This window comes from Uliginosibacterium sp. TH139 (assembly GCF_002855595.1).
In the GTDB taxonomy this organism is placed as follows: domain Bacteria; phylum Pseudomonadota; class Gammaproteobacteria; order Burkholderiales; family Rhodocyclaceae; genus Uliginosibacterium; species Uliginosibacterium aquaticum.
The window spans coordinates 562,351-607,203 of sequence record NZ_PKRR01000003.1 but is presented as its reverse complement, the minus strand read 5'-3'; the positions used below and the strand labels follow the sequence as shown (position 1 = coordinate 607,203).

50 protein-coding genes (1 of these 50 only partly in view) are annotated in these 44,853 nt (G+C 63.0%); 15 read left to right on the top strand and 35 right to left on the bottom strand.

Annotated features, from left to right (window positions below):
• Positions 1-92 precede the first annotated feature (92 nt).
• The 9 genes from C0V76_RS09875 to C0V76_RS19605 all read right to left on the bottom strand — a co-directional run bounded on the left by C0V76_RS09875 (position 93) and on the right by C0V76_RS19605 (position 5,058).
• Positions 93-560 carry a hypothetical protein gene (locus C0V76_RS09875; RefSeq protein ID WP_101942216.1) on the bottom strand — a complete coding sequence of 156 codons (468 nt, stop codon included), beginning with the start codon at positions 558-560 and terminating at the stop codon, positions 93-95.
• Between the two features lie 102 nt (positions 561-662).
• The gene (locus tag C0V76_RS09870; protein ID WP_101942215.1) at positions 663-1,067 is read right to left on the bottom strand and encodes a DUF4259 domain-containing protein; all 405 of its coding nucleotides are present in this window, start codon (positions 1,065-1,067) and stop codon (positions 663-665) included.
• Between the two features lie 124 nt (positions 1,068-1,191).
• Positions 1,192-1,473 (bottom strand): hypothetical protein, encoded by a 282-nt coding sequence (locus tag C0V76_RS09865; protein WP_101942214.1) that lies wholly within the window; start codon positions 1,471-1,473, stop codon positions 1,192-1,194.
• A 114-nt stretch (positions 1,474-1,587) separates the two neighbouring features.
• The gene (locus C0V76_RS09860; protein WP_143707394.1) at positions 1,588-2,085 is read right to left on the bottom strand and encodes a hypothetical protein; all 498 of its coding nucleotides are present in this window, start codon (positions 2,083-2,085) and stop codon (positions 1,588-1,590) included.
• A gap of 98 nt (positions 2,086-2,183) precedes the next feature.
• Entirely contained in the window at positions 2,184-2,591 is a 408-nt protein-coding gene (locus tag C0V76_RS19610; protein WP_143707393.1) for a hypothetical protein, read from the bottom strand.
• A 142-nt stretch (positions 2,592-2,733) separates the two neighbouring features.
• Positions 2,734-3,105, bottom strand: a complete 372-nt coding sequence (locus C0V76_RS19895; protein WP_158239201.1) for a hypothetical protein — start codon at positions 3,103-3,105, stop codon at positions 2,734-2,736.
• 99 nt (positions 3,106-3,204) lie between these two features.
• Positions 3,205-3,741, bottom strand: coding sequence for a hypothetical protein (locus C0V76_RS09855; RefSeq protein ID WP_101942212.1), 537 nt, complete (start codon positions 3,739-3,741; stop codon positions 3,205-3,207).
• A 97-nt stretch (positions 3,742-3,838) separates the two neighbouring features.
• On the bottom strand, positions 3,839-4,285 hold the full coding sequence (locus C0V76_RS09850) for a DUF4085 family protein (protein ID WP_101942211.1): 447 nt from the start codon (positions 4,283-4,285) through the stop codon (positions 3,839-3,841).
• A 101-nt stretch (positions 4,286-4,386) separates the two neighbouring features.
• A complete protein-coding gene (locus tag C0V76_RS19605; RefSeq protein WP_143707392.1) occupies positions 4,387-5,058 on the bottom strand; it encodes a hypothetical protein in 672 nt (223 codons plus the stop codon).
• Positions 5,059-5,588: 530 nt separating this feature from the next.
• Here C0V76_RS19605 and C0V76_RS09845 point away from each other — a divergent pair.
• Positions 5,589-6,359 carry a hypothetical protein gene (locus C0V76_RS09845; RefSeq protein ID WP_101942210.1) on the top strand — a complete coding sequence of 257 codons (771 nt, stop codon included), beginning with the start codon at positions 5,589-5,591 and terminating at the stop codon, positions 6,357-6,359.
• Between the two features lie 91 nt (positions 6,360-6,450).
• Here C0V76_RS09845 and C0V76_RS09840 read toward each other — a convergent pair whose 3' ends face one another.
• The 9 genes from C0V76_RS09840 to C0V76_RS09800 all read right to left on the bottom strand — a co-directional run bounded on the left by C0V76_RS09840 (position 6,451) and on the right by C0V76_RS09800 (position 14,298).
• On the bottom strand, positions 6,451-6,819 hold the full coding sequence (locus C0V76_RS09840; RefSeq protein ID WP_101942209.1) for a YajD family HNH nuclease: 369 nt from the start codon (positions 6,817-6,819) through the stop codon (positions 6,451-6,453).
• 33 nt (positions 6,820-6,852) lie between these two features.
• The gene (locus C0V76_RS09835; RefSeq protein WP_101942208.1) at positions 6,853-7,317 is read right to left on the bottom strand and encodes a hypothetical protein; all 465 of its coding nucleotides are present in this window, start codon (positions 7,315-7,317) and stop codon (positions 6,853-6,855) included.
• 12 nt (positions 7,318-7,329) lie between these two features.
• On the bottom strand, positions 7,330-8,190 hold the full coding sequence (locus C0V76_RS09830; RefSeq protein WP_101942207.1) for an SPFH domain-containing protein: 861 nt from the start codon (positions 8,188-8,190) through the stop codon (positions 7,330-7,332).
• Between the two features lie 55 nt (positions 8,191-8,245).
• Entirely contained in the window at positions 8,246-8,848 is a 603-nt protein-coding gene (locus C0V76_RS09825; protein WP_101942206.1) for a DUF4125 family protein, read from the bottom strand.
• A 136-nt stretch (positions 8,849-8,984) separates the two neighbouring features.
• On the bottom strand, positions 8,985-10,718 hold the full coding sequence (locus C0V76_RS09820; protein WP_101942205.1) for a DUF4037 domain-containing protein: 1,734 nt from the start codon (positions 10,716-10,718) through the stop codon (positions 8,985-8,987).
• 92 nt (positions 10,719-10,810) lie between these two features.
• A complete protein-coding gene (locus C0V76_RS09815; protein WP_101942251.1) occupies positions 10,811-12,310 on the bottom strand; it encodes an AMP nucleosidase in 1,500 nt (499 codons plus the stop codon).
• 61 nt (positions 12,311-12,371) lie between these two features.
• Positions 12,372-12,731, bottom strand: coding sequence for a YbaN family protein (locus tag C0V76_RS09810; RefSeq protein ID WP_173893984.1), 360 nt, complete (start codon positions 12,729-12,731; stop codon positions 12,372-12,374).
• A gap of 8 nt (positions 12,732-12,739) precedes the next feature.
• On the bottom strand, positions 12,740-14,086 hold the full coding sequence (gene chrA, locus C0V76_RS09805; RefSeq protein WP_101942204.1) for a chromate efflux transporter: 1,347 nt from the start codon (positions 14,084-14,086) through the stop codon (positions 12,740-12,742).
• A complete protein-coding gene (locus C0V76_RS09800; protein WP_101942203.1) occupies positions 14,083-14,298 on the bottom strand; it encodes a VF530 family DNA-binding protein in 216 nt (71 codons plus the stop codon). The genes chrA and C0V76_RS09800 overlap by 4 nt, the downstream gene beginning before the upstream one ends.
• A gap of 87 nt (positions 14,299-14,385) precedes the next feature.
• Here C0V76_RS09800 and C0V76_RS09795 point away from each other — a divergent pair, with 87 nt between their 5' ends.
• Positions 14,386-15,246, top strand: coding sequence for a M48 family metallopeptidase (locus C0V76_RS09795; RefSeq protein ID WP_158239200.1), 861 nt, complete (start codon positions 14,386-14,388; stop codon positions 15,244-15,246).
• A 10-nt stretch (positions 15,247-15,256) separates the two neighbouring features.
• Here C0V76_RS09795 and C0V76_RS09790 read toward each other — a convergent pair whose 3' ends face one another.
• The 3 genes from C0V76_RS09790 to C0V76_RS09780 form a co-directional block, all read right to left on the bottom strand.
• Positions 15,257-16,303, bottom strand: coding sequence for a YbjQ family protein (locus C0V76_RS09790; RefSeq protein ID WP_101942201.1), 1,047 nt, complete (start codon positions 16,301-16,303; stop codon positions 15,257-15,259).
• A 9-nt stretch (positions 16,304-16,312) separates the two neighbouring features.
• Positions 16,313-16,627 (bottom strand): YbjQ family protein, encoded by a 315-nt coding sequence (locus C0V76_RS09785; RefSeq protein WP_101942200.1) that lies wholly within the window; start codon positions 16,625-16,627, stop codon positions 16,313-16,315.
• Positions 16,628-16,692: 65 nt separating this feature from the next.
• Positions 16,693-17,310, bottom strand: a complete 618-nt coding sequence (locus C0V76_RS09780; RefSeq protein ID WP_101942199.1) for a cation transporter — start codon at positions 17,308-17,310, stop codon at positions 16,693-16,695.
• 100 nt (positions 17,311-17,410) lie between these two features.
• Here C0V76_RS09780 and cadR point away from each other — a divergent pair, with 100 nt between their 5' ends.
• Positions 17,411-17,881, top strand: a complete 471-nt coding sequence (gene cadR, locus C0V76_RS09775) for a Cd(II)/Pb(II)-responsive transcriptional regulator (protein ID WP_101942198.1) — start codon at positions 17,411-17,413, stop codon at positions 17,879-17,881.
• On the opposite strand, the gene C0V76_RS09770 is transcribed toward cadR, so the two are convergent.
• Positions 17,866-18,369 carry a DUF1993 family protein gene (locus tag C0V76_RS09770; RefSeq protein ID WP_101942197.1) on the bottom strand — a complete coding sequence of 168 codons (504 nt, stop codon included), beginning with the start codon at positions 18,367-18,369 and terminating at the stop codon, positions 17,866-17,868. The two genes, cadR and C0V76_RS09770, sit on opposite strands and share 16 nt — an antisense overlap.
• A gap of 142 nt (positions 18,370-18,511) precedes the next feature.
• On the opposite strand from C0V76_RS09770, the gene C0V76_RS09765 reads away from it, so the two are divergent.
• Complete coding sequence (locus C0V76_RS09765) at positions 18,512-20,098, top strand: YdiU family protein (RefSeq protein WP_101942196.1); 1,587 nt, start codon at positions 18,512-18,514, stop codon at positions 20,096-20,098.
• Positions 20,099-20,101: 3 nt separating this feature from the next.
• Here C0V76_RS09765 and C0V76_RS09760 read toward each other — a convergent pair whose 3' ends face one another.
• Positions 20,102-20,995 carry a glycosyltransferase family 9 protein gene (locus tag C0V76_RS09760; RefSeq protein ID WP_158239199.1) on the bottom strand — a complete coding sequence of 298 codons (894 nt, stop codon included), beginning with the start codon at positions 20,993-20,995 and terminating at the stop codon, positions 20,102-20,104.
• Positions 20,996-21,093: 98 nt separating this feature from the next.
• A complete protein-coding gene (locus C0V76_RS09755) occupies positions 21,094-22,698 on the bottom strand; it encodes a methyl-accepting chemotaxis protein (protein WP_101942194.1) in 1,605 nt (534 codons plus the stop codon).
• Positions 22,699-22,898: 200 nt separating this feature from the next.
• Between C0V76_RS09755 and C0V76_RS09750 the strand changes: the two genes are divergently transcribed.
• A complete protein-coding gene (locus C0V76_RS09750) occupies positions 22,899-24,377 on the top strand; it encodes a diguanylate cyclase (RefSeq protein ID WP_143707391.1) in 1,479 nt (492 codons plus the stop codon).
• Between the two features lie 265 nt (positions 24,378-24,642).
• Here the strand turns inward: C0V76_RS09750 and C0V76_RS09745 are convergent, their stop codons facing one another.
• Positions 24,643-25,557: a diguanylate cyclase domain-containing protein gene (locus tag C0V76_RS09745; protein ID WP_101942192.1), complete on the bottom strand. Its 915-nt coding sequence runs from the start codon at positions 25,555-25,557 to the stop codon at positions 24,643-24,645.
• 106 nt (positions 25,558-25,663) lie between these two features.
• Complete coding sequence (yciA, locus tag C0V76_RS09740) at positions 25,664-26,107, bottom strand: acyl-CoA thioester hydrolase YciA (protein WP_101942191.1); 444 nt, start codon at positions 26,105-26,107, stop codon at positions 25,664-25,666.
• Positions 26,108-26,246: 139 nt separating this feature from the next.
• On the opposite strand from yciA, the gene C0V76_RS09735 reads away from it, so the two are divergent.
• Positions 26,247-27,236, top strand: a complete 990-nt coding sequence (locus C0V76_RS09735; RefSeq protein WP_101942190.1) for a succinylglutamate desuccinylase/aspartoacylase family protein — start codon at positions 26,247-26,249, stop codon at positions 27,234-27,236.
• 67 nt (positions 27,237-27,303) lie between these two features.
• Here the strand turns inward: C0V76_RS09735 and C0V76_RS09730 are convergent, their stop codons facing one another.
• From C0V76_RS09730 to C0V76_RS09690, 9 genes are all read right to left on the bottom strand, one after another.
• Positions 27,304-27,981 (bottom strand): NapC/NirT family cytochrome c, encoded by a 678-nt coding sequence (locus C0V76_RS09730; RefSeq protein WP_101942189.1) that lies wholly within the window; start codon positions 27,979-27,981, stop codon positions 27,304-27,306.
• Between the two features lie 150 nt (positions 27,982-28,131).
• Complete coding sequence (locus tag C0V76_RS09725; protein WP_101942188.1) at positions 28,132-28,593, bottom strand: nitrate reductase cytochrome c-type subunit; 462 nt, start codon at positions 28,591-28,593, stop codon at positions 28,132-28,134.
• Complete coding sequence (gene napH, locus C0V76_RS09720) at positions 28,590-29,450, bottom strand: quinol dehydrogenase ferredoxin subunit NapH (protein WP_101942187.1); 861 nt, start codon at positions 29,448-29,450, stop codon at positions 28,590-28,592. Before napH ends, C0V76_RS09725 begins: the two co-directional genes overlap by 4 nt.
• Entirely contained in the window at positions 29,447-30,244 is a 798-nt protein-coding gene (gene napG / locus C0V76_RS09715; protein ID WP_101942186.1) for a ferredoxin-type protein NapG, read from the bottom strand. Before napG ends, napH begins: the two co-directional genes overlap by 4 nt.
• 55 nt (positions 30,245-30,299) lie before the next feature.
• Positions 30,300-32,927, bottom strand: a complete 2,628-nt coding sequence (napA, locus tag C0V76_RS09710; protein ID WP_101942185.1) for a nitrate reductase catalytic subunit NapA — start codon at positions 32,925-32,927, stop codon at positions 30,300-30,302.
• Positions 32,924-33,229 carry a chaperone NapD gene (locus C0V76_RS09705; protein ID WP_101942184.1) on the bottom strand — a complete coding sequence of 102 codons (306 nt, stop codon included), beginning with the start codon at positions 33,227-33,229 and terminating at the stop codon, positions 32,924-32,926. Before C0V76_RS09705 ends, napA begins: the two co-directional genes overlap by 4 nt.
• A 191-nt stretch (positions 33,230-33,420) precedes the next feature.
• Entirely contained in the window at positions 33,421-34,716 is a 1,296-nt protein-coding gene (locus C0V76_RS09700) for a hypothetical protein (RefSeq protein ID WP_101942183.1), read from the bottom strand.
• 126 nt (positions 34,717-34,842) lie between these two features.
• Positions 34,843-35,076, bottom strand: coding sequence for a DUF2249 domain-containing protein (locus C0V76_RS09695; protein ID WP_101942182.1), 234 nt, complete (start codon positions 35,074-35,076; stop codon positions 34,843-34,845).
• Positions 35,076-35,525, bottom strand: coding sequence for a hemerythrin domain-containing protein (locus C0V76_RS09690; protein ID WP_101942181.1), 450 nt, complete (start codon positions 35,523-35,525; stop codon positions 35,076-35,078). Before C0V76_RS09690 ends, C0V76_RS09695 begins: the two co-directional genes overlap by 1 nt.
• A gap of 204 nt (positions 35,526-35,729) precedes the next feature.
• Between C0V76_RS09690 and C0V76_RS09685 the strand changes: the two genes are divergently transcribed.
• The 9 genes from C0V76_RS09685 to C0V76_RS19600 all read left to right on the top strand — a co-directional run.
• Positions 35,730-36,251 (top strand): sigma-70 family RNA polymerase sigma factor, encoded by a 522-nt coding sequence (locus C0V76_RS09685; protein WP_254048214.1) that lies wholly within the window; start codon positions 35,730-35,732, stop codon positions 36,249-36,251.
• A 105-nt stretch (positions 36,252-36,356) separates the two neighbouring features.
• Positions 36,357-37,511, top strand: a complete 1,155-nt coding sequence (locus C0V76_RS09680) for a FecR domain-containing protein (protein ID WP_101942179.1) — start codon at positions 36,357-36,359, stop codon at positions 37,509-37,511.
• A gap of 132 nt (positions 37,512-37,643) precedes the next feature.
• The gene (locus tag C0V76_RS09675; RefSeq protein ID WP_101942178.1) at positions 37,644-40,022 is read left to right on the top strand and encodes a TonB-dependent receptor; all 2,379 of its coding nucleotides are present in this window, start codon (positions 37,644-37,646) and stop codon (positions 40,020-40,022) included.
• Positions 40,023-40,120: 98 nt separating this feature from the next.
• Positions 40,121-40,429, top strand: coding sequence for an iron uptake protein (locus C0V76_RS09670; RefSeq protein WP_101942177.1), 309 nt, complete (start codon positions 40,121-40,123; stop codon positions 40,427-40,429).
• 10 nt (positions 40,430-40,439) lie between these two features.
• On the top strand, positions 40,440-42,140 hold the full coding sequence (locus C0V76_RS09665) for a PepSY domain-containing protein (protein ID WP_101942176.1): 1,701 nt from the start codon (positions 40,440-40,442) through the stop codon (positions 42,138-42,140).
• Complete coding sequence (locus tag C0V76_RS09660; RefSeq protein ID WP_101942175.1) at positions 42,133-42,450, top strand: DUF3325 family protein; 318 nt, start codon at positions 42,133-42,135, stop codon at positions 42,448-42,450. Before C0V76_RS09665 ends, C0V76_RS09660 begins: the two co-directional genes overlap by 8 nt.
• Positions 42,451-42,515: 65 nt before the next feature.
• Positions 42,516-42,767, top strand: a complete 252-nt coding sequence (locus C0V76_RS09655) for a YkgJ family cysteine cluster protein (protein ID WP_101942174.1) — start codon at positions 42,516-42,518, stop codon at positions 42,765-42,767.
• Between the two features lie 175 nt (positions 42,768-42,942).
• Positions 42,943-43,764, top strand: coding sequence for an undecaprenyl-diphosphate phosphatase (locus C0V76_RS09650; protein WP_101942173.1), 822 nt, complete (start codon positions 42,943-42,945; stop codon positions 43,762-43,764).
• Positions 43,765-43,983: 219 nt separating this feature from the next.
• Positions 43,984-44,853, top strand: the 5' portion of a protein-coding gene (locus C0V76_RS19600) for a hypothetical protein (protein ID WP_143707390.1). 543 nt of this gene lie beyond the right edge of the window; the window shows 870 of its 1,413 coding nt (coding positions 1-870); its start codon is at positions 43,984-43,986; the stop codon falls past the right edge of the window.

Below are 44,853 nucleotides of genomic sequence, written 5' to 3'. Positions count from 1 at the left end.
CCTAACGTTTGACGTGAGGGGCCGCCGTAGCGGCGAAGCCGCGAAGGGAACCCACAAGCGCAGCTTGTGGGCGGTCCCTCTCGACGGAATGGTTAGCAATCTGTTTTGATCGGTGTGGGCACATTGGAAACCTCAACACTAAAGAGCAACTGCGAGATGTCGGGCAGTGCTACCAACTCATTTCCCATGCCAACAGATTTACGTATGCAAATACATAGCCGCGTAAATGACAAAATTTCTGACTCCGTTTGGAGTGTACCGCCGGCCCTGATGAATTTCGCCAATTCCTGAATCACTGCAGCATGCCCGTACACGCATATTCTTGCTTTTGCGTCAGCCAAAATGGCCAATTCAGCATCAACGCGAGCCCGATTGCCCGCTCTTTGAGCAACAGCTATTGCAGAGGCTGAGTTTAAGAAGTCCGAGTAGGAGTTGTTTTGAAGCTCAGCCAGTTTGCTGTTCGTGTTGTTCTTCCTGGTTAAGTGCGCTTGGAGCCAAGCGCCGAATCCAACCCCTAACAGGCCAACTAAAGGTGCGAAAATAACCAACGCGGAATTCATGGCTCGGATTGCTAACGTTTGACGTGAGGGGCCGCCGTAGCGGCGAAGCCGCGAAGGGAACCCACAAGCGCAGCTTGTGGGCGGTCCCTCTCGACGGAATGGTTAGGCACTGATCGCCACCTGCAGAGCCTTTATGGACGCAGCCCACTCATCAGGCCCTGCTTCGCCCCACAACTCTTGCAATTCGGAGTTTTCACCAGCAACACGGACAAGTACGCGCTTTGCTTTATCAATCAATTCAGGGCTTGGCGTAATACTCACAGACTTCACCCATTCATAAACTTTCTCGGTATAGGAATCCAACTGCGTGCCTTTGCCAAGAAGTTTTGCCAAGACTTCAACAGCTGCTACAGCGTTTGAACCCTCGGGGGCTTCCAAATACTCTTCAGCATTCAGAGCTTCATCAATAGCCCGCTCCACAAACGACAAATCTCGGACATCTTCCAGCTCATAGGCCCAATCGTTTGCATCATCGTTGCCAAAGGGCTCGTGCGACCATGCTCCCATTCAAACTCTCCTCGCTTGTGAAATGTGGTGTGCCTAACGTTTGACGTGAGGGGCCGCCGTAGCGGCGAAGCCGCGAAGGGAACCCACAAGCGCAGCTTGTGGGCGGTCCCTCTCGACGGAATGGTTAGAGCGATGTTTTAGCATCACCTTCGGCAAAATTAAGCTGGGGTTTGGCTTTGTGCCACATAAAAATGGACGACAGCGCAAAAACGACAATGAAAACAAAAAGCATCGCAATAAGCTGAAAGAACGCTCCGCCGTAATCTTCCGCTAGCTCGGATGCACTACCGACGCCTGTTTTCCAGACATAGATACGCCACCACACTTCACCGAATACGTATGTGACAAGCGACGATGCAAGCAGCCCGAAACCACATGATTTGCTTAATCTGACAAGCGTTCGCATTGCACTCATCTGAATCGCTCTAACGTGGAAGTGAGGGGCAGCCGGAGCGCGTAGCGCGGAGGGAACCAACAAGCGCAGCTTGTTGGCTGTCCCTCTCGACTGCAAAGTTAGAAATCATGTCTCGCGCACCCAAACAAGAATTTTCTTTAAGCCTCTGGCGCCAAGAAACAGCCATGCGCCAAAGAGCAACTGAAGCACATTAAAGGCGACGTGAAGATGCCAGTCCGGGCTTACGCTGAAACTATCAGGATACATTTTTTGCCCCAGGTAGTTGATGATCAGATAGCTGCCTAGTGCGGGGATGGCTTTTGAGAGTGCCCATACGCCAAGCAAGCTACAGCCAACGGAAAACCAATCTTCGAACACTGGCTTTGTATTTTCTTCGTCGGATTGCTTGGGCAGAATTTTCTTCGCTAAGAAGGTGGGAAACAGCCAAAGCAATACACAGATTGCAGCAACCAAGATTGCCCCGACAATGAACGGAGCTAGTAAGGTTTCGTGATCCGCGCCGCTAGCCGTGAAGTACGTGCTAGAGACGTGGGTAAGGCCGTACCAAAGAAGCCAGATCGAAAACAATCGAACGCATACAGCAAGAGATTGGATAGGACTCATCTGATTTCTAACGTTTGACGTGAGGGGCCGCCGCAGCGGCGAAGCCGCGAAGGGAACCCACAAGCGCAGCTTGTGGGCGGTCCCTCTCGACGGAATTGTTAGCCAGCGGATGAACCGACATGGCGCTTAAAAGCATAGGTCCACCACGTGTGGCTGCATAGTGCGAAAAATACAGCGTACAACCCGCTAACCACGAAATAGCTCATTCCAAAATTACCACGCGGCGACGATGCCAGGAACCAATTAAAAAACATGAGCAAATCCCCAACGATGACCGCCAGTGCTCCAAAAAATGCAGAATTACGCTGCGCAAGTGCGGCAATAGGGACACTAAAAATAACGGCTAGAAAAATATGAACAAGTATCTCGCGTAAAGAACGAGAAAAGGCGGGAGTGTAAGTACGTTCAGCAACGAAAACCGCGATATCGATTGCGTTGTAGAACAAAAAGGCGCCCACAACGGCAGAAACAAAAAAAGAGGCCACAACTCTGCAGGAGTGAGACATGCTTGATGGCTAACGTGGAAGTGAGGGGCAGCCGGAGCGCGTAGCGCGGAGGACACCAACAAGCGCAGCTTGTTGGCTGTCCCTCTCGACTGTAGTGTTAGGCGAATTTTGCATCATAAAAGTATTTTAGCTACGGGCATCGTTAATCGCAGTTGAAATATATAACTTTCCCATTTTCAAGATGCGGACGCCCACAGTCATTGGTGGAGTCATCTATTTGGCACGTGCCACGAGTTACCGGCTTGTCAGTAATAGGGGCGATGCAGTGGCCAACGCAATCTTTTGAGTTTTTGCATTCCTTCCCTGCATCTGGATATGGCAGCACGCAGATTGCGTAACCCTTGCCCTCAGACCATTCGCCATTATTTTTCTTGCATAGGCTTTCCGTCCGAATGCTATTTCCTTTGGTGCGCTCTTTTTTGGTCGGTACATGATTGACGACGCCTGGTGCAAATTCGGCTCCAGCGAAACTTGCGAAGAAAAGTAGCAGCAAGAACAAAACTAGGCGCGGCATGTTTTGGCCTAACGTTTGACGTGAGGGGCCGCCGTAGCGGCGAAGCCGCGAAGGGAACCCACAAGCGTAGCTTGTGGGCGGTCCCTCTCGACGGAATGGTTAGGATTCAATTTCATTTAGCAGGCGCGAAAGGAACTGAATGTTTTGCGCATAAAGAACCCCGGCTGTTGATTCTAATTCATGCGAACCAGCCTTGACGGACAGCCTACGGCTCTGCTCAAGCAATAGCTCCTTTATTCGATTTAGTTTGCCCGTTGTGCGGCGGCCATACTCATGAGCATCTATATAAATCCGATTACTTAAGTTTAAAGCCTCTCTAAATTCCGCAGCATTCAACTCAACAAACTCGCCGGAGAATGAGGCCGCCTTAAGCAAGACTTCCGTGCCGTCTTCTGCAGATAAGACTGCGGAGCCATGGTACCAAGATGCGTAGATGTACTCGTTGTCTGCCCGCAGCTGCGTGAGTAGTAGATGGGCTTCTTGGGCAGCTGACAGGGAGTGAGCTTGAAACTCGAAGGCTCGCGCCTCTGGTTCAAGCACAGACTCTGGTTTAAACCGAACCGAAAGAGTTTCGTCACGGAGCGAAACTTCCGAGAGGTATTGGGCATCAGGCGGAAAAGAGAACGGCTCGCTCATTGAATCCTAACGTTTGACGTGAGGGGCCGCCGTAGCGGCGAAGCCGCGAAGGGAACCCACAAGCGCAGCTTGTGGGCGGTCCCTCTCGACGGAATTGTTAGGCCTGCACGCTCTCATGTGCGAACTCCAAATCTTTGAAAACCAGCCGAAACATAGCTGAGGACGCGAAGATCATGCGTAGTTCAGTGCCTTCAGAAAGTGCTTCCCACTCCCAGTATCCGATGTCGCCGAGTTCGGACCCCACGTATTCATCAGGTGGCAGATGTTGTTCGAAGATCGAAACGCCAGTGAATGTCAGGTGGTATTTCGTTTTCGTATTGAAACCGGTGTTCCACCCAAGAAAACTCAGCCGCGTTTCCTTCTTCGTAAAGTTAGACACTATCTCCTTGACCTCCGAGTCATGGAGGGTGTGGTGCGCGTCGAAGGTGACCGCTGCCTTTGGCAGGCGGTGCTTTACTGACGCGATGTACTGCTGGTACTTCTCGAAGACACCGTCAGCGCCTTCGCATCCACTGCCCCACCATTCCGAAGTGAAGTACTTCATTTTGTAGGCCTAACGTGGAGGTGAGGGGCAGCCGGAGCGAAGCGCAGGGAACCACAAGCGCAGCTTGTGGCTGTCCCTCTCGACTGTAGGGTTAGATGACATCAGGGGCCGCTCATACTAGGCCCAGAGCTGTGCCCGGGTTTTTTTGTTGGTTTTAGATTGCTCAAGGCTCTTAGCTCGCGGAGATTGTCGAACCGATTCGCTACGAGCTGCCCGCTATTGTTTCGACTGAATAGGATTGAGCGAAATGGCGCTTCATCTCCAGATGCGCTGCCACCGGCTGTTTTGTTTAGATGCTCAATGTAACGAACAAAATCTGTATAGCTCACACCTACTGTGCCTTTGACAAAGGCATTAATGAACGAGGGGTGCAAATAGTCTGCTGGAGAATCTAAATGTTCAGTACATCCCCATAAAGGGCAAACCAAATCAATGTAGGGATTCAATTCAACGTTTAGAGTAGATCCGACTGCGCCCCAGCCAATGAAATGGCACGAACGAGATAGATTAGAGATGTCTTCCGTGAGCGTTCTGCAAAGCCGCTCTCTTAGTGGCTTCGCAATTTCGTCACGATACTCTTTCTTGAACTCCTTGAACTCAATCAAGATGTTTGCAGAGTCTGTGCCCGCGAAGAAATCAGCAAATTTTCTGTCTTGGCTTCCAGAAAAATTTCCAATTACATACTGGCATTCATGGCCAAAGGTGCTTCTTATTTCATCTGCAAGCACGCCAGTGAAAAATTGAATAATTTGAGACTCTCCCATCTTTTTCATGGCAAAGACCTTTTCATCTAACGTGAAGTAGTCCTCAAAACGAGGAAATAAAGGTTTATTTGTCAAAACGACCCGGATTCTCAGACTTCTGTTTTATAAGAAATTTGAGGCCTTACTTGGCGTCAAAGTGACAAATAAAACAATGGCGCCGTTGTTTTCACAGGTTTTCTTCATCTTGTCTGATGAAGTGCGAAATGACTACAAGTGGAACAAGTGCTTCTGGGGGCAGTGGGTGATCGTTCTGTCCGGGTATTTGTTATGGATCCTAGGCCGGCCTCTCCGTCTGGTATTACAAGCTTGACTCAGCATGCTCACCACATCTTCCTTAGCCTCTCCGCCAGCGTCAATTGGCTTCAGGCTGGAAGTGTGAGAAATATCAAACCGGGCTACATGTTTGTCATCGCTTCGGTGCGCTTAAGTGCTCTTGAGGTTCGTGGCCAAGAGAGCCTCCTTTGGGCGTGGACGGCGCGAGAGATTGATGTTGTGCGCAGGTATAGTGATGCGCAGGTCTGGCGAATGGAGATGAAGGGGTGAAAGCATACTTTTGGGGCTGGCTCGTGTTGATGTGTGTGGCCAAGGCGCATGCGCTGGAGCCGGAGCGGGTGCTGCACTTTGAATTGAGGCAACAACTCCCGATCCTTCAAGTTCAGGTAGATGGCCGGGAGGCATCCCTGATTCTTGATCTTGGCGGGGCGGCAGCTTTGGCTTTGCGGCCGGACTGGGCGGAGGCCGGGGCGGCGGGCGAAGGGCGTGAGCATTCACTGGCGCTTGCGCCGGGTGTGCTTGAAGTGGTGCCGGCCACGGTCTGGAAAAAAAAGAATATCCCGCCGGGGATCGATGGTTACCTGGGCTGGGCCTATCTTCAGCGTTACAGCCTGGTGTTCGATTACGCGAAGCAGGCGGCGAGGCTCTACCCACGTGGGGCGGTGCATGCCGAATGTCCGGGTGGGTCAGTGCCGCTACGCCGCCTGGGCTCGCTGCCCTATGTGCAGTTTGATCATGCGGGTCAGGCGCTCCTGTTGGGCCTGGATACCGGGGCGAATCAGAATCTCATCAAGCCTGATGTAGCCGGCGCGACCTTGTCGGACAAAATCCTTTCGATCGATGATGCGACGCTGGCCGGGCAGGCACTCAAGCTCGGGCCCTTGCGGGTGTTTGAACTGCCGATTCCGACGCTGCATGGCTTGCTCGGCTACGATTTCTTTGCCCGCTATCGCGTCTGCCTCGATCCTGCCGCCAACACCTTCGCGCTCACGGCCTTTGAACCGGAGCAGGGGGCTGTAGCCGACGGGGCGCGCTGAGTATTCAACTACCCAGCCGGGGTTGCGTGGGCAAGCCTTTCATCTGGCGTGGGGCTGGGCCCGGCCGGGTATTGCAAACCTGCGGCTGGCCTTACTTTTTAAGCAGATCCTTGAGTGCGGCAAAGGGATTGTGCGTCGCACTGCTGTGGCCGTTCTCGCCGCCGCCTTGCCCCGAGTCCGCTTCGAGGTAGCGTGAGTGCTCGTTCTCGTGGCAGTAGATACACAGCAGCTCCCAGTTGCTGCCATCGGGTGGGTTGTTGTCATGGTTGTGGTCGCGGTGGTGCACAGTCAGCTCGCGAAGATTGTCGCGCGTGAAGCTGCGTGTGCAGCGGCCGCAGACCCAGGGGTAGAGCTTCAGGGCCCGCTCGCGGTAGCCCTGCTCACGCTGCTCGGCACTCTTGCGGGCTTCGGCCACGAGGCGGTCAAGGCGGTTGGCATCGGGGGTTTTGGGTTGGGTCATGAGTATTGTTCCGTGGGATGAGGGCGTGGGGACTTAGTGCGGCCTGGCGCGCCGGGCGGGCGGAATGTTGAGCACCCCGGCGCCGTCGATGCGCAGTGCTTTGCCGAGCCGCACGGTTTTCACGGTGACGCTGAATTCCGGCCAGCCCCTGCCTTGCAGTTCGACATAGCCGGGCGCTGGGCAGCGCCGCAGCTCGAAGCCCTGCTCGGGGTAATCCTGGGCATCAAGCAGCAGATCGAAACCCCAGCCGAGTTCTGGGTCTTGTTGCAGACCCTCAGCCTGCTTGGCGCGGTAGGCCTTGCGCAAGCCTGGCGAGACGAGTGGATTGGCATCGAGCCAGGCCTCGACGGGTTGGCTGCTGCTGCCCAGAAACACGGCATCGTTGTAGGCGAGATAGCCCTGCATGAAGCGCAGCGCAAGGGCCGCTTCTTCAGGGCAGGCTGCCTGCGCCGGCAGGAGGGCGAGGCTGCAGGCCAGGGCGGAGATGAATCGCTGCATGCTGCAGGGCGCTTACTTTGGTGAAGGGATGTTGATCAGCGGCGTGCTGCTCATGTTGGCCGGGATTACCACGGTATGGGCCGAGCCTTTCTCGGCGAATTTGGCCAGGGCCTGATTCACTTCGTGCTGCAGGTATTCGCGGGTGAGCGAGCCGGAAATGATGGCCTGGGCCTTGGCGATGCCTTCGGCTTCGGTGATCTTGATTTGGGCTTCGCGCTTGGCGATTTCGGTCTGGATCGTCATGGCTTCGAGGCGCTTCTGGTTGGCCACGGCGGCGCGGATCGATTCTTCGATGGAAGGATCGGTCATCACCGAGCGGATCACCACGCGTGACACGGAGAACACCTTCGGGTCATTGGCTTCGAGCTGGGCCTGCACATTCTTGTGCATGGCTGCGGCGATTTCGTCGCGCTTGGTGTGCAGGATCAGCGAATCGACCCTGGAGACTTCCTCATAGGCCGCGTTGCGCACCAGACGCGAGACCAGACCGTGGGCGGGGAACCACACGCCGCTCTCCTCATCGCGGGTGGACTGGTTGGCGTACTTGGCCTGCAGCTCGGTGATGCCGCCGGGGGCGACGTGGTAGTAAATGGTGATGTCCATGTCGCGCAGGCTGAGGTTGTCCCGCGCCTTGGGCGTGAGGTCCTGCACGTCGATGGCGATTTCCTTGGCAGTGAATTCCTGCACCTTGGAGATGAAGGGCCATTTCATGTAGATACCGGGCGGGATCTCCTCCGGCGAGATCACGCCGAGCGTGGTGCGGATGCCCACGTTGCCGGTGCCGATGGTGCCAAACACGCCGCTGAACGCGAAAAACAGGATCAGGATCAGGAAAAAGAAACTGCCGAGCCTGGACAACCATTGCGCTTGCATACCGCTCTCCCTCTGTGAGTGTTCTGTGATCCGCTCAGCCTACCACCGGGGTGTGTTACCCCAGCTTCTGCTCCGCCGCAGCCAGGCTGGCGTAGCCGTACAGTCGAGCGGTGTGCTCCATGGTGACAGTGGTGAGGTTGCGGCCTTCTTCCTGATACTCCTCGACCATGCGCAGGTAGGCGCGCAGGGTGTCTTCCGAGTAAGTGCCGAGCTCGCCACGCAGATAGGTTTCGAACGAAGTCCCTTGCGGGCCATCCTCCTCGCTGCGGATCAGGCGGGCCTGATCAGACATGCGCGGCCACTCACGCGCGAAGGTTTCGCGCCACTCAAGCTGGGCTTCGATCACACGCTCGATGGTGCGCTGCTGCCAGGTACTCAGGGCCGGCAGCAGATGGGCGAAGGCGGCGTATTCGGCCGGCGCGGTGTAGGCCATCATGCGGGCGTATTTCTCCTGCACCAGATTGCGGCCCACTTGCGCGGCGCGCTTGAGATCGGCGTAGTAGCTGGCCAGCGTGGCGGAATCCCAGGCGAGGAACTGGCTCTTGCGCATGATTTCAAAGGTCTCGAAATTATCCTGGCAGTTGGCGCGGCCGCCTTCGTTCTGCACCTTGTCGAAGGCCTGCCATTCGAGTTGCACGATGTCGTCGATGAGGCTCATGGGGTTTCCTGTGAGTGTCCCGAGGTGAGGCTGAGGCCGCACGCATGGATGACGAAGTGACGTTGGCCCTATTGCGAAGCTTGCGTAGGGCGGACTTCAGTCCGCCGCCACGCGTGGTGTGCGGCTAAAGCCGCACCTACGGGTTGGCGAGAATGCTGTCGACATGTGCTTCGAGATAGGCCTCGCCTGGCTGACTGAAGCCTTGCACGATGATTTCCTGCAGCACGGCGGCGCAGATTTCTTCGATCAGCGGCGTGGCCTCGGCGGCCAGGGTCTGCGCCAGTTCTGTGAGTTGGCCGTGCAGCGCCGCGAGTTTGGGCAGGCTGCCCACGCTACGCACCAGCCACTTGTCTGCCGGGGTATAGCGCCGGTTGAGCACATGGATCGCGGCGCAGGCCTGGCGGATGAACTCGGCCTGCGCCATAAGCGCAGCGGCCGGCTCGCCACGCTTGATGGCGCGCGGCAGGTTGTACTGCCCGCTCTGTGCCATTTTCGCTACGGCCTGGGCGAGCTTGCGTCGAACAATGCCATCCGGGTAGTGGGCGGCGAGTGCCGCGCGGATGCGGCTGAAGTCACCGGTGGGGTCGGAGAAGACTTCGCCATTGGTGGCGCAGGCCAGCAGCGGCTCCGGAATCTGCAGCCAGTCCGCTTCGGACTGCGGCAGCTCGGCCGCACCGAGAAATTCGCGGTAGAAGCTGGAAATGCTGAACACGCCCACGCGCTGGCCGCTGCGACGGCCGGGTCGGCGCGCCGGAAAGCCGGCGAACTCAGGCGGCAGGCGCTCGTAGTCGGCCTGCAGCTGTTTGCCCAAGGCGGCATAGTCCTCATCCGTGAGCCAGAGGCAGAAACCGGGGCCGAAGTCGTGATCGCGGGACTGTTCGTCGTCGAAGCCGAAGCACTCCGAGCCGTGACCGACCAGACCCACGGCAATGCGGTGGGCGATCGGCGCGTAATCGGCCAGCAGGGTGCCGCGCATCGCTTCGTAATACTGCCGCGCGAGTTCCAGCCCCTTGAGTTGCGGGCGCAGGGCGGCGGCGACCTGCTGCGCCTCCTTCCGCAGGCTTGCGCTGCGGGTCGGGTCGGAGGCTTCGATAACCACCGCGAGGCTTTCCAGCATGTCGGCATAGGGCTGGTTCTTGCCGAAGCGCGCCTCGATCTCGCGCAGGGCGCGTTCGTACAGCGCGGCGGCTTCAGCCGTGCGCCCTTCCTTGAAGCACACCTCGCCCAGCGCCGCGATGGCTGCGGCGTGATGGCCGCTGGGGCGCGGCAGGGCGGCGAACAGCCGGTCGGCCTCTTCCAGCGCAGCACGCGCTTCGGCGAGCTGGCCCAGACGCACGCGCGACTGCGCAAGATTGGTGAGGCTCACCGCCACATCGTGTTCGGCGCCCGGATTGCTGCGGCTGATCGGCAGCGCGGCTTCGAGGAATTGGATCGCGCGGGCGTGATCGCCGGCTTCCTGCCAGGCCAGCGCCAGGTTGTTGTAGAGCGTGGCAACCAAAAAGGCGTCCTGCACGCCCAGCGCGAGGAACTGTCGCCCGACTTCCTCAAACAGCTCGATGGCGCGCTGGAACTGGCCGTCTGCCCGCCAGGCGGTGGCGACGTTGAGCAGGGTGGTGGCGTAGTGCACGCTGTTCTTGAGGCCCAGTTCTTCGAGCAGGCCCAGCGCCTTGCTGGCCGCAGCGAGCGAATCCTTGAAGCGGCTGGTGCTGCGGTAGTAGCCCATCAGCTCATTGAGCAGCGAGAGCACCGCGCCCTTGTCGCCCTCGGCTTCGCCACGCGCGATGTGGTCCAGCATGAAGGCTTCGACCTGATCGTAGGCGCCGCGCTGGAAAAGGCTGTCGAGCTGCTGCAGGACCTGCTGGATGTCCATCGGTGAATCCTCTCTGGAGTTTCCGACAGCCTAGCAAGGAGCGGGTATTTGCGGCTGGTCTCAGATCAAGTCCAGCCGCCAGGCAGGCAGTCTTACTGGAAGGCGACTTCGGCGAAGCTCCGCAGCTTGCGGCTGTGCAGCGCATCCGGCCCGCGCTCGCGCAGGATCTCCAGCGCCCGGATACCGATGCGCAGATGCTGGTCGACGCGCTCGCGGTAGAAATTGTTGGCCATCCCAGGCAGCTTGATCTCGCCATGCAGGGGCTTGTCGCTCACGCAAAGCAGGGTGCCGTAGGGCACGCGGAAGCGGAAGCCGTTGGCGGCAATCGTGGCGCTCTCCATGTCCAGCGCCACCGCACGGCTCTGCGAGAAGCGGCGCTGCGGGGTGTTGTCCGGCAGCAGCTCCCAGTTGCGGTTGTCGGTGGTGGCCACCGTGCCGGTGCGCAGGATGCTCTTCAGCGCCGGGCCCTGCAGGCCGGTGACGTCGGCCACGGCGGATTCGAGGGCGAGCTGGATTTCGGCAAGCGCCGGAATCGGCACCCAGATCGGCAGGTCTTCGTCGAGCACATGGTCCTCACGCACATAGGCATGAGCCAGCACATAGTCGCCCAGCGCCTGGGTGGTGCGCAGGCCGGCGCAGTGGCCGAGCATGAGCCAGGCGTGCGGGCGCAGCACGGCGACGTGGTCGGTGATGGTCTTGGCGTTGGCCGGGCCAACGCCGATGTTGACCATGGTGATGCCGCTGCCATCGGCACGCACCAGGTGGTAGGCCGGCATCTGCGGCAGGCGCGGCGGCTGTTTGCCGAGCGCATCCAGCTCGCCTGCCGGCTCGCCGACGCGGCGCGTGATGACGTTGCCTGGCTGCACGAAAGCGAGGTAGGGGCTGGCCGGGTCATTCATCGCCTCCAGCCCCATGCGCACGAATTCGTCGATGTAGAACTGGTAGTTGGTGAACAGCACGAAGTTCTGGAAATGTTCGGGCGAGGTGCCGGTGTAGTGGCGCAGGCGCTGCAAGGAGTAATCCACGCGCGGGGCGGTGAACAGGGCCAGCGGATGGGCTTCACCGGGCGCAGTGGCATGGGTGCCGTTGGCAATGCCGTCGTCCATCACCGAGAGATCCGGCAGATCGAAGAGATCGCGCATCAGCATGCGCCGTTCGGCACTCATGCTGCCTTCGATGTGGTCATAGTCGCCAAAGGAGAAATGCACCGGAATCGGTTGCGAGCTGATGCCTACTTCCAGCTCCACATCGTGGTTTTGCAGCAGCAAACGGAATTGGTCGAGGAAATAGCCGGCGAAGAGGTCCGGTCGGGTCAGGGTGGTTTCGTAGTGCCCGGGGCCGGCGACGAATCCGTATGACAGACGCTTGTCAGCGGTACGCGCCTTGGCCACGGTACTGGTGTGGATGCGCACGAAGGGATAGCAGGCGCGGGCGCGTTCCTCTTCGGCTTCCGGCACGGTGCCGGCTACGTATTGCTGGAGGGCTTCGCGCAGGTGGTTGATGCTGGCGTTGTAGATCAGCTGAACCTGGGCCAGCGCGGCATCGGCATCGGTGAAGCGCAGCGGGGCAATGAAGGGCGGGCGATGGGGCATGGTGTTTTTCTCCGTGATATTCCAGTCTGGATCAAGCATACCGCATGCCGGGAGATCGTTTTCAGCGCTCCGGCCGCCGCCACAGCCAGATGGCCACCGTCAGCATCACCAGTGCCACGCCGAGGGTGATCAGGCGCGGGGCGCCGGAGAAATACATCAGCCCGGCGCTGGCCGTCATCATGATCGAGGCGGCCCATTTTGCGCGGCGAGACATTGCACCGTGTTCACGCCAGGCGCGGATGCTGGCGCCCCAGCGTGGGTGATTCAGCAGCCAGGCTTCGAGCGCCGGCCAGCCGTGCCCGGCCGCCCAGGCCGCCAGCAGCAGGAAGGGCACGGTGGGCAGGCCCGGCACGAAGATGCCGATGAAACCCAGCAGCAGCGTGCTACCCGCGAGCAGGCGCCACAGGATCAGAGCCAGCATCCGGCGCATCAGAGGAGGCCTTTCACGAGCAGGCCGGCCAGGGCGCAAAGACCGATCACGCCCATGACATTGGCTTTGTAACGCAGCAAGGCCACTGCAGCCGCCAGCGCAATCAATGCAGCTGGCCACTCGAAGCCCACACCAAAGCCCTGCGGCCACAGCACGTGGTACGCGAAGAACAGCGCCAGATTCACGATGACCCCCACCACGGCCGCGGTGATCGCAGTGAGCGGAGCGGTGAAGTGAAGAGCATCGCGGGTCGATTCCACCAGCGGAGCGCCGGCGAAGATGAACAGGAAGGACGGCAGGAAGGTGAACCAGGTGGCCAGGCACGCGCCGGCCAGTGCCGTGAACACGATGGCCGGGCCGGACAGGAAGGCACCTGAGGCCATCTGCGTGCCCTCGTTCCAGCCGCCGACGAAGCCGACGAAGGCCACCACCATGATCAGCGGACCCGGTGTGGTCTCGCCGAGCGCCAGCCCGTCGATCATCTGGCTGGGGCTGAGCCAGCCGTAGTGCAGCACCGCGCCCTGATACACATAGGGCAGCACCGCGTAGGCACCGCCGAAAGTCAGCAGCGCCGCCTTGGTGAAGAACCAGCCGGTCTGGCTGAAGAAGTGTGTCCAGCCAGCGAAAGCCACCAGCAAGCCCATCGGTAGCAGCCATAGCACGGCGCCCAGGCCGCAGATCAGGATCAGGCGGGGCCACCGGAAACGCGCATGCTCCGGTGTGGGCGTGTCATCGTCGATCAAGGCTGGGCCGTAAGATTTTGCCGCGCCAGCATGACCGCCACCGGTGCTGAAAGCTGCGGGCTGCAGGCGCCCGCCAAGCCAGCCCAGCGCTGCCGCGCCCACCACGATGGCCGGGAAGGGGACATGCACTACAAATATCGCGATGAAAGCCAGCGCCGCAATGCCCCACAGCCAGCGGTTGTGCAGGGTGCGCCCGCCGATGCGCCAGGCCGCCTGCAGCACGATGGCGCACACCGCCGGTTTGATCCCGTAAAACAGCCCTGCTACCAGCGGCTGCTGGCCGAAGGCCATGTAGAGCCATGACAGGGCGATCAGGATCAGCAGCGAAGGCAGCACAAACAGCGCCCCCGCCGCGATGCCACCCCAGCTGCGGTGCATCAGCCAGCCCAGATAGGTGGCGAGCTGCTGGGCTTCCGGCCCCGGTAGCAGCATGCAGTAATTGAGCGCATGCAGGAAACGCTTCTCCGAGATCCAGCGCCGCTTCTCCACCAGTTCGCTGTGCATGATTGCAATTTGCCCGGCCGGCCCGCCAAAGCTGATGAAGCCGAGCTTGAGCCAGAAGCGCAGGGCGGTGAAGAAAGGGATGCTGGCGGGCAGATTCAAGCGAAAGTATCCAGATACAGGTTTTCGACCTGAGTGCGGGCCCAGGGGGTCTGGCGCAGGAATTTCAGGCTGGACTTGATGCTCGGATCGAGGATGAAGCAGCGCACTTCAATGCGCCGGCCGAGTTCTTCCCAACCGTAGTGCTCGACCAGGCGAGTCAGGATGAATTCGAGCGTGAGGCCGTGGAGCGGATTCTTGGGCTGCGGATGCATGAGGAGGGGATGGAGCGCTGGTGCCGGCAGCGGAATGCTCCGGCGTTCCGCGCTAGTATGCCAGCACCCTGTTTCGCTAGGACCACCATGCGCTATCGCAATGCCGCTACCCGCCGACCCGATCCTCAAGATGCCGCCCGTGGTGAGCACGGTGAGCTGCTGCGCCTGCTCCTGAGCGTGAGTCTGATCCTCGTGGCCTGCCTCTTCGCGGCAGATCGGCTGGCCGTGTGGCTGGCGCCGCACTTACCCTTTGCGGCCGAAGTGCAGCTCGCCGAGAGCCTCAAACTGGATCGCCTGGCGCCCACTCTGGGCGGCGGCGCCCCGGGGCCACAGGATGCGGCGATCCAGCAAGCCCTGCAGCAACATGCCGGGCGGATAACAGCCAGCCTGCAGCTGCCGCCCCAGATGCCGATCCAGCTGCATTACGTGGCGGGGGATACGGTGAATGCTTTTGCTACCCTGGGCGGACATGTGTTCGTGTTTCGCGGCCTGCTCGAAAAGCTGCGCTACGAGGAGGAACTCGATGCCGTGCTGGCTCACGAAATCGGCCATGTGGCGAATCGTCACATGGTGCGCCAACTCAGTCGCGGGGTGATGACGGCCAGCGTACTGGGCCTGATCGGCGTGCGCAGCCCAGCGCTCAATCAGTGGCTGATCGGCGATGTGCAGCAGTTGCAGATGCTGGCCTATAGCCGTGAGGCTGAGCGCGAGGCGGATGCCACGGCGCAGCTCGCCAGCCAGCGCTTGCACGGTGGCAATCAGGGCCTCGTGAAGCTCTTCGAAACTTTTACGGCCCTTCAGGCTGAGCGCGGCGTGCGCGCACCGGCTTGGCTGCAGAGCCACCCGCTGCCGGCCGAGCGGGCGGAGCATGCGCGCGCCGCTGGGCAGGATGCGGCACGGCTCACGCCGCTGAGCGGAGCACTGGCCTTGGGGCGAGCCGAACCGTGAGCTTGTTTTTTCAGTGCTGTGCCGAGTACCAGGCCTCGTACTGCGGCCCGAGCGGTCGCAGGTCGTACTGCAGCACGCCCAGTGCGCCGCGCAGCACGGTGAGGTGTACCGGGCTGCCTTCAGGCTGGGCCGCCCAGTAATCGGCGTAGTCGTAGAAGTAAAGCTCCGGCAGGTCTGCTGTCACCGGCTGCAGCAGGCCTTCGCTGGCGACCTTGTACGCTACCTGCTGCGGGCCGTGGCTGAGCAGGCTGTTGAGGCGCAGCACGCCGAAATAGAGCGTGGCCTGCAGGGCGGGAATCGTCAGCAGGGATAGCACGATGGCACTGGACCACGGTGTCTTCGCGCGGCGGGCCCACAGCAGCAGGGCGAGGCCAACAATGCAGGCCAGCATGAAGAACAGCGCCGTCGGCGCACCATGGGCATAGCGCCACTGATGCGTGAAGCGTGCGTCGCCGATGAGTTCGACAAAGGCATAGATCACCGCTGCTACCAGCGCGAGCAGCCAGGCACGCGTGAAGCGGTGTTTGAACAGGCTGAAGTTCTCCGGCGACGCCAGCGCCGGTCCTGTCCGATAGTGGGCGCGGCTCTCGGCGACCGAGCCTGTCGCGAGGACGAAGGCGGTGCCGACCGCCAGCACTTCCACCTGGGTGGCTTCGCCACCCCGGCTGTTGGAGATGCGGCTGGTGGTGATACGCACGTTGAATACGTGCTTAGCCCCGCGCGCCTTGGCCGCCTGCTTCAGACGGACCATGGCCTGGCGACGACCGCGTTCCAGCAGCTGTTCGTAGGCGCGGTAGTTGCCGCCGACGATCTTGCGCAGGCCGGCCACGAAGAAGCGGAAATAGTCCGACGCGATCACTGCACTGCCGGTGACCAGCAGCGGATCGAGCACTTGGGCGGAGGGCGGCGGATAACGTGTGGCGAAGACCAGCACATCGGCCACCGCATCTTCCTCGGCGGCGAGGCTGCGCAGATGGGCGCGCTCGTTGCGGCGGCCGCGCCAGTAGCCGATGGTCACCAGCACGAGGAAAACCCCGAGCTTGATCAGCAGTTCCATGACGTGGGCTTACTCGAGGATGACGGCGGTGCCGTAGGCGAGAATCTCGGCGGCGCCGGTGGTCACGGAGGTCGTGGTGTAGCGGATGTTGAGCACCGCGTTGGCGCCCATTTCCTCGGCCTGCGCCACCATGCGGTCGGTGGCCTGCTGGCGCGCCTCGACCAGCAGGTCGGTATAGGCCTTGAGTTCGCCGCCAACGATGTTCTTCAGCCCGGCCATGATGTCGCGCCCGGCATGTTTGCTGCGCACCGTGCTGCCTTCGACGATGCCCAAGTGTTCCTTGATGCGCCGGCCCGGCACGATTTCCAGATTGCTCAACAGCATGTCAGCTCCTGCATTCAGATGTGGGGCGCACCTTGCAGGAACATGCCGGGCGGGTCAAGTCGGGATCAGGCGCTGGCCAGTTCCTGACGTGCCTGGCGCAGTACCGAGAATCCACCGGACAGCGCCAGCCCGGCCATCACCAGGGCCACGGCCAGATCCGGCCAGGCACTGCCGGTGCCGAACACGCCGGCCGCGGCGAGCATCACGGCGATGTTGCCGATGGCATCGTTACGGCTGCACAGCCACACCGAACGCATGTTGGCATCCCCTTCGCGAAAGGCGTAGAGCAGCAGAGCCACGCCGGCGTTGGCGGCCAGCGCGATGAGGCCGATTACGCCCATGGTCAGCGGTTCTGGCGGAATGCCCTGCCAGGCGGACCCGCCCGCGCGGAGCAGCACGAAGACGCCGAAGGCCGCCATTGTCGCGCCCTTGAGCCAGGCTGCGCGGGCGCGCCAGACGAGGCCCAGTGACAGCACTGCCAGCGACAGTGCGTAGTTCGCCGCATCACCCGCGAAGTCGACCGCATCGGCCCACAGGGACACCGAGCCGGAGCTCAGACCGCCAATGATCTCGACGCCGAACATCAGCGCATTCACCCACAGTGCGATCCACAGCGCACGGCGAAAGCGCGGGCTCGGGGCGGTGCTGGTGGAGCAGCTGGTTTCACAGGAACAGCAGGCCATGAGGATTTCCTTGCAGGGAGGTTGAGGAATGACTGGATTCAACACCCTGTAGTCACTTCAGGGTCAAGCCTTTAGTATCACCGCCTGCAAGGAGCGAAACATGAACACTATCTGGCGCATCGGCGAGCTGGCCCGGGCCACCGGGATCGAGGTCGAAACCATCCGTTACTACGAGAAAACCGGCCTGCTGCCGCCCCCGGCGCGCCAGGCCAATGGCTACCGGGCTTACGCGGCTGCGCATCTGGAGCAGCTGGCCTTCATCCGCCATTGCCGTGCGCTGGATATGAGCCTCGCGGATATCCGCCGCCTGCTCGATTTCCTGGAGCGGCCACAGGCCGATTGCGACGATATCAACCTGCTGGTCGACGCGCAGTTGTTGCGGGTGCGCGCCCGCCTGGCCAGCATGCAGGCGCTGGAGCGGCAATTGATTGAGTTGCGCGGGCGCTGCGCCCAGCCGCATCAGGTGGCAGACTGCGGCATCCTGCACGAGCTGGTGGCCGCCGCGCATGGCGAGGCCTGTGCCTGCCATGCGCCCGGCACGGAGCCGCCGGTGGCTCAGGCGCCGAGGTAGTCGCGCTTGCCGATCTCCACGCCGTTGTGGCGCAGGATGTTGTAGGCCGTGGTGACGTGGAAGTAGAAGTTCGGCAGGGCATAGCCGATCAGATAGTCCAGACCCTTGAACTGCAGCTCGCGCGGGCCGGCCTTCACGGTGATGTCACGCGTCTCCGAGCCATCGATCTGCGCAGCCGGGATGGTTTCGATGAAGGCAATGGTCTTGGCGATGCGCGCGTGCAGTTCAGCAAGCGTCTGCTCGTTGTCCGCGTAGCTCGGCACTTCGACGCCGGCCAGGCGGGCAACCGTGCCCTTGGCGAAGTCACAGGCGATCTGCACCTGGCGCGTGAAGGCGAACATGTCCGGGAACAGGCGACTGGCCAGCAGTACGGCCGGATCGATTTTCTTGGCTTCGGCATGGGCTGCGGCCTTGGCGAGGATGGCGTCGAGCGCCTTCAATTGGGCAATCAGGCGCGGGCTGCTGGCGACGTACATCGAAATGCTCATGGTTTTCTCTTTTGAAGTTCCCGGAGGGCGGACCTGAAGCTTAGCGCATCGCCGACAGGCTTCCGACCTTACTCAGGATGTGGCTGAAATCTTGCTCTAAAACCGTAGACTGAATGACTGAGCCTCTCGCCGTAAGCCTCCCATGCCTCTGCCTGCTGATCTTGCTGCCCTGACTTTCGATCACCGTTTTCTGCGCACCTTGCCGGCCGATCCGCTGGATCTGCCACAGCCACGCACGGTACAGGGGGCGGTGTATTCCTTCTGTGCGCCAACTCCGGTGGCCGCCCCGCGCCTCCTGCACTGGTCGGCCGATTGCGCGGCCCTGCTCGGGCTCAATGCGCTGCCCGTCGATCCGCAGGCGGCGGCGGGAGTCTTCGCCGGCAATCGCCTGCTCACCGGCAGCCAGCCCTATGCCACCTGCTACGGTGGCCACCAGTTCGGCAACTGGGCCGGCCAGCTGGGTGATGGCCGCGCCACCCTGCTCGGCACGGTGATCGGCGCGGACGGGCTGCGCCTCGAAGTGCAGCTGAAAGGGGCGGGGCTGACGCCTTACTCGCGCCATGCCGATGGCCGGGCGGTGTTGCGCTCCTCGATCCGCGAATATCTGTGCAGCGAGGCCATGCACCATCTGGGCGTGCCGACCACCCGCGCGCTGTGCCTGGTCGGCACGGGAGAGGCGGTGCTGCGCGACATGTTCTACGACGGCCGGGCACGCGAGGAGCCCGGCGCCATCGTGACCCGCGTGGCGGAGAGCTTCCTGCGCTTTGGCCACTACCAGCTGCCGGCCGCGCGCGAAGATCTCGGCCTGCTGCGCCAACTGGTCGATTACACGATCACGACCCACTTTCCGCAGCTCGGAAGCCCCTCGCAGGAGGTCTATCTGGCCTGGTTCCGGGAGGTCTGCGAGCGTACCGCGCTCCTGATGGCGCACTGGCTGCGGGTGGGCTTCGTGCACGGCGTGATGAATACCGACAACCTCTCGGTGCTGGGCCTCACCATCGATTACGGCCCGTATGGCTGGCTGGACGCCTTCGAGCCCGGCTTCACGCCCAACACCACCGACCGTGGCGGGCGCTACGCCTATGCCGAGCAGGCCCGGGTGGCCGGCTGGAACCTGAGTTGCCTGGCCAATGCACTGCTGCCGCTGGTGGGCGATATCGGCGCGCTGGAGCGTTGCCTCGATGCCTATGGCGAGGCTTTCGAGCGCCACTATCTGGCGATGCTGCGCGACAAGCTGGGCCTGCCGCAGGAGGGGCCGGCGCAGCCGGACTTCGAGCTGGTCAGCGCGCTGTTCGCCTGCTTCGCGACAGTCGATACAGACATGACAATCTTCTACCGCGCGCTGGCCCGTATCAATGCGGATACGGAACGCGAAGCAGCGCTGCAGATTCTGGCTCCGGCCTTCTATGCCGAGCCTTCCACCCAGGCGCGCGAAGCCTTCGCAAACTGGCTTGGCGCCTGGCAGGCGCGGATTGCCACTGCGCCGGAAGCGGCCGCCGCGCGCGTGGCGCGCATGCATGCTGCCAACCCCTGGCTGATCCCGCGCAACTGGTTGGCCCAGAGCGCCATCAAGGCTGCCGAAGCGGGGGACCTGAGCGTGCTGGAGCGGCTCATGACGGCGATTCGCCAGCCTTACACGGAGCAGCCCGAATTTGCCGATCTGGCCGGCCGGCGGCCGGACTGGGCACGTAACGAGCCCGGCTGCTCGGCCTTGTCCTGCAGTTCCTGAGGGTCAGCCGGCAGTAAGGGATTTCCAGGCAGAAAGCCGGGCCATGACCGCTTGTTCGACAGCGGCATAGCCCGGTACGCAGTCGAACTGCTCCCGGCTGCCATTCTTCCGGCACTGCCCCGATGCCCCGCAATAGCTGTCGCAGTGACCTGTGGCATAGGTGATCCGGTGCATCGGGTTGCCCTGGCGGTAGATGGCTCGGTGGCTCCAGGCGATCGAGCTGCCCAGTACCACGATCTCGGCATCTGTCGCACCTGCGAGTACGGAGAGGCCGTTCTGGCCAGAAACGAACAGGCGGCAGCGATTGATGGTGTGGAAGGCCTGATCGATGCTCTGGCGGTTGGTGAGATCCGTGCAGCCTGCAAGCGGGCGTGAGGTTTTCATTAGCCGGTCCGCCTGGCTGTAGCTGTCCTTGCCGATCACGGCCACCGAATGGCCCTGTTCGAGGATGCGGTCGGCCAGGCGTTGCCAGCTCTCGTGCGGCCAGCTGCGGGTGATCCAGGTTTGCGAGGTGTTCAGGACCACATCGAAGCGCTCGGCCTGGTCGGCCTCCAGCGGGAAGTACTCCAGCTGCTTCTCGTCAAAATCCAGCGTACCGAGCCGCAGCGGGATGCTCATGAAATCGAAGGTGTCGATTTTCTGGTGATGACACCACTCGGTGTCGAACATCTTGATGACCCTGCGGGAGGAGGCATACAGCTGCAAGGCTGTGCCATCGCCGATGGGGCTGGCCGTTTTCACATACGGAGAGTTCCTGAACAGGTCAGGATGGTGAGTGAAGATGTCCAGCGTGATCGGCTCGCCCCAGTTCTTGAGCAGGCTTTTCAGGACCGGAATGGCAAACAGGCAATCTCCCAAGCCTTCGCAGGTCAGATATACCCCGATTCGTTCAGCCAAAATCATCTCCAGAGTTTGAATACAGGTATCGGCCAAGCATGAGCCGCTGGAGATTCTAAAGGATGCGGCGGCGCCGACGGGGCACCCAAAAAACAGGCTCAGAGCTTGTAAGCGGACACCACGCCCTGCATTTCCCGTGCGAACTGGTCCAGCTCATTCGCCAGGGAGGCGCTGCTGCGTGCTGCGGCGCTGCTCTCTTCAGCCCTCTGGGCGATCTTTTCGACATGCACGGCGATGCTGTTGCTCGCTGTGCTCTGTTCGCGGATCGCGCTGGAGATTTCTTCCACCATGCTCTGCGAGTTGTTGCTGCCTTCGCTGATGCGGTGAATGGCCTGGCTGGCAATGCCGGCACGCTCCACACCCGCTTCGACCATGCTGACAGCCTCTTCCATGCTGGTGGCAGCCTCTTGGGAGAGGTTGCGGATGGCGCTCACCATGCTGCTGATCTCGGTGGTTGAGCTGGCGGTGCGTTCGGCGAGCTTGCGCACTTCGTCGGCCACCACCGCGAAACCACGGCCCTGTTCGCCGGCACGGGCAGCTTCGATGGCGGCGTTCAGCGCCAGCAGATTGGTCTGGTCGGCCACTTCCTTGATCACCGAGACGATCGAGGAGATCTGGTCACCATGTGCTTCGAGCTCGCGGATACGCGAGGACACATGACTCACCGAACGCGAGATGGCGTTGATGTCGCTGACTGTTTCGTCGATCACGCGGATGCCGTCGTGGGCCAGTTTGCCGGATTCCTGGGCCAGATCACGTGCTTCGGTGGAGCGGTCGCTCACATGGTTGATGCTGACCGTCATCTCCTCGATGCCGACGGCCATGCCGGAGGCTGAATCGCTCTGCAAGGCTGCAGCGTGCGCCACTTGCCCGGCGGTGTCGCTCATCTGGCTGGAGGAAGTGCTGATTTTGTCGGCATGACCGGCAATCGAAGAAAAGCTGGCATTGAGCTTGGTGAGCAGGCGATTGAGTGCATTCGACACGGTGGCGATCTCGTCCTGCCCATTCACCTGAGCGCGTACCGAAAGATCCAGATCCCCTTCAATTTTCTGCATCGCCTGCTGGATGTCGTCGAGCGAGCGCTTGATGCCGCGAATCACCGAGAAGCTCAGGCCGCCAATCATGGCCAGGGCGAGGAGGATGATGGCGAGGGAGATCAGCATGTCGCGCCGGGCATCTGCTTCAGCGGTTTTGGCCTCCCGGCTGGCCGAGTCGATGTTGAACTCGATGTGTTCATCGAGCAGCTTCGAGAACTGGGCGCGCTTGGCGCCCATTGGCCCGGACATCTCGGGTGCGCTGCCGCTGGCGCGGGCTTTGGTGATGAATTCGGCAAGTAGTCCCAGATATTCCTTGACCAGTCCGCTGGTCACCTGGAAGCGTTCCTTGCCCTCGGCAGTCTGGATCAGCGCTGCGTAGCCGGCCATGTCTTGCTTTACGCGCTCGGCTCGTTTTTCCATGTCTTGCTCGATCTGCGCCTTGACGGCGGGATCCGTGCTGAGCGTGTGGCGGAACAGGCCGATGGCGATCTGCTGCTGCTCCGAGCGCACGTTGTGAAGCAAGTTCAGGCCCGGAATGGCGCGGTTGTTGATGTCTTCGAGCGTTGCGGAGCCTTCCCGGGCGGCGTACAGACCGGCTGCGCCCACCAGGATCAGGGCAGTGGCTGCGCATAGGGCCAGGATGATCAGCTTGCGGGCGATGGACATGATTTCTCTCTGTGGGGGCGTTGGGGGGCGCTCATTCAATGCTGTACGGCATCCGGCGGAGGCTTCTTGAACGTACGTTTGCCGCGATGGCCCGGCTCACGGCCCGGCGCCGCAGGAAAACCCGCACAGGTGGGCACGCAAGATTTGCGTTGGCGTGACGTTAAGCGTGGGATAGCGCCGTGTACGGCATTCAGGTTCTCATGCCTCACTCTGTCCAGATCCATCATTCCGCCCCCTCCATCCTGCGTCGCGGGCTATGGCTGTCGATGTTCGCCCTGTTGGCCGTGATGTGGGGCCTGGTGCTGGTGTTTTCGGGGATGTATCGCGATCGCCTGTTGGCGTCTTCGACGCGGGAGCTGGAGCAGCTCAACAGCGTGGTGACCCAGCACACTCTGGCTTTGTTGAAGAGTGTTGAAACCGATCTGCGGGTTGTGGATCTCTGGCTGCAGGCCCATACGGGTGCCGATCCGCTGACAGACCCGACTTTCCTTGCGCTGCTTGCGGAGCTGCGGCGCCTCTCCGGCGATCTGATCGATCTGCGTCTGCTTAGCAGCGATGGCACGGTGCATCCTGGGGCTGAGGTCGCAGGAAGCGCGCTGGTGAATGTCAGCGACCGTGATTACTTCAAGGCCCAACTGGGGCGCGGCGAGCGCCGCCTGTACATCGGCAGCCCGGTGGTGAGGCGTACGACGGGAAAATGGGGCATCCCGATTTCCTGGCGTCTCGAAAACGAGCGTGCCGGGCTGAAGATGGTGGTTGCTGTGGTCGAGCTTGACCGGCTGATCAAACCGCATGAGCAATGGCGTCTCAAGGAGCAGGGCGGCCTGCTGCTGGTGCGTGCGGATGGCCGTCTGTTGTCGCGCGCGCCAATGGATCTGGCCATGCTTGGAAAGGATGTCAGCAGCTCGCCGAACTTCCCGCGTTTCCATACGGCGGAGCGGGGGCATTTCGAGTCCGATGGCCGCTTCAGTGATGGCGTGCGGCGCATCGTCAGCTTCGAGCATTTGCCGGACAAGTCCCTGTTTGTCGTGGCAACGCGTGGCTTCGATGAAACGCTCGAACCCTATTTCGCCACCCGCCGCCTGGTGTTCACGGTGGCCGGCGTCCTGAGCGTGCTGGCGCTGGCTTTTGCCGGATTCATGCACCGCATCCAGCGCTCTCTTTTCAAGGCCCAGCACCATATCCAGCGTCTGGCGATGGAGGATGAACTGACCGGGGTGATGAACCGGCGTGCCTTCTTCCTGCAGGCTGGGCGTGAGTTTGCGCGGGTGAGCCGGGCAAAGGGCCGGCTCAGCCTGCTGATGATGGATATTGACCATTTCAAGCAGATCAACGATCGCCATGGTCATGCGGTGGGGGATGAGGTGCTGGCAGCATTGCCCGCGCTGTGGACACAGGCCCTGCGGCGTGGCGATCTGCTTGGGCGCCTCGGGGGTGAAGAGTTTGGTGTGTTGCTGCCGGATACCGGGCCGGAGGGGGCGGCCGAGATCGCCGAACGCCTGCGTGCCCTGAGCGCACGCTCGCGGCCGTCCAGCCGGGTGGCCGCCCTGGAGGTGACGATCAGCATTGGCGTGGCCAGCGGCACGCCCGCCGATACCGACTGGCAGGCCATCCTGGCGCGTGCCGATGCGGCGCTCTACCGGGCCAAGGCGACAGGGCGCAACCGGGTCGAAGTGTGATTCAAGCCTGCTGAGTTTGGGGATGCGCAGGTTTTCGTGCCCGCACCTATCGTTGCGTGATGACCACCGCGTGCGTCCGGAGCTGGTGGAACGTATCGACCCGCCAGGCCGCAGTCGTCTCCTGTTTGCAGAAAAATCCGCAAAGCACTCCGTTAACGGTGCTCAGGGCGGCATTGGTTGTCTGACCATTTAGCCTTGGAAACGCACAAGAGGCTGTGTGTGCCATTCAAGAGGCTGCGCACCCGGCATGTGCGAGCTGGCTGAATCAGGACAGGCCCTTGAGCAGCGCGCTGAGCAGGTCCGGCTCGGTCTGGGCCCATACCACGCGATTCTGGCCGCGCCGGCGAGCCCGGTAGAGGGCGACTTCGGCTGCCTCGAGGAGCATGGCTTCGCTGATGTGGCGTAGCCCTGGCGTCCCATCGGCCACACCGATGCTGACGCTAAGTAAATATTGCGGGCCGGCGGCAATGTGAAGGTCCTCAATTTCGGCGCGCATGGCCTCAGCGATCCGGCGCGCCTCGGTGCCGGGCGTGTCGCCCAGCAGCACGACAAACTCGTCGCCGCCGTAGCGTGCCGCCAGATCGGTGGGCCGGCGGGCGTGTTCGCGCAGGAGGGCGGCAATGGCGATCAAACATTCATCGCCGATGCGTGTGCCGTGAAGTTCGTTGATCGTGCGCAGGTGATCGGTGTTCAGCATGAGCAGGCTCAAGGGCTGTTTCTGGCGTCGGGCGCGGCCCAGCTCAGCGCTGAGGCTGAGGGCGAAAAGCTGACGCGTGGCCAGGCCGGTGAGCGCGTCGTGCTGCAATTGCGGGCTGTGGAGAACGCCCAGCACGACTTGCCCTGCGTACTCGATGCGCCAGGCCTTGAGGTGGTAGTAGTCGTGCGCCTCCGGGCCCTTGCTGAAGTAATCCTGGCTGAAGCCTTCGCCCCCTTCTTCCGCCAGCCGGCGTAAACCTTCAGCGGTAGCACCGGCGCTGCGGTCACCGCCGCCGGCCGCCGCATTCAGCAGCGTGAGGTAGTTCTGCCCTGGCCAGGGTTGGTCCGGTGCGCTGCTGACGCGTGGGCTGAGATGCCAGGCCGGATTGGCGAAAAGGATCTCGCCGCGTGCGTCAAGGAGCAGCGCCGGGGCTTCCAGGGACTCCAGAAACAGGCGAAACAGCTGTGGATCAAGCGGAAGCATGGCGGGCTCGCGGAAGGCTGCACATGCTCTGCTATAGCAGTCGCCCCCGACCGCCTCAAGGCGGACGGCCCAGAGGTTCGCGCATCTGGCGGGTGGGCGGCCGACCTCAGGCGGCGGCTATGGCCGCGATGGCCGCTTCCAGCTCCGGGTTGTGTTCGCGCGGGATCACACGTGGGCGCTTGTCGGCGCCGATCGCGACGTAGCTGAAGGTGGCTTCGGTGACGCAGAAGCGCTCGCCGATCTGTTCGCCGGTCACTTTCTTGACCCATACCTCCACTTTCACCTTCAGCGAGGTACGGCCGACGTGCGCACATTCGCCATACACGCAGACCACATCGCCCACTGCGACCGGGCGGTGGAAGCTCATCGCATCGACGGCCACCGTGACGATCCGGCCGCGTGACAGCTCCTTGGCCAGGATGGCGCCACCCAAGTCCATCTGTGACATGAGCCAGCCGCCGAAGATGTCGCCGCTAGGGTTGGTGTCGGCCGGCATGGCCAGGGTGCGCAGTTGCAGGCTGCCGCGCGGGGTACGGGTCAGGTCGTTCATGGAAAGTGTTCCTGTGTGGGGGGCAGGGGCATTATGCCGCGAGCCCGATCTGGCCGGGGTGATGATGCTGATAGCCCGCTGCACATGGCTTCCTGCGACAATACGTGCCCGCTGAATCGATCTTCATCCGGAGTTCCCCATGAGTCACCCCGTCCACACCCAGCCTTCCACCACCGCCTTGCGCGTGCATAGCTTTGCCGGCCTTGAACCAGGCCCGAAGCTGCTGGTGCTGGGCGCCGTGCATGGCAACGAGGTGTGCGGCTCGCGCGCCATCGAGCGCCTGATTGCCGAGTTCGATTCCGGTGCGCTGAGCCTCAAGTGCGGCACCCTGACATTCGTGCCGATCACCAATCCGCTGGCCTACCACCTCAAGCAGCGCATGGGTGACCGCAATCTCAACCGCAACCTGCGCCCCACCGCCGAGCCGGTCGACTTCGAGGATCGCATCGCCAATGCGCTGTGCCCCCTGCTCGAGGCGCATGACGCGCTGCTCGATCTGCATTCCTTCCACACCGGCGGTGAGCCTTTTGCAATGCTTGGCCCGCAGGACAATTCCGGCTCCCTGGAGCCATTCAGCCATGCTGCGCAGGAGCAGGCGCTGGCCGTGCGCCTGGGCGTGCGCCGCATCGTCGAAGGCTGGCTGGACACTTATGCGCGTGGCGTGGCCCGCCGTCTCGCCTACCCGGACGCCAGCCTGCGCGCGCAGATGCTCAGCACGGATCCGAGCTATGGCGTGGGTACCACCGAATACATGCGCTCCAAGGGGGGCTACGCGATCACGCTGGAATGCGGTCAGCATGAAGATCCGGCGGCACCGGAAGTGGCCTATAAGGCGATCCGCAATACGCTGGCCTTGCTGGGGCTGATCGACGCACCCGTTCCGGCGCCGCACCCGGCGCCGGAACTGCTGCGTCTGGTGGATGTGATCGACCGCATGCACCCGGACGACCGTTTCGTGAAGGAATGGAAGAGCTTCGACCCGGTCGAGGCGGGCGAGGTGATCGGCATCCGCCACGATGGCACGGAGGTACGTGCGCAGGGCACCGGCTTCATCGTCTTTCCGAACCCGAAGTCCCTGCCCGGCAACGAGTGGTTCTACTTTGCCCTGCCGAGCGATCGGCCGCTCTGAATCCTGCGCAGGCTGCCATGCACAAGGCCCCGGTTTACGGGGCCTTGTGCTTTCTGGCGGGGCGGTTTCAGTTCGCCGGAGAAGCGGCCGCCTCAGGTTTGGGCGCGACAGACGGGTGCATCACTTCCGGCGGCACGGCATCACGCTCGGCGCCGATGTGCTGTTCGATCGGCGGCAGGTTGTGGGCAATGCCCTTGTGGCAGTCGATGCAGGTCATGCCGTCGGCAAAACCCTTCTGGTGCATGACCGCGCCGCGGCGGTTCTGCTCGGCGTAGTCCATCGAATCGTAGTTGTGGCAGTTGCGGCACTCCTGTGAGTTGTTGGCCTTCATGCGCCGCCATTCGTTCTGCGCCAGGCGCAGGCGTTCGGCCTGGAACTTCTCGGGGGTGCTGATGCTGCCGGTGAGTTTGCCCCACACTTCTTTCGAAGCCTGGATCTTGCGGATCACCTTGGGCACCCACTCCTTGGGCACATGGCAGTCCGGACAGGTGGCGCGTACGCCGGTGCGGTTGGAGTGGTGGATGGTGTTGCGGTATTCCTGATAGACGTTTTCCTGCATCTCGTGGCAGCCGATGCAGAACTGTTCGCGGTTGGTCAGCTCCATCGCAGTGTTGAAGCCGCCCCAGAAGATGATGCCGGCGGCGAAGGCCACGGTGAGGCCGCCGAGGCCGATGAACCATTTTTTCTTGAGCAGGGCGCACAGCTTCGCTTTGATCCCGTTGCAGGTGGTGTTTTCGCTTGTCATGTTTTTGTCCTGTGAAGATCGAGTTCTGGGACTAAGCGGAGGAGCCGCCATAGCGAGCGCGTCAAGGTCGTGAAGAGAGGCGAAGTCGTACGAGTGGTACGGCGAGCATCGGAGTCACGAGATTGGCGTGCGTAGTCGGCGGATACCCGCTTAGCGCATGCCGGCGGCCGGCTGGAACTTGTTCGCCACCAGCGGCTTGGCATCGGTCTGCGGTACATGGCACTGGGTGCAGAAGTAGCGGCGCGGGGAGATGTTGGAGAGTTCGGTGCCTTCGCGGGTCTTGAAGTGAGTCACGCTGACCTTGGTGGCCCCGGTGTCCTTGGTACGGTTCCAGGCGTGACAATCCATGCACTTGTTGAAGTTCTTGGTGATGTTGTAGCCCTTCACGGTGTGCGGGATCAGCGGTGGCTGTTGCACGAAATCCCGCGGCAGTGGCGGCTGGTCGCGCTCGTTGCGGAAGTTGTCCGACGCGGCTTCCGGGCCGTCGATCGGTACGCCGCGCATGCCGAAAGCCTTCACGCCGGCAAGCGGATCAGGCACGGGTTCGGCTTTCTGGGCGTAGGCCGGGGCCAGCATCAGGCAGGCGGTGAGGATCAGTATCAGTTTTTTCATTTTTTGCTCCTGTTGAATCGGCTGCCGAATCGGAAGACCTCTTGACTGCATACGTCGATACAGCGACCGCAGTTCGTGCAGTCACCATCCAGAATCAGGGGGCTGGCGGCCGCATCGCGTGGCTTGAGGGCCGGCCGGATCACCTGGGGTTCAGGGCATACGGCGAAGCAGTCCATGCAGTCGTTGCAGGCGCTGCGGCCATGAGCGGAAACGCGGAGCAGGGCTGTCTTGCCGATCAGGCCGTAGAGGGCGCCCATCGGACAGACATGGCCACACCAGCCGCGTCCGGCCAGCAGCAGGTCGTAGAGAAACACGCCGGCCACGAAGACCCAGGCGGCACCGAAGCCGAAGATCAGGCCGCGCTGCAGCATCGATACAGGATTCACCCATTCCCACACCAGCGAGCCGGTCAGCGCGGCCGCCAGCAGCACAAAGCCGAGCAGCCACAGGCGGGTGGCGTCGTGCGGCGTGCGCCCGCCTTTGAGGCCCAGGCGGCGGCGCAGCCAGCCGGCGCTATCCGTCACCACATTCATCGGGCAGACCCAGGAGCAGAACACCCGGCCGCCCACCAACAGGTTGAAACCGAGCACGATGGCCACGCCGATGAGCGCACTCATCTCAGGCCAGTGGCGGGTGGCCAGCATCTGCAGGAACAGGAAAGGATCGGTCAGCGGCAGCACATCCAGGGTCAGGCTGGAGGCGAGGTTGCCCTTCACGAGCCATCCGCCGAACCATGGTCCGGCGAGGAAGGCGGCGAGGATCAGCAACTGCGACGCGCGGCGCAGCAGCAGCCATTTGTGGGCGGTGAACCAGCCCTTGTCGGCGATGGCTTCGAGGCCGGGGCGCTGCGCACTCACGGCTGGCCTCCCGGTGCAGATTGATCATCGAGGCCGCGTACGGGCAGCTTGACCTGATCGCCGATCAGCGAGCCGCCGGCCTTGCCTTTCTCTTCCCAGCCGCGTCGGTAGTGTTCAGCCGGGGCGCCACGGGCGATGTGGGCGGGCAGCACCTTGATCGCGGCCTCCGGCAGGATGCAGCTCTTTTCGCACTTGCCGCAGCCGGTGCAGGCGTCGGCATGCACGGTGGGTATCAGCATCGCGTGGCGGGTGGCGGCCGGGCCTTCGCGCTCTTCACGCGGGTTGCGCCGCATCTCCAGGGTGATCGCCTTGTCGATGACTGGGCAGACGCGGTAGCACACGTCGCAGCGTAGGCCGAGGAAGTTGAGGCAGTTCTCCTGATCGATCAGCACCGCAATGCCCATCTCGGCCTGGCGGATGTCGCTGAGGGCGTGATCGAGCGCGCCGCTGGGGCAGGCTTTCACGCAGGGAATGTCCTCGCACATTTCGCAGGGGATGTCGCGAGCCGTGAAATAGGGCGTGCCACTGACTATGCCATCGCCGGGCGTGGCGAGCTTGAGCGTGTCGTAGGGGCAATCGCGCACGCACAGGCCGCAGCGGATGCAGGCGCCGAGGAAGGCTTCCTCCATCAGTGCGCCGGGTGGGCGGATGGCTTGCGCGGGCCGCGCTCCCGCCTGTTTCGAATAGAGCGTGACGCCCATGGCGAGCAGGCAGGCGCCCCCGGCCGCACCGGCCATTTCCTTGAGGAAACGGCGGCGCGGGCTGGCGTTGGCTGGCTTGGTGGGCTCGCTCATGAGGGGCGGAGTCAAGGTTCAGGCGTGATCCCGGACCCGGCCGGGATCAGCGCATTCAGGCGCGGGTCACTTTCACCGCGCACTTCTTGAAGTCCGTCTCTTTCGAGATCGGGCAGGTGGCATCCAGCGTGAGCTTGTTCACCAGCCGGCCTTCATCGAAGAAGGGGATGAAGATCAGGCCCACCGGCGGCTTGTTGCGACCGTGCGTTTCGATGCGCGCGGTGATTTCGCCGCGCCGCGAGGCGACCTTGACCAGCATGCCGCGCTGCAGCTTGCGCTTCGTTGCGTCGTCCGGGTGCATGAAGATCACCGCTTCCGGCACCGCCTTGTGCAGCTCGGGCACCCGGCGCGTCATCGAGCCGGTGTGCCAGTGCTCCAGCACGCGGCCGGTGCATAGCCACAGGTCGAAATCCTTGTCCGGCATTTCCGGTGGATTCACATAGGGCAGCGCGAAGATGACGGCCTTGCCATCCTTGTGGCCGTAGAACTTCACACCTTCGCCCTTCTTCACATAGGGATCGAAGCCTTCGCGGAAGCGCCACAGGGTTTCCTTGCCATCCACCACCGGCCAGCGTAGGCCACGCGCCTTGTGATACATGTCGAAATCGGCGAGATCATGACCATGGCCGCGGCCGAACTTCGCGTACTCCTCGAACAGGCCTTTCTGCAGATAGAAGCCGAAGATTTTCGACTCGTCGTTCATGTAGCCGGTAATGGCGTGGGCATTCACCTTCTCGACTTCGCTGAGCGGGAATTTGTTCACCACCTTGTTGGCGTACAGCACGTCATACAGGGTCTTGCCCTTCAGTTCCGGCTTCTTGGCGATCAGCTCGGCCGGCCACACTTCCTCGACCTTGAAGCGCTTGGAAAACTCGATGTACTGCCACAGATCCGAGCGCGCGTCGCCCGGCGCCTTGACCTGCTGGCGCCAGAACTGGGTGCGCCGCTCGGCGTTGCCGAACGCACCTTCCTTCTCGGTCCACATCGCGCTGGGCAGAATCAGGTCGGCGGCCAGTGCGGACACCGTGGGATATACATCCGAGACCACCACGAAGGCGGCCGGATTGCGCCAGCCCGGGTAGACCTCGCCATTGATGTTCGGCCCGGCCTGCATGTTGTTGGTGGTGCTGGTCCAGTAGCACTTGACCTTGCCATCCTTCAGGGCGCGGCTCTGGGCCACGGCGTGCAGGCCGACCTTGTCGGAAATGGTGCCGTCGGGCAGCTGCCAGATCTCTTCGGCGTGCTTGCGGTGCTCCGGATTGGTGACGACCATGTCCGCCGGCAGGCGGTGGGCAAAGGTGCCGACTTCGCGTGCGGTGCCACAGGCGCTGGGTTGGCCGGTGAGCGAGAAGGGGCTGTTACCGGGCTCGCTGATCTTGCCCACCAGCAGGTGGACGTTGTAGATCATGTTGTTCACCCAGGTGCCGCGGGTGTGCTGGTTGAAACCCATGGTCCAGAAGGAGATCACCTTCTTCTTCGGGTCGGCATACAGCTCGGCCATTTTCTGCAGCTTGGCGGCCGGCACGCCGGAGAGTTTGCTGACCTTCTCCACGGTGTATTCGGAGACGAACTTGGCGAACTCTTCGAAGCTGATCGCTTCGGCTTTGCCCACGTCGCCCTTGGGTTTGCCGTCTGCCCCCGGGTAGCCGTTGTTGGTGGCGTTCTTTTCCAGATCGTGGCCGGGGCGCAGGCCGAAACCGATGTCGGTCTCGCCTTTCTTGAAGTTCACATGCTTCTTCACGAAATCCAGATTCACCTTCTTGTTCTGGATGATGTAGTTGCAGATGTAGTTCAGGATCGCCAGGTCGGTGTTGGGCACGAAGACCATGCCGTTGTCGGCCAGGTCGAAGGAGCGATGCTCAAAGGTGGATAGCACGTGCACCTGGCATTGATCGTGGGATAGCCGGCGATCCGTGATGCGGCTCCACAGGATCGGGTGCATCTCGGCCATGTTGGAGCCCCACAGCACGAAGGCATCGGTCTGCTCGATATCGTCGTAGCAGCCCATTGGCTCATCAATGCCGAAGGTGCGCATGAAGCCGGTGACGGCGCTGGCCATACAGTGGCGCGCATTCGGGTCCAGGTTGTTGGTGCGGAAACCGGCCTTGTAGAGCTTGCTGGCGGCATAGCCTTCCCAGATCGTCCACTGGCCCGAGCCGAACATGGCGATGGAGTTCGGCCCGCTCTCCTTGATTGCCGCCTTCCACTTCTCGGCCATGATGTCGAAAGCCTTGTCCCAGCTGATCGGCGCGAATTCGCCGTCCTTGGCGTACTGGCCGTTCTTCATGCGCAGCAGCGGCTGGGTCAGGCGATCGGCGCCGTACATGATCTTGGACAGGAAGTAGCCCTTGATGCAGTTGAGCCCCCGGTTGACCGGCGCGTCCGGGTCGCCCTGGGTCGCTACGATCTTGCCGTTCTGCACGCCCACCAGCACCGAGCAGCCGGTACCGCAGAAGCGGCAGGCGGCCTTGTCCCAGCGCACTTCGCTGGGGGTGGCTGCGGCCGTGGCGGCATGCACCAGCGGGCTGCCCACGGCGGTTGCGGTGGCTGCGGCCAGCGCCTGGGTCTTGATGAAATCGCGACGACTGAGCGTTGCACCGCCCCCGACCCGGCTAGCCGCCGGGTCACCCCCCGCGGGGGTCAAGTCAATCTTGGACCGGTCCTGCGATTGTCTTGTGGTCATGCCTGCATCTCCTGTACGTGTCTTTTCTTGGAACTGGCCATGGCGGTGGCCAGTTCGTCTGGGGTGACTTCTTCGTCGGTGTATTCGTAGGCCAGCGTGGTGCCCAGCACGCCGCTGGCGACGGACACGGCGAGAATCGAATCGGTGACGGCATAGCCTTCGCCGTCTTCCAGCATTACCACCAGGCGGCCCCCATCCGGTGTCGTGCCGTGCAGGCTTGCGCCGGCAATGCCGACGAGGCGGGCGGCGACTTCGGCGGCCTGTTCCGGCCTGACCCTGACCAGCAGACTTACGATCTTCATGTGGTTCTCCAATCCCGGTGGGCTATCAAAGCAGTCTGGTAAAAATGCACTGCTGTGGTGCGTCATTCCACCCAAAAGGGAAATGCCCCGCACTGGTGCCATCAGGGGGATTGGAGTCGCTTGGCCGGGGTGGCCTCCTTGATTCGTGTCAAGAATGGCCAGAGCCCTTGCTCTGCAAGACTTTGCGAGACTCAGGGATTACCCGTGGCCGGGCGAACGCGAGGTGGCAGGGTGTGAAGCAGGGCGAGGCGCTGGCGGTAGGCGTGCATCGCACGAGCCAGCAAGCTCAGCTGGACGAGCTTGCTCGCCGCGAGCAGGGCCGCACCGGGCAGGACCAGCACGGGAACGAAGGCGGCCGTCGTGAGCACCAGGCTGGCGCCGAAATCGGCCAGCAACTGCGCACGCTGGGCGCGCTCAGGCACGATCTGGTGCAGCAGGGGCAGACGCGCGCGGGCATTGTTGGCGCGCTGCCAGTGCAGCCAGATCAGGAAGGGCACGATGCGATAGAGCATCACGCTGATCGTTCCACCCCCCAGTCCGGTCAGTGCCAACACGCCGAAGGCTACGCCCCAGCGTGGGTCCGACGCCAGGCTGGCGAGCAGGCCCAGCAAGGCCAGCCCGCTGGTCAATGCAGCGACCGCCAGCCAGCCCCAGTGGAAGGCATCGCGCTCGCCGCGCCGCGCTTCCACCACGCGCAGCCCGGTGAGCAGGCCGAAAGCCAGGCACAGAACGGCCAGCAAGGCCGTACAGAGTTGTGCCAGCGTGCTCCAGCCGGCCAGGCTGGCGAGGCCACCGGCGAGCAGCAGCAGTGGCAGGCCACGCGTAGCCAGCTCCCAGTGCCTGGGATAGGGCGCGCTGACATGGAACATCGGCACCACCACGCTGCTCACGCTGATGATCAACCCGCCGACCCAGCCGATCAGCCCCCACTGTGCATGCCAGTCAACGAGTTGCAGGAAGGGCAGCGCCCAGCCGAAACGCATCACCCCAATCAGTGTGAGGCCCAGCAGTACGGTGGCGGCGAAGGCCAGGGCATTGCGGCGCAGGGCGGCGGGCAGGGTGGCTTGCAGCTTTTGCTGCCACAGCGCGCGAAGCAGCTTGGCCAGAAAACTCAGCAGGCTTGCGGCCAGTAGCAGGCCGGCTGTGAGCAGCCAGGCCGGGTCGGCGAAGAGGAAGCCGCCGGCGAGCGCGTAGGCCCCCGCCAGCAGCGCGAACAGGATCAGCCAGTCCAGCCGCGGCCAGCGCGGCAGGGCCAGGCCGCAGGCCACCGGTACGAACTGCAGGAGCGCTCCCAGCATCACCGGCATCAGGCCGGCCAGGGCGAACAGATGCACGGCTGCCAGCGCGGCCGGATGCCAGCGCGTGAGCAGCGCTTCAGGCTGCCAGGCCAGCAGGATTCCCGCCGCGCCCATGCCGGCCAGGCCGGCCAGAAAGTGGGCGAAGGAAAGATCAGGCGCAGGCGAGGCTTCGGTGGAGACGAGTTGCATGGGCGTGTACAAGCGGAACTGGCCGCGAAGGTTTCGGTCGGGGTGCTTGTGGCCGGGTCAGAGACTTGTTTTCGTAGGGGCGACTTCAGCCGGCCTGCCACGCGGGGTGTGCGACTGAAGTCGCACCTACGAGGTTTGTCCCGCCGCCGCGATGTGCAGGCGGAACTGCTCGTAACCCGAAAAATCCTCGCGCTTAGCCGTCCATGCCCAGCCGCGCTCGCGCAGCCAGTCGTAAAGCGGGAAGGGCTCGCGGTGGATGAGCACTTCCAGCGCTTCGCCGGCCGGCAGCACATCCAGTGCGGCCATGATGCGTTCGAAGGGTTCGGGTGGCGGCAGGCCGCGCACATCCAGTGTTTCCATCAGGCCTCCCGGCGCAGCACGATCTGTGCGCTGAGCTCACCGATGCGCGTCCCAAGGCCTTGCTGCGCCATCGGGTAGAGGATGTTTTCCTCCTTCATGTTGTGTTGCTGCAGCAGGATCAGCAGGGCTTCGCCGTAGCCGCGCACGCCGTCCGTCTCCTGTGAGGCGATGGATTCGGCCAGATCAAGCAGCAGTTCGCGCGCTTCCTCGTGCTCCATGCGCATGACGGCGGTGGGCCCGCATGTCATGCCGGAGCTGGCTTCGAAGGCCGGGAAAAGTACTTCCTCCTCGGCAGCGAAGTGAGCCAGGATGTCATGGCGCAGGGCTTCGAAAGCGGCGCTGGCGGCCTGCCAGTCGCCGCCGATGGCGCTGCGGCGCAGCGCGCCGAGCTGCTCGTCGCAATGGCGGTGATCGGTGGTGAGATAGGTCACGAAATCAGGGGAGCCCATTGTTTTATCCATTCTCTGAGTGTGGTCTGAGTATGGGAATTGCCGTCCCCGGCTGTAATTGACTCGTATCAAGCGCGTCAGCGCCGCTGGCGGAGGTGCGCGTCTCGTCGCGGCGAGGCCGACACAAGTGTGCGACTCTGTGGTTAAATGAGAATGGTTCTTGTTAAGAAATCATGAACAGCTTCAAGCTGTTTCAACTCATTCGTGGATTCTGTCGTGCTGGAGCGTTATCACCGCGAGCTGCTGAATTTCCTGAATCGCCAGGTGAGCGATCGCGATACGGCGGCCGATCTTGCGCAGGAGAGTTTCCTGCGGGTGCTGTCGGTGCAGGGCAGCGGCCAGGCCATCCTGGATGTGCGGGCCCTGCTCTATCGCACGGCCCGCAATCTGATTGTCGATCTCCATCGGCGCGATGCGGTGCGCCGGCACGAGCCCCTCGATGCCTTGCCCGAAGAGCTTCATCCGCCGGCGCCACGCCATCTGCAACCCGAAGAGGTGCTGGCCTCGCAGCAGATCATCCGTGCCTATGTGGCCACCATCGAGGCGCTGCCGCCGCGTTGCCGTGAAGCCTTCGTGCTATCCATCCTGGAAGGCCTCAGCCATGCGCAGATTGCACAGCACATGGGGGTTTCGGTCAGCATGGTGGAGAAGCATGTGGTGCGCGCAATGGTGGCCTGCAAGCTGTGTGAGCGGCAGCTGCGCGGGGCGGGCTCCGGCAGCGTCTGAGCTCGGCTATAGTCCGCCCAAAAGTACGCCCGTCTGTCGCAGGGGTGAGGAAATGCCCACCCTCATGCGTCTGCAGAACAAGAACATGTCTTCCGCCCCCTGCCCATGAACTCGCGCCCACACGACCACGCCCCCGCCGCCTCCCCGGATCCCGAAGAGGATGCGCGCGACTTCGACGCCTTTGCTCAGGATCAGGATCCGCTCGACATCGAGGCGGCGACCTGGGTGCTGCGCCGGCGCAATGGTCTGGACACAGCGGGCGAGGCTGAACTGGCGGACTGGCTGAAGGCGGATCCGCGCCATGGTGCGGCCCTTGAGGACATGGAGCACACATTCGATGAGCTGCGGCATCTGCCCGACGAGCATCTGGCGTCCCTCAGGGCCGGCCTGGGTGAGCGTGCTGCAGGCGCTCCGCCGCAGGCTCCGGCCCCGGCCTGGCCGCCTGCCTTACCGCGTCCGCCGGCCCGCAGCGGCTGGAGGGCATGGCTGCAGGGCGGTCGGCTGCCGCAGGCCATGGCGGCGGCGCTGGCCTGTGTCGTGGTGGCAGGTGCCTGGCTGGGCTGGCAGCAGTGGCAGCTGCAACCGGGTTTCGTGCAGGCCTATGCCACCGAGCGCGGGCAGCAGCTCAGCGTGACCCTGCCGGATGCGGCCAGCCAGGGCAGCACGCTGCAGCTTGATACGGCCAGCCGGGCCGAGGTGCGCTTGTTCCGCGACCGTCGCGAAGTGCACCTGCAGGAAGGTCAGGTCATGTTCGTCGTGCATCCGGACGCGCAACGCCCTTTCCATGTGTGGGCCGGAGGGGTGCGCGTCACCGTGGTGGGCACCCGTTTTTCAGTGCGCCACAGCCAGAGTGGCCGTGATGCCGGCCAGACGGTAGTGGAAGTAGAGGAGGGACGGGTACGGGTGGCGCCCGCCACCGCTGATGCCCGCCTGGCGAGCGTGGAGTTGCATGCCGGCCAGCGTGTGGTGGCAGATGGCCGCGGCCAGCTCAGTGCGCCCGCCGCACTGCCACCCACCGCCGTGGCCCCCTGGCGTGAGGGGCGGGTGAGTTTTGACCAGACGCCGCTGGCCGACGCCATCGCTGAGTTCGAGCGCTATGGCCATACCGGCCTGGTAGTGCGTGATCCGGCCGTGGCTACGCTGCCGGTGGGCGGCAGCTACACCTTGCGCCAGTTCCAGCAGTTCGCCCGGGCCTTGCCGCAGCTTCTGCCCGTGCGGCTGGAATCGCGCGGCGCGCTCACGGAGGTGGTGGCAAGGTAGCGGCAAAAAAACTTTGAAGAATTCTCATTTGCAACATGAGGATTCGCTGGGGGTGGTGCGTCTTCATCGGCAGGAGGATCCGCAGCGGCGAGCTGCGGTCCGGCAATCAACGACCGATTCAGGAGTTCCCCCATGCGCGCAGCGCTGCACCACAAGAAACGCTTCACCCCGGCGCCCTTGGCCCTGGCTGTCGCCCTCAGCCTGACCCTGGCGGCCACGGCGCCGGCCCATGCTCAGAGTGGCACCCCGGCGGCTACCGCGCTGAGCATCAATATCCCGGCCCAGCCACTGGGCCATGCGCTCAACGAGCTGGCGCGGCAGGCCAACCTGCAGCTGAGCTTCCCGGCCGAACTGGTGGCCGGCAAGACGGCACCAGCCGTATCCGGCCAGCTCACACCGCGTCAGGCGCTCGATCGCCTGCTCGTCGGAAGTGATCTCGAAGCCAGCGTGGACGGCAGCGCAGTACTGGTGAAGAAGGCCCCGCCGCGCACGGCCGGCACTGACAAGGAACTGGCAGCAGTCGTGGTGAGCAGCCTGCGCGCCAATCGCGTCTCCAAGGGCGCGACCGGTCTGCCGATGGAGGTCAAGGAAACGCCGCAGAGCATCAGCACCTTTGACTCAGTCGACATGCAGAACTACGGCGTGACCGGCAGCAATCAGGCGCTGCAGATGGTCACCGGCATTAATGTGGAGCAGTACGAGACCAACCGGGCGACCTTTGAATCGCGCGGCTTCGAGATCCAGCTCACCCAGATGGATGGTCTGGGCATGACGAACAGCTGGGGCACGGTCGTGGGCCAGCAAGACACCTTCCTGTTCGACAAGATTGAGGTCATCCGCGGCGCCAATGGCCTGCTGACCGGGGTGGGCAACGCCTCCGGCACGGTCAACTACGTGCGCAAGCGCCCCACCAACAAGGACGAGGGCCAGGTGGTGCTGGAAGGCGGCTCCTACGACAAGAAGCGCGTTGCGCTCGATTACAACAAGGTGCTGACCGAAGACGGTACGGTGGCTGGCCGTGTCGTGCTGATCCATCAGGACAAGGACTCCTGGATCCGCAGCCTGAACGATCGCGACACCACGCTGTACGGCGTGATCGACAGCCAGATCGGCAGCAACGGTGTGCTGACGGTGGGCGTGACGGATCAGGATCATCGCCAGAAGTCACCGATGTGGGGCTCGCTGACGCTCAACTACGCGGACGGTAGCCAGGCCAGCTTCGATACCAGTGCGTCCACCTCGCAGGACTGGACCTACTGGAACACCAAATCGACAACCGCCTTCGCTGAATACACCCACTATCTGAGCGATAACTGGGAAGGCAAGTTCACCTACAACAAGCGCCACGCCGAGGAAGAAACGCGCCTGCTCTACGCCTACTCGCTTTCGGGGGCGCTCAACAATGACAACACCGGCCTGGTCGGCTGGCCCTATGGCAGCTTCACGACGACTGACAGCGATCTCTTCGACCTCAACCTGAGCGGCAACTTCAACCTGTTCGGCCGCAAGCACGAGCTGATCACCGGCCTGAGTCACTCCATCGAGGAAACTGACACCGATACCTACGGTTTTGATTCCAGTTACATGCTGCAGGCCTTGCCGGCCTTCCCCTACGGCGGCAACGTCTATCCGGAGCCGAACTGGGGCGCACGCACACCGGCCTCCGGGGGCAAGCAGACCCTGACCCGTCTCTATGGCGCGACCCGTCTGGCGCTGACTGATGAGCTGCGTGCGATCGTGGGTCTGAACTCCGTGAAGCTCGAGCGTGAAGGCAGCTCGCGCTACGGCTCGGTCACCACCACCACCGAATATCCCGACACCCGTAAGTCCAGCCCCTATTACGGCCTGACCTACGACATCACACGCAACTTGCTGGGTTACCTCTCCTATTCCGAGATCTTCCAGAATCAGGACCAGACCGACTACAGCGGGGCCTATCTGGACCCGATGAAGGGCGTCAACCGCGAAGCCGGCCTGAAGGCCGACTGGCTCGATAAGCGCCTGCTGACCACTGTCGCCGTGTTCAGCGCCAAGCAGGAAGGCCTGGCTACCTATGACGGTATGACCAGCGCGGGTCAGTACGCCTACGTGCCCAAGGATGTGAAATCCACCGGCTTTGAGCTTGAGGCCACCGGCAAGATCGGTCGCGACGCGAACCTGGCCCTGGGTTTCACCCGCATCAAGCTGACCGGGCCGGATGGCAATGACATCTATGAATGGGTGCCGCGCACGCAGGTGAAGGCGCGCTTCGACAGCGCCATCCCTGGCTTGCCCGCGTTGCGTCTGGGCCTCTCCACACGCTGGAATTCCGACGTGAGGAAGAACGGCGGCGCCCGCCAGGACGCTTATTCCGTGTCCGATGCCTTCGCCCGCTATCAGATCACCCCGGAGATGTCGGCCCGGCTCAACGTCAACAACCTGTTCAACCAGAAGTACGTCACCGGGATTGCCTATGGTGCGGTCTATGGCGAGCCACGCAGTGCTTACCTCACGCTTGATTACAAGCTTTGAGCCCTGAGCCCGGACCGGCAGTTTGATGCCGGTCCGGCGCATGCCATCCAGACCGGACCTGCCGGACCTGCTTCACCCAACAGGCTTAGCCCACAGACATGACACGCACGCATTCGCGACCCCTACAGCAACTCGGCATTGCCCTGCGCATCCTCGCCGCCATTCCCGGCGGCTGGGCTTTTTCCTGGGGCTTCGTGGCCTGCGGCACGGCGGCCCTGGTGGCCCTCGGCGCGCCCTTTCATGATGCCGAGACGGCTCTGCTGATGCTGGGCCTGCTGGTTTTTGCCGGCGTCTTCCTGTGGTCTTTTGCTGCGCGCAGCGTGTTGCGGGTGTGTGGGGTGCTGGTCGGCGGTGCCCTGCTCTTCAACGCTGCGGCCCTGCTGCTGCAGCGCGCGATCCTGTCCTGAGGGCGCCGCCATGTTCACGAGTTTTCGCCAATCCATGGCCTGGCTGCATACCTGGTTCGGCCTTGCGCTAGGCTATGTGCTGATGGCCTGTTTCTTCTTCGGTGCGCTGTCGGTGTTCGACCGCGAGATCGACCGCTGGGCGCTGCCCGAAACGCGTTTCGCACCGCAGCCCATGCCTTCCTTCGACAAGGTCTTGCTGCCGGCCTTCGCGCGACTCGAAGCGGACCCCGCCGACTATGCCCTCAACATGCCGGCGCTGCACGATGCGGCCAGGGGCCCGCAGACCCCGCGCCAGGAACTGCCGCCTGACGAGTACTGGGCCTACACCACCCACCGCGATCCGGTGCTGGCCATTGGTGCCGGCTTCCGCGTGCCGCAGCCGAAAGATCCAGGCCTGGAAAACCATATCCACGCCAACGCCACGATCGATCCGCGCAGCGGCGCGGCCGTGCCTTCGGACCAGCTCAAGATCGGCAGCCAGTGGTTCTACCCGATGCACTACAGCCTGAACTGGCCGTGGCAGAACATGGGCATCTTCACCGTGGGCCTCGCCGGCCTGGTGATGCTCGGCGCCCTGGTGAGCGGCGTGATCATGCACCGCAAGTTCTTCCGCGAGTTCTTCACCTTCCGCCCGCAGAAACAGCCCCAGCGCAGCCTGCTTGATCTACACAACCTCACCGGCGTGGTGGCGCTGCCCTTCCACTTCTTCTTTGCCTTCACCGGCCTGCTGATCTTTGCAGGCTTCTACTACTTTCCGGTGTCGCAGTTCCAGCTCAAGCCCCTGCACGATCAGCACGAGATCATCGAGGCGCGCGAAACCGGCCTGCCGCATCAGCGTGCCGGCATCCCGGCGCCGCTGGCTTCGGTCGACGCCATGATGGCGGAGGCCAAGCGGCGCTGGGCCGCGCGCGACATGGCCGGCGAAGTGGGCTTCCTGCAACTGCATCACCTCGGCGATGCCAATGGCTATGTGAGCATCTACCGCGCGGGGAGTGATCGCGTGGCCCTGGTCGGCGAAGCGATCCACTTCAAGGCCAGCAGCGGCGAAGTGCTGCGCGAGGAGCCGCCGCGCGCGGCCGTGCCGGCGCTCAACGAATTCCTCACCGGCCTGCACCTGCAGCATTTCGAGCACTGGCTGTTGCGCTGGCTCTACGTGCTGGGTGGTCTGCTCGGCTGTGCCTGCATCGCCACCGGCTTCATCTTCTTCGTCGAAAAGCGCAAGCGGCAACACGCCGCAGCCGGCAGTCAGGGCGCCCGCATAGTGGATGCCCTGGCCGTAGGCTGCGTCACCGGTATGGTGATCGCGGCGGTCGGCATGCTGGTGGCCAATCGCCTGCTGCCCTCCGGGCTCAGCGGCAAGGGGGAGTGGGAGCAGCAGATTTTCTGGGGTCTGTGGTTGCTGGCCTTCGTGCATGCCGCCCTGCGCGGCGCTCCCGTGGCGCAGGCACGCATCAATCCGGCCTGGCGCGAGCAGTGCTGGGCCATCGCCGCGCTGGCGCTGGCGGCGGTGCTGCTGAACTGGCTGAGCACCGGCGACCACCTGCTGCAGACGATCATCCTCGAACCGTACTGGGCCGTGGCCGGCGTGGATCTGAGCCTGCTGGCCGCCGCCGGCCTCGCCACCCTGGCGGCGCGCCGGCTGGCGCGGCGTGAGCAGCACGCGCTGCTCAGCCCGAGTGCTGCGCCGGAGACGGAGGTGGTTCATGCCTGAAGCTATTTGGCTCTTGCTTGCCAGTCTGCTGAGTCTGGCCGGCATGGCCTGGCTGGCCCTGGCGATGGCTGTGCATTGGGAGCAGGTCATGCTGCAGCCGGCGGCCCGGGCGGCTGGTGTACGCCTTTTGCTGCGTGGCACGGGCGCCTGCGCCCTGGCCCTCGCGGCCGCTGCCTGCCTGCTGGCTGACCGGCCTTCGATGGCGCTGCTGGTGTGGCTGATGTTGCTTGCTGCCAGTGCCCTGACGGTGGCCCTGACGCTCGCCTGGCGACCGGTCCTGTTGCGCGGGCTGTGCCCCCTGCGAGGCTGAGAAACCCTCGACGGCGCGGCCCATCGCTGCGATGCTCGGGGCTTCGTTTCCTGCTTCCCGTCCGTATGAACTGTCGCTCTGGTTGCGCTGCCTGCTGCATCGCGCCCTCCATCTCCAGTCCCATCCCCGGCATGCCGCAGGGCAAGCCGGCGGGTGTGCCCTGCATCCAGCTCGATGCAGCCTTGCGCTGCAAGATCTTCGGCATGCCCGGCCGCCCGGCCGTATGTGGCGGGCTGCAGCCTTCGGCGGAAATGTGTGGCGACTCGCGCGAGCAGGCGATGCACTGGATCGGCGCGCTGGAGCAGGCCACGCGCTGATCGCATCGCGCGTCGCCGCCGTCTGTCGCGATCGAATTCTGCAGGCGTACGCCACACGCGGGCTGTAGCCCTGATGTGCCCCGAGGCCAAGTTCATCACGCCGGCATGCATCATGGCGCGGCCTCGCCGCAGTGCGCCCGTATAATCCGGGTTTCCCCCAGCCCGGCGCATTTTCATGGACCTCATCCTGCTGCTCAAGGCCGCCATTCTCGGCATCGTCGAAGGCCTCACCGAATTCCTGCCGATCTCCTCCACCGGCCACCTGATCCTGGTCGGCACCCTGCTGGATTTTCACGACGAGCGCGGCAAACTGTTCGAGATCGTGATCCAGTCCGCCGCGATCCTGGCCGTGGTGTGGGAATACCGGGCCCGCCTGGGCCATGCCCTGATCAGCGCCACCCGCGAGGAAGCTTCGCGCCGCCTGCTGGTGAACGTGGCCATCGCCTTCCTGCCGCTGGCCGTGCTGGGGCTGGTATTCGGCAAGTGGCTCAAGCTGCATCTGTTCAACGCGCCGGTGGTGGCGGCCACCTTCATCCTCGGCGGCCTGATCATCCTGTGGGCCGAGCGCAGGAGCCATCACGAGCGTGTTGCCACGGTGGACGACATGAACTGGCTGGATGCGCTGAAGGTCGGCATTGCCCAGGCCTTCGCCCTGATCCCCGGCACTTCGCGCAGCGGTGCAACGATCATCGGAGGCATGCTCTTCGGTCTCTCGCGCAAGGCGGCCACCGAGTTCACCTTCTTCCTCGCCATCCCGACCCTCGGCGTGGCCGGCCTCTACTCGCTCTACAAGGAGCGTGCGCTGCTCTCGGTGGACGACCTGGGGATGTGGGCGGTGGGCATGCTGTTCTCCTTCATCTCGGCTTTTGTCTGCGTGCGCTGGCTGATCCGTTTCGTGTCCACCCACAGTTTCAAGGTCTTCGCCTGGTACCGCATTGTGTTCGGCCTGATCGTGCTCCTCACCTGGCAGATGGGCTGGGTGCACTGGGCTGACTGAGTTTGATGCCTGAGTTCTGTTGTTCAGAAGCCCGGCTGTGACCGGGCTTTTTCATGCCTTGGGCCGGCCAGGCCGGGGGCGTCTGCAGGGGTGTTGCCCGGACGCGACGCCCGGATCACATGCCGCGAAAGCTTCGCCAGAAACTGGTCGCCTTCAGCCCGGCCTCTTTGTTAGCCTCCCCCGTCTTTAAAATTTTTAACAAGTTGTACGGGGGAAAAGATGTTCAAGTACGGATCGGGGTGTGCGGCGCTGCTGACGGCGCTGGTATTGGTTGCGTGTGGCGGCGGTGGCGGTGGGGGAGGTGGTGCGAGCGCGCCGGCAACAGCCGCCGCGGCTGGTAGCAGCTCGTCTGCAGCGGCCTGCGCCGGCAGCACCAGTACGGCTACGGCCGATTTCAGCTTGTCCACGACGGCGGTGAGCCTCACTGGCACGGCGGGCTCGCCTCTGGCTTCCTCGCAGACTGTCACGATGACGGTGAGCAATCCGGCAGCGACCACCGTGTACATCACCCAGACCGATGCCTGGCTGACGATCACCCCCAATCTGGCCGGCGGCTATGCCACGGTGACGGCCGACGCCTCCACGCTGGCGGCGGGTTTTTACTGCAGCATCGTGAACGTCGCCCTGCGTAACGCAGCCGGGGCCACCCTGTCGTCGCGGGATGTGGCGGTGAGCTTCAGTGTTGCGACCGGTGCAACTGCGGCTTCGAGCTCATCCAGCAAGGCTTCTTCCAGTTCGCTTAGTTCGTCTAGCAAGGCTTCGTCTAGTGCACTCAGCTCGTCTAGCATCTCAAGTGCAGCAAGTTCCTCAGTTGCTTCGAGCTCCGTCAGCTCTTCGGTGAGCTGGAACAGCTACAACGGAACGCTGCATCCGACTGCGGACGGCGCGCTTGTTCTCGGGAGTGGGAGTGGCAGCAAGTTCGTGCTGATCGGTGGATCGATCCCCGATTCGTTGCCGGCCTCCAGTTCGAGCTCCAGCACGAGTTCGACGAGCAGCTCTGCGGCCAGCTCAAGCAGTGGCACCGCATATTTCATGGATTACATGAGCGCCAGTGGTGGCACGCTGAGCCTAGATTCGTCAGCCGTGCCG

Bases quoted from the DNA above. Each gene is read 5' to 3' on its own strand.
- C0V76_RS09875 (WP_101942216.1), bottom strand. From the start codon at position 560: ATGAATTCCGCGTTGGTTATTTTCGCACCTTTAGTTGGCCTGTTAGGG.
- C0V76_RS09870 (WP_101942215.1), bottom strand. From the start codon at position 1,067: ATGGGAGCATGGTCGCACGAGCCCTTTGGCAACGATGATGCAAACGAT.
- C0V76_RS09865 (WP_101942214.1), bottom strand. From the start codon at position 1,473: ATGCGAACGCTTGTCAGATTAAGCAAATCATGTGGTTTCGGGCTGCTT.
- C0V76_RS09860 (WP_143707394.1), bottom strand. From the start codon at position 2,085: ATGAGTCCTATCCAATCTCTTGCTGTATGCGTTCGATTGTTTTCGATC.
- C0V76_RS19610 (WP_143707393.1), bottom strand. From the start codon at position 2,591: ATGTCTCACTCCTGCAGAGTTGTGGCCTCTTTTTTTGTTTCTGCCGTT.
- C0V76_RS19895 (WP_158239201.1), bottom strand. From the start codon at position 3,105: ATGCCGCGCCTAGTTTTGTTCTTGCTGCTACTTTTCTTCGCAAGTTTC.
- C0V76_RS09855 (WP_101942212.1), bottom strand. From the start codon at position 3,741: ATGAGCGAGCCGTTCTCTTTTCCGCCTGATGCCCAATACCTCTCGGAA.
- C0V76_RS09850 (WP_101942211.1), bottom strand. From the start codon at position 4,285: ATGAAGTACTTCACTTCGGAATGGTGGGGCAGTGGATGCGAAGGCGCT.
- C0V76_RS19605 (WP_143707392.1), bottom strand. From the start codon at position 5,058: ATGAAAAAGATGGGAGAGTCTCAAATTATTCAATTTTTCACTGGCGTG.
- C0V76_RS09840 (WP_101942209.1), bottom strand. From the start codon at position 6,819: ATGACCCAACCCAAAACCCCCGATGCCAACCGCCTTGACCGCCTCGTG.
- C0V76_RS09835 (WP_101942208.1), bottom strand. From the start codon at position 7,317: ATGCAGCGATTCATCTCCGCCCTGGCCTGCAGCCTCGCCCTCCTGCCG.
- C0V76_RS09830 (WP_101942207.1), bottom strand. From the start codon at position 8,190: ATGCAAGCGCAATGGTTGTCCAGGCTCGGCAGTTTCTTTTTCCTGATC.
- C0V76_RS09825 (WP_101942206.1), bottom strand. From the start codon at position 8,848: ATGAGCCTCATCGACGACATCGTGCAACTCGAATGGCAGGCCTTCGAC.
- C0V76_RS09820 (WP_101942205.1), bottom strand. From the start codon at position 10,718: ATGGACATCCAGCAGGTCCTGCAGCAGCTCGACAGCCTTTTCCAGCGC.
- C0V76_RS09815 (WP_101942251.1), bottom strand. From the start codon at position 12,310: ATGCCCCATCGCCCGCCCTTCATTGCCCCGCTGCGCTTCACCGATGCC.
- C0V76_RS09810 (WP_173893984.1), bottom strand. From the start codon at position 12,731: ATGCTGGCTCTGATCCTGTGGCGCCTGCTCGCGGGTAGCACGCTGCTG.
- C0V76_RS09800 (WP_101942203.1), bottom strand. From the start codon at position 14,298: ATGCATCCGCAGCCCAAGAATCCGCTCCACGGCCTCACGCTCGAATTC.
- C0V76_RS09795 (WP_158239200.1), top strand. From the start codon at position 14,386: ATGCGCTATCGCAATGCCGCTACCCGCCGACCCGATCCTCAAGATGCC.
- C0V76_RS09790 (WP_101942201.1), bottom strand. From the start codon at position 16,303: ATGGAACTGCTGATCAAGCTCGGGGTTTTCCTCGTGCTGGTGACCATC.
- C0V76_RS09785 (WP_101942200.1), bottom strand. From the start codon at position 16,627: ATGCTGTTGAGCAATCTGGAAATCGTGCCGGGCCGGCGCATCAAGGAA.
- C0V76_RS09780 (WP_101942199.1), bottom strand. From the start codon at position 17,310: ATGGCCTGCTGTTCCTGTGAAACCAGCTGCTCCACCAGCACCGCCCCG.
- cadR (WP_101942198.1), top strand. From the start codon at position 17,411: ATGAACACTATCTGGCGCATCGGCGAGCTGGCCCGGGCCACCGGGATC.
- C0V76_RS09770 (WP_101942197.1), bottom strand. From the start codon at position 18,369: ATGAGCATTTCGATGTACGTCGCCAGCAGCCCGCGCCTGATTGCCCAA.
- C0V76_RS09765 (WP_101942196.1), top strand. From the start codon at position 18,512: ATGCCTCTGCCTGCTGATCTTGCTGCCCTGACTTTCGATCACCGTTTT.
- C0V76_RS09755 (WP_101942194.1), bottom strand. From the start codon at position 22,698: ATGTCCATCGCCCGCAAGCTGATCATCCTGGCCCTATGCGCAGCCACT.
- C0V76_RS09750 (WP_143707391.1), top strand. From the start codon at position 22,899: ATGCCTCACTCTGTCCAGATCCATCATTCCGCCCCCTCCATCCTGCGT.
- C0V76_RS09745 (WP_101942192.1), bottom strand. From the start codon at position 25,557: ATGCTTCCGCTTGATCCACAGCTGTTTCGCCTGTTTCTGGAGTCCCTG.
- yciA (WP_101942191.1), bottom strand. From the start codon at position 26,107: ATGAACGACCTGACCCGTACCCCGCGCGGCAGCCTGCAACTGCGCACC.
- C0V76_RS09735 (WP_101942190.1), top strand. From the start codon at position 26,247: ATGAGTCACCCCGTCCACACCCAGCCTTCCACCACCGCCTTGCGCGTG.
- C0V76_RS09730 (WP_101942189.1), bottom strand. From the start codon at position 27,981: ATGACAAGCGAAAACACCACCTGCAACGGGATCAAAGCGAAGCTGTGC.
- C0V76_RS09725 (WP_101942188.1), bottom strand. From the start codon at position 28,593: ATGAAAAAACTGATACTGATCCTCACCGCCTGCCTGATGCTGGCCCCG.
- napG (WP_101942186.1), bottom strand. From the start codon at position 30,244: ATGAGCGAGCCCACCAAGCCAGCCAACGCCAGCCCGCGCCGCCGTTTC.
- napA (WP_101942185.1), bottom strand. From the start codon at position 32,927: ATGACCACAAGACAATCGCAGGACCGGTCCAAGATTGACTTGACCCCC.
- C0V76_RS09705 (WP_101942184.1), bottom strand. From the start codon at position 33,229: ATGAAGATCGTAAGTCTGCTGGTCAGGGTCAGGCCGGAACAGGCCGCC.
- C0V76_RS09700 (WP_101942183.1), bottom strand. From the start codon at position 34,716: ATGCAACTCGTCTCCACCGAAGCCTCGCCTGCGCCTGATCTTTCCTTC.
- C0V76_RS09695 (WP_101942182.1), bottom strand. From the start codon at position 35,076: ATGGAAACACTGGATGTGCGCGGCCTGCCGCCACCCGAACCCTTCGAA.
- C0V76_RS09690 (WP_101942181.1), bottom strand. From the start codon at position 35,525: ATGGGCTCCCCTGATTTCGTGACCTATCTCACCACCGATCACCGCCAT.
- C0V76_RS09680 (WP_101942179.1), top strand. From the start codon at position 36,357: ATGAACTCGCGCCCACACGACCACGCCCCCGCCGCCTCCCCGGATCCC.
- C0V76_RS09675 (WP_101942178.1), top strand. From the start codon at position 37,644: ATGCGCGCAGCGCTGCACCACAAGAAACGCTTCACCCCGGCGCCCTTG.
- C0V76_RS09670 (WP_101942177.1), top strand. From the start codon at position 40,121: ATGACACGCACGCATTCGCGACCCCTACAGCAACTCGGCATTGCCCTG.
- C0V76_RS09665 (WP_101942176.1), top strand. From the start codon at position 40,440: ATGTTCACGAGTTTTCGCCAATCCATGGCCTGGCTGCATACCTGGTTC.
- C0V76_RS09660 (WP_101942175.1), top strand. From the start codon at position 42,133: ATGCCTGAAGCTATTTGGCTCTTGCTTGCCAGTCTGCTGAGTCTGGCC.
- C0V76_RS09655 (WP_101942174.1), top strand. From the start codon at position 42,516: ATGAACTGTCGCTCTGGTTGCGCTGCCTGCTGCATCGCGCCCTCCATC.
- C0V76_RS09650 (WP_101942173.1), top strand. From the start codon at position 42,943: ATGGACCTCATCCTGCTGCTCAAGGCCGCCATTCTCGGCATCGTCGAA.